Source organism: Sphingomonas sp. Leaf37, from assembly GCF_920939475.1.
Classification (GTDB): Bacteria; Pseudomonadota; Alphaproteobacteria; order Sphingomonadales; family Sphingomonadaceae; genus Sphingomonas.
In genome coordinates, this window is sequence record NZ_CAKLAX010000003.1 from 683980 (window position 1) to 738765 (window position 54786).

At 66.1% G+C, this 54786-nt stretch carries 60 protein-coding genes and 1 tRNA gene (2 of these 61 cut by a window edge); 28 read left to right on the forward strand and 33 right to left on the reverse strand.

The genetic code is table 11. The annotated features are described in order from the left end of the window. Positions 1-180, reverse strand: partial view of a hypothetical protein gene (locus LRA87_RS12920; RefSeq protein ID WP_230631894.1) — the 5' end (the start) only. Its footprint begins 837 nt before the window's first position; 180 of the gene's 1017 nt are visible here — the first part of the coding sequence; it begins with the start codon at positions 178-180; the stop codon falls past the left edge of the window. Positions 181-435: 255 nt separating this feature from the next. Continuing rightward, a complete protein-coding gene (locus tag LRA87_RS12925; protein ID WP_230631895.1) occupies positions 436-753 on the reverse strand; it encodes a hypothetical protein in 318 nt (105 codons plus the stop codon). 333 nt (positions 754-1086) lie between these two features. On the opposite strand from LRA87_RS12925, the gene LRA87_RS12930 reads away from it, so the two are divergent. The 5 genes from LRA87_RS12930 to LRA87_RS12950 are packed head-to-tail and all read left to right on the forward strand — an operon-like array spanning position 1087 to position 6609. After that, entirely contained in the window at positions 1087-2184 is a 1098-nt protein-coding gene (locus LRA87_RS12930) for a type III polyketide synthase (protein WP_443024884.1), read from the forward strand. Then, a complete protein-coding gene (locus tag LRA87_RS12935) occupies positions 2181-2870 on the forward strand; it encodes a methyltransferase domain-containing protein (protein ID WP_230631896.1) in 690 nt (229 codons plus the stop codon). The genes LRA87_RS12930 and LRA87_RS12935 overlap by 4 nt, the downstream gene beginning before the upstream one ends. After that, complete coding sequence (locus LRA87_RS12940; RefSeq protein ID WP_230631897.1) at positions 2849-3931, forward strand: NAD(P)/FAD-dependent oxidoreductase; 1083 nt, start codon at positions 2849-2851, stop codon at positions 3929-3931. Before LRA87_RS12935 ends, LRA87_RS12940 begins: the two co-directional genes overlap by 22 nt. Before the next feature lie 38 nt (positions 3932-3969). Beyond that, positions 3970-4365, forward strand: coding sequence for a peptide-methionine (R)-S-oxide reductase MsrB (msrB, locus tag LRA87_RS12945; protein ID WP_230631898.1), 396 nt, complete (start codon positions 3970-3972; stop codon positions 4363-4365). 51 nt (positions 4366-4416) lie between these two features. Beyond that, positions 4417-6609 carry a transglycosylase domain-containing protein gene (locus tag LRA87_RS12950; RefSeq protein WP_230631899.1) on the forward strand — a complete coding sequence of 731 codons (2193 nt, stop codon included), beginning with the start codon at positions 4417-4419 and terminating at the stop codon, positions 6607-6609. Here the strand turns inward: LRA87_RS12950 and LRA87_RS12955 are convergent. Genes LRA87_RS12955 through LRA87_RS12965 form a run of 3 tightly spaced genes read right to left on the reverse strand, consistent with a single transcriptional unit; the run spans position 6585 to position 8281 of the window. Further along, positions 6585-7259: a M48 family metallopeptidase gene (locus LRA87_RS12955; protein ID WP_230631900.1), complete on the reverse strand. Its 675-nt coding sequence runs from the start codon at positions 7257-7259 to the stop codon at positions 6585-6587. The genes LRA87_RS12950 and LRA87_RS12955 overlap by 25 nt on opposite strands. After that, positions 7256-7684, reverse strand: a complete 429-nt coding sequence (locus LRA87_RS12960) for a YcgN family cysteine cluster protein (protein ID WP_230631901.1) — start codon at positions 7682-7684, stop codon at positions 7256-7258. The genes LRA87_RS12955 and LRA87_RS12960 overlap by 4 nt, the downstream gene beginning before the upstream one ends. Positions 7685-7693: 9 nt before the next feature. Further along, a complete protein-coding gene (locus LRA87_RS12965; protein ID WP_230631902.1) occupies positions 7694-8281 on the reverse strand; it encodes an SCO family protein in 588 nt (195 codons plus the stop codon). A 63-nt stretch (positions 8282-8344) separates the two neighbouring features. On the opposite strand from LRA87_RS12965, the gene LRA87_RS12970 reads away from it, so the two are divergent. Continuing rightward, the gene (locus LRA87_RS12970; RefSeq protein WP_230631903.1) at positions 8345-8941 is read left to right on the forward strand and encodes an ankyrin repeat domain-containing protein; all 597 of its coding nucleotides are present in this window, start codon (positions 8345-8347) and stop codon (positions 8939-8941) included. 1 nt (position 8942) lies between these two features. Here LRA87_RS12970 and LRA87_RS12975 read toward each other — a convergent pair whose 3' ends face one another. Then, positions 8943-9617, reverse strand: a complete 675-nt coding sequence (locus LRA87_RS12975; protein WP_230631904.1) for an HAD family hydrolase — start codon at positions 9615-9617, stop codon at positions 8943-8945. Then, on the reverse strand, positions 9614-10291 hold the full coding sequence (locus tag LRA87_RS12980) for a YggS family pyridoxal phosphate-dependent enzyme (protein WP_230631905.1): 678 nt from the start codon (positions 10289-10291) through the stop codon (positions 9614-9616). The genes LRA87_RS12975 and LRA87_RS12980 overlap by 4 nt, the downstream gene beginning before the upstream one ends. A 21-nt stretch (positions 10292-10312) precedes the next feature. Between LRA87_RS12980 and LRA87_RS12985 the strand changes: the two genes are divergently transcribed. Then, entirely contained in the window at positions 10313-10846 is a 534-nt protein-coding gene (locus LRA87_RS12985; protein WP_230631906.1) for a thiamine phosphate synthase, read from the forward strand. A 19-nt stretch (positions 10847-10865) separates the two neighbouring features. Here the strand turns inward: LRA87_RS12985 and LRA87_RS12990 are convergent, their stop codons facing one another. Then, complete coding sequence (locus LRA87_RS12990; protein ID WP_230631907.1) at positions 10866-11564, reverse strand: hypothetical protein; 699 nt, start codon at positions 11562-11564, stop codon at positions 10866-10868. A gap of 252 nt (positions 11565-11816) precedes the next feature. On the opposite strand from LRA87_RS12990, the gene LRA87_RS12995 reads away from it, so the two are divergent. The 4 genes from LRA87_RS12995 to holA are packed head-to-tail and all read left to right on the forward strand — an operon-like array spanning position 11817 to position 16284. Continuing rightward, on the forward strand, positions 11817-12260 hold the full coding sequence (locus LRA87_RS12995; protein ID WP_230631908.1) for a DUF3576 domain-containing protein: 444 nt from the start codon (positions 11817-11819) through the stop codon (positions 12258-12260). Positions 12261-12268: 8 nt separating this feature from the next. Next, a complete protein-coding gene (gene leuS, locus LRA87_RS13000) occupies positions 12269-14767 on the forward strand; it encodes a leucine--tRNA ligase (RefSeq protein WP_230631909.1) in 2499 nt (832 codons plus the stop codon). Further along, on the forward strand, positions 14764-15255 hold the full coding sequence (gene lptE / locus LRA87_RS13005) for an LPS assembly lipoprotein LptE (protein ID WP_230631910.1): 492 nt from the start codon (positions 14764-14766) through the stop codon (positions 15253-15255). The genes leuS and lptE overlap by 4 nt, the downstream gene beginning before the upstream one ends. Before the next feature lie 9 nt (positions 15256-15264). Next, positions 15265-16284, forward strand: coding sequence for a DNA polymerase III subunit delta (gene holA / locus LRA87_RS13010; RefSeq protein WP_230631911.1), 1020 nt, complete (start codon positions 15265-15267; stop codon positions 16282-16284). Positions 16285-16317: 33 nt separating this feature from the next. Here the strand turns inward: holA and LRA87_RS13015 are convergent, their stop codons facing one another. The 7 genes from LRA87_RS13015 to LRA87_RS13045 are packed head-to-tail and all read right to left on the reverse strand — an operon-like array spanning position 16318 to position 22750. Beyond that, complete coding sequence (locus LRA87_RS13015) at positions 16318-17058, reverse strand: dienelactone hydrolase family protein (RefSeq protein WP_230631912.1); 741 nt, start codon at positions 17056-17058, stop codon at positions 16318-16320. After that, a complete protein-coding gene (locus tag LRA87_RS13020) occupies positions 17058-17963 on the reverse strand; it encodes a ParB/RepB/Spo0J family partition protein (RefSeq protein ID WP_230631913.1) in 906 nt (301 codons plus the stop codon). The genes LRA87_RS13015 and LRA87_RS13020 overlap by 1 nt, the downstream gene beginning before the upstream one ends. Beyond that, the gene (locus LRA87_RS13025; protein ID WP_230631914.1) at positions 17960-18742 is read right to left on the reverse strand and encodes a ParA family protein; all 783 of its coding nucleotides are present in this window, start codon (positions 18740-18742) and stop codon (positions 17960-17962) included. The genes LRA87_RS13020 and LRA87_RS13025 overlap by 4 nt, the downstream gene beginning before the upstream one ends. After that, positions 18742-19356 (reverse strand): 16S rRNA (guanine(527)-N(7))-methyltransferase RsmG, encoded by a 615-nt coding sequence (gene rsmG, locus LRA87_RS13030; RefSeq protein WP_230631915.1) that lies wholly within the window; start codon positions 19354-19356, stop codon positions 18742-18744. Before rsmG ends, LRA87_RS13025 begins: the two co-directional genes overlap by 1 nt. After that, a complete protein-coding gene (mnmG, locus tag LRA87_RS13035) occupies positions 19353-21188 on the reverse strand; it encodes a tRNA uridine-5-carboxymethylaminomethyl(34) synthesis enzyme MnmG (RefSeq protein WP_230631916.1) in 1836 nt (611 codons plus the stop codon). The genes rsmG and mnmG overlap by 4 nt, the downstream gene beginning before the upstream one ends. Before the next feature lie 54 nt (positions 21189-21242). Then, complete coding sequence (gene mnmE / locus LRA87_RS13040) at positions 21243-22517, reverse strand: tRNA uridine-5-carboxymethylaminomethyl(34) synthesis GTPase MnmE (RefSeq protein ID WP_230631917.1); 1275 nt, start codon at positions 22515-22517, stop codon at positions 21243-21245. Continuing rightward, positions 22517-22750, reverse strand: a complete 234-nt coding sequence (locus LRA87_RS13045; RefSeq protein WP_230632294.1) for a DUF6489 family protein — start codon at positions 22748-22750, stop codon at positions 22517-22519. The genes mnmE and LRA87_RS13045 overlap by 1 nt, the downstream gene beginning before the upstream one ends. A gap of 70 nt (positions 22751-22820) precedes the next feature. On the opposite strand from LRA87_RS13045, the gene LRA87_RS13050 reads away from it, so the two are divergent. Continuing rightward, complete coding sequence (locus LRA87_RS13050) at positions 22821-23522, forward strand: dienelactone hydrolase family protein (protein WP_230631918.1); 702 nt, start codon at positions 22821-22823, stop codon at positions 23520-23522. 33 nt (positions 23523-23555) lie between these two features. Here the strand turns inward: LRA87_RS13050 and LRA87_RS13055 are convergent, their stop codons facing one another. Together LRA87_RS13055 and rho are read right to left on the reverse strand one after the other, a co-directional pair. Further along, a complete protein-coding gene (locus tag LRA87_RS13055; RefSeq protein ID WP_230632297.1) occupies positions 23556-24260 on the reverse strand; it encodes a TerC family protein in 705 nt (234 codons plus the stop codon). Positions 24261-24465: 205 nt separating this feature from the next. After that, a complete protein-coding gene (gene rho / locus LRA87_RS13060; protein WP_230631919.1) occupies positions 24466-25722 on the reverse strand; it encodes a transcription termination factor Rho in 1257 nt (418 codons plus the stop codon). A gap of 292 nt (positions 25723-26014) precedes the next feature. On the opposite strand from rho, the gene LRA87_RS13065 reads away from it, so the two are divergent. Both LRA87_RS13065 and LRA87_RS13070 read left to right on the forward strand, forming a co-directional pair. Beyond that, the gene (locus LRA87_RS13065; protein WP_230631920.1) at positions 26015-26254 is read left to right on the forward strand and encodes a hypothetical protein; all 240 of its coding nucleotides are present in this window, start codon (positions 26015-26017) and stop codon (positions 26252-26254) included. Continuing rightward, a complete protein-coding gene (locus LRA87_RS13070) occupies positions 26247-27224 on the forward strand; it encodes a GGDEF domain-containing protein (RefSeq protein WP_230631921.1) in 978 nt (325 codons plus the stop codon). The genes LRA87_RS13065 and LRA87_RS13070 overlap by 8 nt, the downstream gene beginning before the upstream one ends. A 16-nt stretch (positions 27225-27240) precedes the next feature. On the opposite strand, the gene LRA87_RS13075 is transcribed toward LRA87_RS13070, so the two are convergent. Further along, positions 27241-27687 (reverse strand): CopD family protein, encoded by a 447-nt coding sequence (locus LRA87_RS13075; protein ID WP_230631922.1) that lies wholly within the window; start codon positions 27685-27687, stop codon positions 27241-27243. Continuing rightward, a complete protein-coding gene (hemE, locus tag LRA87_RS13080; RefSeq protein ID WP_230631923.1) occupies positions 27687-28709 on the reverse strand; it encodes a uroporphyrinogen decarboxylase in 1023 nt (340 codons plus the stop codon). The genes LRA87_RS13075 and hemE overlap by 1 nt, the downstream gene beginning before the upstream one ends. Before the next feature lie 389 nt (positions 28710-29098). Here hemE and LRA87_RS13085 point away from each other — a divergent pair, with 389 nt between their 5' ends. From LRA87_RS13085 to LRA87_RS13135, 11 genes are all read left to right on the forward strand, one after another. Further along, positions 29099-29917 (forward strand): pyruvate, water dikinase regulatory protein, encoded by an 819-nt coding sequence (locus tag LRA87_RS13085; protein ID WP_230631924.1) that lies wholly within the window; start codon positions 29099-29101, stop codon positions 29915-29917. A gap of 128 nt (positions 29918-30045) precedes the next feature. Then, on the forward strand, positions 30046-30639 hold the full coding sequence (locus LRA87_RS13090; RefSeq protein WP_230631925.1) for a Maf family protein: 594 nt from the start codon (positions 30046-30048) through the stop codon (positions 30637-30639). Continuing rightward, the gene (locus LRA87_RS13095) at positions 30636-31451 is read left to right on the forward strand and encodes a shikimate dehydrogenase family protein (RefSeq protein ID WP_230631926.1); all 816 of its coding nucleotides are present in this window, start codon (positions 30636-30638) and stop codon (positions 31449-31451) included. Before LRA87_RS13090 ends, LRA87_RS13095 begins: the two co-directional genes overlap by 4 nt. Then, entirely contained in the window at positions 31448-32038 is a 591-nt protein-coding gene (gene coaE / locus LRA87_RS13100; RefSeq protein WP_230631927.1) for a dephospho-CoA kinase, read from the forward strand. Before LRA87_RS13095 ends, coaE begins: the two co-directional genes overlap by 4 nt. A 10-nt stretch (positions 32039-32048) precedes the next feature. After that, the gene (gene dnaQ / locus LRA87_RS13105) at positions 32049-32741 is read left to right on the forward strand and encodes a DNA polymerase III subunit epsilon (RefSeq protein ID WP_230631928.1); all 693 of its coding nucleotides are present in this window, start codon (positions 32049-32051) and stop codon (positions 32739-32741) included. Positions 32742-32791: 50 nt separating this feature from the next. Then, positions 32792-33403, forward strand: coding sequence for a ribosome hibernation-promoting factor, HPF/YfiA family (gene hpf / locus LRA87_RS13110; RefSeq protein WP_230631929.1), 612 nt, complete (start codon positions 32792-32794; stop codon positions 33401-33403). 64 nt (positions 33404-33467) lie between these two features. After that, positions 33468-33932, forward strand: coding sequence for a PTS sugar transporter subunit IIA (locus LRA87_RS13115; protein WP_230631930.1), 465 nt, complete (start codon positions 33468-33470; stop codon positions 33930-33932). Further along, positions 33922-34377: a PaaI family thioesterase gene (locus LRA87_RS13120; protein ID WP_230631931.1), complete on the forward strand. Its 456-nt coding sequence runs from the start codon at positions 33922-33924 to the stop codon at positions 34375-34377. The genes LRA87_RS13115 and LRA87_RS13120 overlap by 11 nt, the downstream gene beginning before the upstream one ends. Beyond that, on the forward strand, positions 34374-34700 hold the full coding sequence (locus tag LRA87_RS13125) for a DUF1491 family protein (protein WP_230631932.1): 327 nt from the start codon (positions 34374-34376) through the stop codon (positions 34698-34700). Before LRA87_RS13120 ends, LRA87_RS13125 begins: the two co-directional genes overlap by 4 nt. A 378-nt stretch (positions 34701-35078) precedes the next feature. Further along, on the forward strand, positions 35079-35534 hold the full coding sequence (locus LRA87_RS13130) for a cell wall hydrolase (protein ID WP_230631933.1): 456 nt from the start codon (positions 35079-35081) through the stop codon (positions 35532-35534). Positions 35535-35581: 47 nt separating this feature from the next. After that, a complete protein-coding gene (locus LRA87_RS13135; RefSeq protein WP_230631934.1) occupies positions 35582-36079 on the forward strand; it encodes an MmcB family DNA repair protein in 498 nt (165 codons plus the stop codon). A gap of 91 nt (positions 36080-36170) precedes the next feature. On the opposite strand, the gene ribA is transcribed toward LRA87_RS13135, so the two are convergent. The 4 genes from ribA to LRA87_RS13155 form a co-directional block, all read right to left on the reverse strand. Beyond that, positions 36171-37280, reverse strand: coding sequence for a GTP cyclohydrolase II (gene ribA, locus LRA87_RS13140; RefSeq protein WP_443024876.1), 1110 nt, complete (start codon positions 37278-37280; stop codon positions 36171-36173). Further along, positions 37229-38011, reverse strand: a complete 783-nt coding sequence (locus tag LRA87_RS13145) for an exodeoxyribonuclease III (RefSeq protein ID WP_230631936.1) — start codon at positions 38009-38011, stop codon at positions 37229-37231. The genes ribA and LRA87_RS13145 overlap by 52 nt, the downstream gene beginning before the upstream one ends. 299 nt (positions 38012-38310) lie before the next feature. Continuing rightward, complete coding sequence (locus LRA87_RS13150; RefSeq protein ID WP_230631938.1) at positions 38311-38916, reverse strand: LolA family protein; 606 nt, start codon at positions 38914-38916, stop codon at positions 38311-38313. Positions 38917-39078: 162 nt separating this feature from the next. Further along, on the reverse strand, positions 39079-41391 hold the full coding sequence (locus LRA87_RS13155) for a DNA translocase FtsK (RefSeq protein ID WP_230631940.1): 2313 nt from the start codon (positions 41389-41391) through the stop codon (positions 39079-39081). 130 nt (positions 41392-41521) lie between these two features. On the opposite strand from LRA87_RS13155, the gene LRA87_RS13160 reads away from it, so the two are divergent. Both LRA87_RS13160 and LRA87_RS13165 read left to right on the forward strand, forming a co-directional pair. Further along, positions 41522-42736 carry a UbiH/UbiF/VisC/COQ6 family ubiquinone biosynthesis hydroxylase gene (locus LRA87_RS13160; RefSeq protein ID WP_230631942.1) on the forward strand — a complete coding sequence of 405 codons (1215 nt, stop codon included), beginning with the start codon at positions 41522-41524 and terminating at the stop codon, positions 42734-42736. After that, complete coding sequence (locus LRA87_RS13165; protein ID WP_230631944.1) at positions 42733-43251, forward strand: MAPEG family protein; 519 nt, start codon at positions 42733-42735, stop codon at positions 43249-43251. The genes LRA87_RS13160 and LRA87_RS13165 overlap by 4 nt, the downstream gene beginning before the upstream one ends. 32 nt (positions 43252-43283) lie before the next feature. On the opposite strand, the gene LRA87_RS13170 is transcribed toward LRA87_RS13165, so the two are convergent. From LRA87_RS13170 to LRA87_RS13195, 6 genes are all read right to left on the reverse strand, one after another. Then, entirely contained in the window at positions 43284-43460 is a 177-nt protein-coding gene (locus LRA87_RS13170) for a Trm112 family protein (protein WP_230631946.1), read from the reverse strand. Continuing rightward, complete coding sequence (locus LRA87_RS13175; protein ID WP_230631947.1) at positions 43457-44083, reverse strand: LON peptidase substrate-binding domain-containing protein; 627 nt, start codon at positions 44081-44083, stop codon at positions 43457-43459. Before LRA87_RS13175 ends, LRA87_RS13170 begins: the two co-directional genes overlap by 4 nt. Beyond that, entirely contained in the window at positions 44080-44973 is an 894-nt protein-coding gene (locus tag LRA87_RS13180; RefSeq protein ID WP_230632299.1) for a tetratricopeptide repeat protein, read from the reverse strand. The genes LRA87_RS13175 and LRA87_RS13180 overlap by 4 nt, the downstream gene beginning before the upstream one ends. Positions 44974-45155: 182 nt before the next feature. Next, on the reverse strand, positions 45156-48488 hold the full coding sequence (locus tag LRA87_RS13185; RefSeq protein WP_230631948.1) for an error-prone DNA polymerase: 3333 nt from the start codon (positions 48486-48488) through the stop codon (positions 45156-45158). Between the two features lie 67 nt (positions 48489-48555). Next, complete coding sequence (locus LRA87_RS13190; protein ID WP_230631949.1) at positions 48556-50091, reverse strand: Y-family DNA polymerase; 1536 nt, start codon at positions 50089-50091, stop codon at positions 48556-48558. Next, positions 50000-50761: a hypothetical protein gene (locus tag LRA87_RS13195; RefSeq protein ID WP_230631951.1), complete on the reverse strand. Its 762-nt coding sequence runs from the start codon at positions 50759-50761 to the stop codon at positions 50000-50002. Before LRA87_RS13195 ends, LRA87_RS13190 begins: the two co-directional genes overlap by 92 nt. A gap of 142 nt (positions 50762-50903) precedes the next feature. Here LRA87_RS13195 and LRA87_RS13200 point away from each other — a divergent pair. Next, positions 50904-50978, forward strand: a tRNA-Gly gene (locus tag LRA87_RS13200). A 50-nt stretch (positions 50979-51028) separates the two neighbouring features. Here LRA87_RS13200 and LRA87_RS13205 read toward each other — a convergent pair. From LRA87_RS13205 to LRA87_RS13220, 4 genes are all read right to left on the reverse strand, one after another. Continuing rightward, the gene (locus tag LRA87_RS13205) at positions 51029-52252 is read right to left on the reverse strand and encodes an NAD(P)/FAD-dependent oxidoreductase (protein ID WP_230631952.1); all 1224 of its coding nucleotides are present in this window, start codon (positions 52250-52252) and stop codon (positions 51029-51031) included. Between the two features lie 139 nt (positions 52253-52391). After that, positions 52392-54389: an acetyl-CoA carboxylase biotin carboxylase subunit gene (locus LRA87_RS13210; protein WP_230631954.1), complete on the reverse strand. Its 1998-nt coding sequence runs from the start codon at positions 54387-54389 to the stop codon at positions 52392-52394. Between the two features lie 16 nt (positions 54390-54405). Then, positions 54406-54669 (reverse strand): DUF2442 domain-containing protein, encoded by a 264-nt coding sequence (locus LRA87_RS13215; RefSeq protein WP_230631955.1) that lies wholly within the window; start codon positions 54667-54669, stop codon positions 54406-54408. Beyond that, positions 54653-54786 carry the 3' portion of a DUF4160 domain-containing protein gene (locus tag LRA87_RS13220; protein ID WP_230631956.1) on the reverse strand. Its footprint extends 100 nt past the window's final position, so 134 of the gene's 234 nt are visible here — the last part of the coding sequence; its start codon lies beyond the right edge, outside the window — the gene reads right to left on this strand; it ends in the stop codon at positions 54653-54655. The genes LRA87_RS13215 and LRA87_RS13220 overlap by 17 nt, the downstream gene beginning before the upstream one ends.

The following is a 54786-nucleotide window of genomic DNA, read 5'->3' on the forward strand; positions in this document are numbered from 1 at the left end:
GACATTCGGGATCGCCGTACCGGCGCGGGTTTCGGGGATCGCCGGGTCCGCGGCGACGCGGTTCTGGGCAGAGACCGGGCTGTCGATCGACGACAGAACGAGCAGCAGCAGCAGCGTGGCGATGGCCGATAGCCATGCCCCGGATACCCGTGTCCCGCCGATGGCCCCGAAATTCCCCAATTGTCGCCCCGATGTTATGCCCGGGGTCGAAAATCAGTTGTTCTGCTTAAACAAAACCTACGGAACCAAATCGGTAGTCGATTGTTTCTATTGCCCCGTTTTGACGACGATGCCGGAATACGGACCCACTCGACGAAGGGTCAGGGTGCAGCGGTCGTAATCGTCGTTTTCATGGCAATGCGCAGACGATGCATGGATTCTGTCCTATTGTGCGACCGGGTGTATTCCCGTCATTCCGGTTCGCGCCGCAGTCCGTCAGGCGGCGCCGAGCCGCTTCAGATAGGCGGTGACGGCGGTGTAGCCCGAATCGCTCAGGGAGAGTTCGATGCGGCGGCGATCGATGGGATCGATCACCCGGTCGATCAGCTTCAGCTTGTGAAGATGATCGATCCACCGCTGGGACGTGGTCACCGGAGCGTGGGCGCTGGCGACCAGCGTCTTGACGTTCATCGTCCGACGCTCCTCATGCGCGACGAACAAAGCCAGCAGCATGTCCCATGCGGGTTCGTGGAACAGCTCGGCCGGGAAGTGATCGAACCGTGCGAGCCGCTGCGCCAGCAACTGCTTGGCCATGTCCCGCATATCCGGGGGGGTGTCCCCGAGTATGGCGACAGGACCGTCATCGCCGACGAGTCGATCGGCCCGCGTCCCGAATTCAGCAGCGATTGCAGAGAGTTGAGTCGTCAGGTCCTTTACCAGACCGGCGATGGACTCATCAGGCACGTCGCATTCCCCAAGCGTCGTTGACTATTCCAAATCGTACCATCTGGTTGCAGAAAAAGACAAGTAATTCGGGTATATGGCCAAATTGGTCCGATCGACCGCGGGGTCGACGCACGTGATGGGTCGCCGCGTGCCCGCCCGAAGCATGGCGATGCATCCTTGCCGCCGATCCGCGCGTTGCTGATGCTCGACCGGACCGATTGCGTGCGACAAAGGATCAGGGTGCCCGCTTACCTTCATGCCGTCGGCACCGCCGTGCCGCCTCACGACGTCCACGGCGCCTTCATCGCATGGGCCGGTACGCGCGTCGACGATCGGGCGAAGCCGCTGTTCGCGCGCATGGCGCAGCGCGCCGGCATCGCACATCGGTGGTCGGTGCTACCGGGCGTGGACGGCGCGAGCGCGGTCGACGCCGGCGGGTTCTACGCCGCCGCCATGCCGGGCACGGCGGCGCGCATGGCGATCTATGCCGCGGAAGCCCCCGCCCTCGCCCTCGCCGCGATCGGATCGCTCGGCGAACAGGTCGCGCTCGACGGGATCACCCATCTGGTGGTGGCGAGTTGCACCGGTTTCGTTGCGCCCGGCATCGACCAGATCATCGCGCGTCGGCTGAACCTGCCGGCCGACGTCGAACGGCTGCTGATCGGCTTCATGGGCTGTTATGCCGCCGTCGTCGCGTTGCGGACGGCGCGGCACATCGTCCGGTCCTGCCCGGATGCGCGCGTGCTGGTCGTCACGGTCGAACTATCGTCGCTGCATCTTCAGGCCGAGGACGCGGTCGAACCCTTGCTGGCGATGCTGCAGTTCGGCGATGGCGCGGCGGCAGCGCTGGTCACCGCGGACCCCGCCGGAATCGAGCTCGGACAGCCCTTTGCCGCGACCTTGCCCGACAGTGCCGACCTGATCCGCTGGACGATCACCGACACCGGGTTTGCGATGCATCTGGACGGGGCAGTACCCGGCCGGATCGGACAGGCGCTCGCCGACCGCGCCTTCATCGACACGGTGACGGCCGGCTCCGCGCCCGGCGATCTGTTCTGGGCGGTGCATGCGGGTGGACGATCGATCCTGGATGCGGTGCAATCCGCGCTGGATTTGCCGGGCGATGCGCTCGCGGCATCGCGCGGCGTGTTGTCCGACAATGGCAATATGTCGTCGGCGACGCTGATGTTCGTCCTCGCCCGCCTGCTCGCCGCCCCGTCGGCGCATCGCGATGGCGTCGCGCTCGCCTTCGGTCCCGGCCTCGCTGCCGAAGGCCTGGCGTTGCGGCGCGTCGCATGACCCTCGCCGTCCGCGCGCAGGCGGAGGAGCTGATGGACGCGGACGATCTGTCCGCCGACACCTATGCCGCGGTCGTTGCCGACCTCGCCCGCGTCAACACCGTGACGATGGCGGCACGTCCGACATTGGCCTTTCTCGATCGAGCCATGCGTGGGCGAAATCACCTCAGGATGCTCGACGTCGGCTTCGGCGATGGCGACATGCTCCGCCGGATCGCACGCTGGGCGAGCAGGCGCGGGGTTACCGTCGAGCTGGTCGGGATCGACCTCAACCCACGCAGCGAAGCCGCCGCGCGGGCGCATACTCCCGCCGGTCTGCCGATCGTCTGGCGCACCGGCGATTACGAGGACCTTGCCGGTGACGGCTGGGACGTCATCCTGTCCAGCCTCGTCGCGCATCACATGAGCGTCGACCAGCTGGTCGCGTTCCTCCGTTTCATGGAGCGCGAGGCGTCGTGTGGCTGGCTGGTCAACGACCTGCACCGCCATCGGTTCGCACATGCCGGATTTCCACTGCTCGCCCGCCTCGCTCGCTGGCATCCGATCGTCCGCCACGACGGCACGCTGTCGATCGCGCGATCGTACCGTCCCGGCGAATGGCCGCCGCTCCTCGAACGGGCCGGCATTTCCGATGCCCGCGTCTTTCGCGCCTTCCCCTTCCGGCTATGCGTCGAACGGCTGCGCTGATCGTCGGCGGCGGTCCCGCCGGTTCCGCCGCGGCGATCCGGCTGGCGAGCGGCGGCGCACGCCCGCTGCTGATCGAACGCCATCCGGATGGCGATGCCCTGTGCGGCGGTTTCGTCAGCTGGCGGACGATCGACCGGATCGCCAGCCTGGGTGTCGATCCCGACGCGCTCAATCGCGATCGGCTGACGCACGTCACGATCTTTGCCGGCGGCCGGGTGCGCGAAGCCACCCTGCCCCGGGCAGCGATCGGCGTATCCCGCCACCGCCTCGACACCCTGCTGCGCGCCGCCGCCATCCGCAGCGGTGCTGCGGTGGAAACCGGCGTCACCGTCCGCCAGGTCGATGGCCTGACCGCGCATCTGGCGGACGGCGCGACTCTCGCCGCCGATGCGCTGTTCCTCGCCACCGGCAAGCACGACCTGCGCGGCCTCGCCCGACCAGCGGCGGCGCGGGGTGACGATCCGACGCTCGGCATCCGCGTTCGCCTGTCGCCGGCTCCTGCGCTGACCCGCGCGCTCGCCGGGCGGATCGAGCTGCATCTGTTCGAGCGCGGCTATGCCGGCATCGCCCTGCAGGAGGATGGCAGCGCCAACGTCTGCATGGCGGTGCACCGATCGCGACTGCACGCCGCCGGCAGTCCCGCGGACCTGCTCGGCGCACTGGGCCGTGAATGCCCCCGTCTCGGCGAACGACTGGAGGCACTGCCGAGCGACGCCGCGATCGATGCCATCGCCAACGTGCCCTATGGCTGGCGCCAGCGCCGCGGCGCGCCCGGTCTGTTCCGGCTTGGCGATCAGGCGGGGGTCATCCCCAGCCTCGCGGGCGAGGGCATGGGTATCGCGTTCGCCAGCGGCATCTCGGCGGCCGATGCATGGCTGGAGGGCGGCCCCGCCGGTGCCGCGGCGTGGCAGGAGGCGTTCGCCCGCCGGCTCGCCCGCCCGATGGCGGTTGCCGGCACCGTCCGCCGCATCGCCGAAAGCCGCTGGTCCGCCGTGGCGATCGCGATGATGCCGCCGGGACTGATCCAGGTCATGGCCCATGCGACCAGAATGGCCCCATGATGGTTGACGCCGCCCCTTCCCCTCACGAGATTGGCCCCATGGATCAGCTCAACCTTTCGGAAACCGAGTGGCGCAAGCGGCTTACGCCGGCGCAATATCACGTCCTGCGCGAAGCGGGCACCGAACGCGCCTTTGCCGGCGCGCTCACCGACAACAAGGCGGACGGCATCTATTGCTGTGCCGCATGCCACCTCGACCTGTTCGACAGCGCCGACAAATACGACAGCGGATCGGGCTGGCCAAGCTTCACCCAGCCGATCGAACCAGACCGGGTGGCGGACCATAGCGACACCAGTCACGGCATGACCCGGACGGAGACGCGCTGCGCCCGTTGCGACAGCCATATGGGCCACGTCTTCCCCGACGGACCGCCGCCGACGGGCCTGCGCTATTGCATGAATTCGATCGCGCTGGAGTTCCGCGCCCGCAAGTGATGCGGGGCGGCTTGTAGGGGGCTGCGTTAACCGGTAATCGCAGCGGTCTTCATGGCCCGTGCGCGTACCCCCCGCTCCGCTCCCGTCCGCCGTTCGCCCTGGCGTCGGCGGATCGTCGTCACCCTCCAGATCCTGATCGGCCTTGCGATACTGGCGCTGGGGGCCCTGGTCATCGCGGTCTATGTCGCCAAGTCGCAGCTGCCGAGCTTCGACGAACTGAAATCCTCGCCCAACGGCCAGATGATCCGCGTCCATGCCGCCGACGGCAGCGTGATCGTGTCGATGGGGCCGAGCTATGGCGAATGGCTCTCCTACGGCAGCATCCCTGCCGTGATGCGCGACGCCACGATCGCGGTCGAGGATCGCCGCTTCTACAGTCATCCCGGCGTCGACCCGCTCGGCATCGCGCGATCGGTGATGGTCCGCTACGAACGCGGTCGCTGGATCCAGGGCGGCTCGACGATCACGCAGCAGCTGGCGCGCAACGTCTTCCTGAACAACCAGAAGAAGTTCGGTCGCAAGTTCCGCGAATGGATCCTGGCGCTCGCGCTCGAACGCAAGTTCGGCAAGGAACAGGTGCTCGAGCTGTACCTGAACAAGGTCTATTACGGCGGCGGCGCCTACGGCATCGACGCGGCGAGCCGCAAGTTCTTCGGCCACGGTGCCGAACGGCTCAGCCTTGCCGAGGCGGCGGTGATCGCCGGTCTGGTCAAGGCGCCATCCAACTATTCCCCGACCGCCGACGCGCAGGCCGCAGTCGGCCGCGCCGGTGTCGTGCTCGATTCGATGGTCCGCTACGGTGCGATCACGCAGTCGCAGGCGGACGACGCCAACCCCAAACAGCTCGCGCTCGCCCCCGAACCACGCCAGAACAGCGCGCGCTATTTCACCGACTGGGCGCTGCCGCAGCTCGACACGCTGATCGACGAGACGGAGGCGCCGCTCGACGTGTGGACGACGCTCGACCTCGGCATGCAGCGCGACGCGGATGCGGCGGTGCGCGCCAATGCTCCCGCCGGTGCGCAGGGTGCGCTCGTCAGCCTCGATCGCGACGGCGCGGTGAAGGCGATGGTCGGCGGCAAGGATTACGTCAGCTCGATCTACAATCGCGCGACGCAGGCGCAGCGTCAGCCGGGATCGGCGTTCAAGCTGTTCGTCTATCTCGCCGCGCTTGAAGCAGGGCACAAGCCGGAGGATCAGGTCGTCGACGAGCCCGTCACGATCGATGGCTGGAGCCCGCGCAACGATTCGCGACGCAATTCGGGGTCGGTGACGTTGCGCACCGCCTTCGCCTATTCGCTCAACACCGTCGCGGCGAAGCTGGGGCAGGAGGTGGGCTTTGCCACCGTCGCGGACATGGCGCGCCGGTTCGGCATTACCACGCCCGTCAACACGCATCCCTCGATGGTGCTCGGCACCTCCGACGTCCGCCTGCTCGACATGACCCGCGCCTTCGCCAGCGTCGCCAACAAAGGCGTCGCGGTGACACCGTACGGGATCACCAAGGTGACGGCGAATGGCCAGACGATCTACACGCACGAGGTCGATCGCAGCCGCGTGCTCGTCGCGCCGTACGTGGCGGCGCAGATGACCGATCTGCTCCAGACTGCGGTCAACACCGGCACCGGCCGCGCCGCGCAGATCGGCCGTCCCGTCGCGGGCAAGACCGGGACGACCAGTTCGTCCAAGGACGGCTGGTTCATGGGCTTTTCCAGCGGGCTCACCACCGGCGTGTGGATGGGTCGCGACGATGCCCGTCCGATCAAGGGGCTGCACGGCGGCACTGCGCCGGCGCGGGCCTGGGCGGCGTATATGAAGCCCGCGACGGCCAGCCGCCCGATCGAACAGTTCGAGACGCAGGTGACGTTGCCCGAATGGCAACTGGAGCCGGACGAGGAAACCTATTTCGGCCAGCCCGATGCCGAGACGGCCGGGCCGATGGTCGATGAGGACGGCAATCCGATCCAGCAACCGCCGCGCGATGGCGACGAGCCGGTCGACGGCACCATCCCGCCGCCGCCGGCGACGACGCAGCCGCAACAGCAGCTCGACGATCTGATCGACCGCGTTACCGGCCGCGATCAGCCCAGAGATGAACGGCGCGATGAACGGCGCGATGAACGGCGCGACCCGGCGCTGACACCCGGCCGCCAGCCGTTACCGCGGGAGGACCGCCGCGACTTCGCACCCGCCACGCGCCAGCCGTTGCAGCGCCCGCTTCAGGACGACCGCCCGATCCAGTGAAGCCCTGCGCCGTGTGCGCGCAACCAGGCGCGTGCCGGGCTCGGGTCGCAGCCGTATAGCCGTTCGACCAGCGCGTGGAACGCGGGCCCGTGATTCATGTGGACGCGATGCGCGACCTCATGCGCCACCGTCGCCCGCCGGACGTGTCCGGGCGCGAGGATCAGCCGCCAGCTGTAGCGGATCGTGCCATCATGGGCGCAACTGCCCCAACGCCCGCGGGCATCGCCGATCGCGACCTTGCTGACGGTCACGCCGGCACGCGCGGCATATTCGGCGGTCTCCGCAGCCAGCAGATCGAGTGCCTGCCGCTTCAGCCACGTCTCGACCCGGCGGGGCAGCGTTTCGATCGGGCCGGACAGCGATAGACTATCGCCGACGACCTCGACGCGCCGCCGGCTGCCCGCTTCCCAGACGATCGTCAGTGGTGCGTCGGCGACGGTGAGCATCGTGCCCGGCGCATAGGGCCGCGGCTGCGGCAGGCGCGCGCGTTGCGCCGCGATCCAGTCCGCCTTCCCCTGCGCCCATGCCAGCGCCGGCTTCAGCGCCGCGCGTTTCGGCACCACCAGCCGTGCGACACCGCTCGCCGGATCGAGCGACAGGCGGATGCGCCGCGCCGTGGGGTGGCGCACCACTTCGAACGATTCGCTCACAATTCCCGATCGACGATATGGTTTTCCAGATCGCCGACATCGTCCTCGCTCACCGTCCAGCCGCGCACCGAAATGCCGGCGGTATGGACCGATTCGCGATCACCGCTGATCAGGTAATGCCAGTCGCGCAACGGCTCGCCCGCCGCGCGCAGACGATAGGCGCAGGTCGAGGGCAGCCAGTCGATCCCGCGCACGTTGCCCGCGGTCAGCCGTACGCATTCGGGCACATAGGCACGGCGATGCTTGTAGTCGGAACAGAAGCCGCTGCGCCGGTCGAGCAGGCGACAGGCGACGTTGGTCGGCACCACCTCGCCCGTCTCGTCGTCCTCCAACTTGTGGATGCAGCATTTGCCGCAGCCGTCGCACAGGGCTTCCCATTGTCCGCGGTCGAGCTGCTCGATCGGCAGCTCCCAGAATCTAGCCATGATGTTCGGTCATTTCGCCCAGCGCCTGATCTCGTCGGCCACGGCTTGCGGCCCCTTGTCGGACGGCAGCAGCGCAAGCGGCTTGCCCGCCGGGTCCATCAGATAGGTCGTGCGGCTGTGGTTCACCAGATAGCCGCCGCCGGGCTGTGCATCGCCCTTGCCCGCGAACACCGCCCAGGATTTCGCCACGGCGTCGATCTCCGCCTGCGTGCCGGTCAGCCCGACCATGCGCGGATGGAAGTTCGCAACGAAGCTCTTGAGCACCGCCGGCGTGTCGCGCGACGGATCGACGCTGACGAAAACCGGTACGATCCGCTTCGCCAGCGACGGATCGTCCTGCTCGATCATCGCCAGCCCCTTGCCGATCGCCGCCGCGTCGGTCGGGCAGACATCGGGGCAAAAGGTATAGCCGAAATACATGATGCGGTAGCGTCCGGCGAATTCGGTATCGCTCACCCGCTTGCCGTCCTGATCCGTCAGCGTGAAGGGCCCGCCGATCTTCGCGCCCGCCAGCGGCGCGGTCTCCTGCGAGGTGGCGGCCGGCTGACAGGCGGCCAGAGCGATAGCGACGAGCGGGGCGAGGCGCAGAATGTTCATGACCACGCCAGCTGTGATCTGTTACCGGCGGACCCGCAAGCTTTCGTCTTTGAGGGACCATCCATGATCCGCCCGCACGTTCTCCTGGTCGCTACTCTCGCCACCATCGCGGTGCCGGCGACGGCGCAGCAGCAGTCGGAAAGTTATAAATTCCTGTCGGCGATCGAAAAGGAGGATGGCAAGGCCGTCACCACGATGATCGAGACGCCCGGCAGCACGATCATCAACACCAAGGCGGTGACGACCGGCAAGGGCGCGCTGCACATCCTCGTCAGCCATTCGGGCAGCATGTACGTCCAGTATCTGCTCCAGCACAAAGCCGATCCGAACATTCGCGATGCCAAGGGCAACACCCCGCTGATGCTCGCCGCGCTGGCCGGTCGCGAGGACCTCGTCGACCTGCTGCTGACCTACAAGGCGAATCCGAACCTCGTCAATTCGTCGGGTCAGAGCGCGCTGATCCTCGCGGTGAACGGACGGAACGAGGCGATCGCGCGCACCCTGATCGCGAAGGGCGCCGATCCCGACCAGACCGACAACATGGCCGGTCTGTCGGCCCGCGACTATGCACTGCGCGATTCGCGCAACCCGGCGATGGTGGCGCTGTTCAAGGACGCTCCCAAGAAGGTACGCGCGCAGGTCGCAGGCCCGAAGTTCTGAATCAGGACCGGGTAAGGCCGACCAGCCGGGCGACATCGGCGAAGTCGGCCGCCACCGCATCGACGCCGATCTCCAGCAGGCGCGCGTCATGGCCGATGCCGCAATGCGTTCCCGCGCATAGCCCGATCACGTAACCGCCAGATGCCACCGCGCCGGTCGCACCGACCGGCGAATCCTCGATGATCGCGCAATTGGCGATATCCACGCCGATCGCCGCCGCGCCATGCCAGTAGAGATCCGGGGCGGGTTTCCCCTTCGCGACATGCTCGCGGCCGCTGTAGATATGCTCGCCGAACGCGTCGGACAGCCCGATATGCTGCAGGTGTCGCCGGATCCAGCGTGTCGGGCTGGACGACACCACCGCGCGGGGAAGATCGTCGGGCAGCGACCGGACGAACGCCACCGCCCCCGCCACCGCATCGATTCCCGCCGCCATCGCCCGCGCATCCTCCGCCTCGCGCGCCGCCCGGAAGCTGTCGGGCAGCGGCCCGCCGATCCAGCGTTCGATCGCGCTGCGGAAATCGGCGCCGGCCAGTCCCATGAAATTCGCCATCGAGTCCTCCGGCGTGGTCGGATGACCGGCCCCGGTCAGCCATTCCGCGATCTGGCGATTGCCGGCATATTCGCTCTCGATCAGCACGCCGTCGAAATCGAACAGCAGTCCACCGAACCTCATGCCGTCGCACTGCCGCGCGCACCGAACAGCGCACTGCCGACGCGAACGTGCGTTGCGCCCAGCGTCACCGCCGTCTCGTAATCCGACGACATACCCATGCTGAGGCCGGTCAGGTCCATGTCACGCGCCAGTTTGGCGAGAAGCGCGAAATAGGGCGCCGGCTCGATCTCCGCCGGCGGGATGCACATGAGTCCGGCGACGGGCAGCCCGGCGTCCCGCGCCTGTTGCAACAGCGCCGGCAGGTCGGCGATCGGACAGCCGCCCTTCTGTTCCTCGGCACCGATGTTGACCTGCACGAAGCAGTCGGGACGCCGCCCGGTCTTCGCCATCGCCTTGCCCAGCGCATCGACCAGAGAAGGACGATCGACCGCATGGATCGCGTCGAACAGTGCCACCGCCTCTTCGGCCTTGTTCGATTGCAGCTGCCCGATCAGGTGCAGCGCGACGTCGGGATGCTCGCTGCGCAGCACCGGCCATTTCGCCGCCGCCTCCTGCACGCGATTTTCGCCAAATGCCCGATGGCCGGCGTTCAGCAGCGGCCGGATCGCCTCGACCGGGTGCGTCTTCGACACGGCAATCAGCGTGATGTCGTCGGGCTTCCGCCCGGCTGTTCGTGCGGCGTGCGCGATGCCGGTGGTGATGGCGTCGAGCGGCGAGGGAGTGGCAGCGATCATGCGCGCCGCTATAGCGGGACGGTGGCCAATCTGAACCGCAATTGCGATCCGCGCCGCCATGCCTGGCTGATGACCGACGAACGGATCGGCGACGCATTGTTCCCGACGCTACGGGCGCTGCCGCCGGGCGCCGGAGTGGTGTTCCGTCATTACGGCCTGTCCCGCAGCGAGCGTCATCGCCTGTTCCTCCGGATACGCCGGCTCGCGCAGGCGCGGAGATTGCGGATCAGTGCCGCGAAGGGAATGCCGGGTGCCGGTGCCCATGGCGGCCGGCGCGCGCTGACCTTCGCGGCGCACGATCGACGCGAGGCGGTGGCCGGTCGCCGCGCAGGGGCGACATGGCTGTTCGTCTCCCCCGTGTTTTCGACGCGATCGCATGCCGGTGCAGGGTCGCTCGGCGTCCGGCGCGCCGCGCCGGTGGCGCGAGGGCTAGGGGTGCGGCAGATCGCGCTGGGCGGCATGACCGCCGACCGCTGGTTATCGCTGCGGAACTATGGCTTCGACGGGTGGGCGGCGATCGATGGCCTGATATCGTCGTCTGCCGGCCGGCCATAGCCGGCTCATCCGATCGGGATCAGAACCGGAAGGCGGTGCCCACGTACACCGATTGGCTGTCACGCCGCTCATCGTCCAGTCGTGCCAGCCGCTCGCGGTCGGAACGATAGCGCATGCCCGCCGTCACATCGAGATTGCGGGTCAGCGAATAGGAGCTGCTGACGTCGACCGAATAGCTCGGCATCTCCTGCGTCAGCTTCGGCGTGTTCGCCAGCGGGCGATCCGCCACGGCGATCACGCGGCTGCTCGCGCGGCCGGCACGATACGTCAGCGCGACATCGGTCGATTCGCGGCTACCCGGCTGCGGACCAAGATCGATACGGCTGACGGCACCCGATACGGCGAAACGCTTCCACCCGACGGACACACCCAGATTGTAGGCGATCGGCTGAATACCGACGGTCGGTGCCTGCACGGCGGCGGCACGGCTCGCGTCGGTCAGCGCATTGCGGTTCGAACGCGCCCGGACGGCCACGGTGACGGCGCGCTGATCGGGACGACTTTCGGCGGGCGTGAAGCGGAATTCGGCGCCGTTCAGGCCGCCGCGGGCGATCACTGCGGCAAGCCGGGGATCGGCCGCCGCCGGTGTGAACGACCCGGCAAGGCGCGACGTCGGCGACGCGATGCGCTTGGCCGGACGTGCTCGCTCCGCGGCACCGAAGGCGGGCGCGACAATGACACCGGCAGCGATCAACGCTCCCGCCATCATTCCAGCCATCGCACGCCCCATGGCACGCTTCGCAAACACTAGCAGTCCCCTCGACTCCCGCTGCAACGCGCCTAACACGATTCCGTCGCGCGCCAATATGGCAGAGTCGCTGCCCGAAGCATCATTTTGTCCGACTGTTGCAATAGGCACACAGATTCCGGGACGGGCGTGCCATTGCAGTCGCTTCGACGCGTCGCTTGCGGGTGCACCCGTGCATCTATAGAGCGAAGGCGCCCTTTATATCGCAGGACAGTTCCGCCCATGATCCGCTCGTTGCGCACCGCCCTCATGGTCGCCGCCATCGCCCTGCCGCTCGCCGCCTGTGGCGGACGTGGTGGCAATGCCGTCGCCAAGACCGACCTCGCCGCATCCAAGGTCACGACGATCGGGGTCAACGCCTATCTGTGGCGCGCCAGCCTCGACACCCTGTCGTTCATGCCGCTGCTGCAGACCGATTCCAATGGCGGCGTCATCGTGACCGACTGGTACGTCAACCCGCAGGTCCCGTCCGAGCGGATGAAGGTCACGGTGTCGATTCTCGATCAGGACCTGCGTGCCGACGCGGTCCGTGTCGCAGCGCTGCGTGAGGTCAACCGTGGTGGCCAGTGGGTGTCCGCGCCCGTCACCGCCGCCACCACGCAGAAGCTGGAGGACGTCATCCTCACCCGCGCCCGCGATCTGCGCCGCGCCTCGATCGCCGGATAAATCACGACATGGTGACGCGTTTCAACGCGCTGACGGCGGACCGGACCTGGCAGAAGGTCTGGGACGACCGGCAGACGTTTGCTGCCAAGGATAACAGCGGCAAACCGCAGAGCTACGTGCTGGAGATGTTCCCCTATCCGTCGGGGCGCATCCACATGGGCCACGTCCGCAATTATACGATGGGCGACGTGCTGGCGCGGTTCCGCCGGATGCGCGGCTATGAAGTGCTCCACCCGATGGGCTGGGACGCGTTCGGCATGCCGGCCGAGAATGCGGCGATGGAAAAGGGCGTGCACCCCGGCACCTGGACGCTCGCCAATATCGAGACGATGAAGGCGCAGCTGAAGCGGCTGGGCTTCGCGCTCGACTGGTCGCGTGAACTGGCGACGTGCAAGCCCGATTATTACGGGCACGAGCAGGCGCTGTTCCTCGACATGTTCGCCGCGGGGCTGGTCTATCGCAAGGAATCGGCGGTCAACTGGGACCCCGTCGACATGACCGTGCTCGCCAACGAACAGGTGATCGATGGCCGCGGCTGGCGATCGGGTGCGCTGGTCGAGAAGCGCAAGCTGAGCCAGTGGTTCCTGAAGATCACCGACTTCGCCGATGAATTGATCGAAGGTCTCGGCGCGCTCGAACATTGGCCCGACAAGGTCAAGTTGATGCAGGAGAACTGGATCGGCAAGAGCCAGGGGCTGACGTTCGGGTTCGACGTGTCGGATGGGGGCAAGGTCGAGGTGTTCTCCACCCGCCCGGACACGATCTTCGGCGCCAGCTTCGTGGCGGTCGCCGCCGATCACCCGATCGCGCAAGCCATCGCCGATCGCCCGGAAGTCGCCGCGTTCATCGCGCTCTGCAAGCAGGGCGGCACCACCGTGGCCGAAATGGAGACGCAGGAAAAGCTGGGGTTCGACACCGGGCTTACCGCCGCGCATCCGTTCGACGCCACGCGCAAGCTACCGATCTACATCGCGAATTTCGTGCTGATGGATTACGGCACCGGCGCGGTCATGGGCGTGCCGGCGCATGACCAGCGCGATCTCGACTTCGCGCGCAAATATCATCTCGATGTGCAGCGTGTCGTCTCGGACGGCGACACGATCGCCCCGGTATTCGAGGGCACCGAAGCCTATACCGGCCCCGGTGCACTGGTGAATTCGCATTTCCTCGATGGCATGGATGTCGAGGACGCCAAGCGCGAGGTCATCCGCCGCGCGGAGGCCGGGGGCTGGGGCAAGGGCTCGACCGTGTTTCGCCTGCGCGACTGGGGCGTCAGTCGCCAGCGTTACTGGGGCACGCCGATCCCGATCATACATTGCGGCGATTGCGGTGCGGTCGCGGTTCCCAAGGATCAGTTGCCGGTCGTCCTGCCCGACGACGTGTCGTTCGCGATCCCCGGCAACCCGCTCGATCGTCATCCGACGTGGAAGCATGTCGATTGCCCATCCTGCGGCAAGCCGGCCGTGCGCGAAACCGATACGCTCGACACGTTCGCGGATTCGTCGTGGTATTTCATCCGCTTCGCCAGCCAGCCCAAGGACAGGCCGTTCGATCGTGAGATCGCGGAAAGCTGGCTGCCGGTGGGGCAATATATCGGCGGGGTGGAGCATGCGATCCTCCACCTGCTGTATGCGCGCTTCTGGACGCGTGCGTTGAAGCACCTCGACCTGATCGATATCGCGGAACCGTTCACCGGCCTGTTCACGCAGGGGATGGTGACGCACGAGACGTACAAGTCGTCGGATAACCGCTGGCTGTCCCCCGACGACGTTCGTGACGGCATCGAGATCGCGACCGGTGATGCGATCACCATCGGCCGCGTCGAGAAGATGTCGAAGTCGAAGAAGAACACCGTCGATCCCGAACCGATCGTCGATCAATATGGTGCCGACGCGACGCGCTGGTTCATGCTGTCCGACTCGCCGCCCGAGCGCGACCTGCCGTGGAGCGAATCGGGCATCGAAGGTGCATGGCGGTTCGTCCAGCGTCTCTGGCGGCTGTTCGATGGCAACACCCCGGAACCGGGAGAGGGCGGCGACGTCGCGCTCGACCGCAAGCTGCACCAGACCATCCTCGGCATCGAACAGGATATCGAGGCGCTGGCCTTCAACAAGGCGGTCGCGAAGATCTACGAATTGTGCACCGCGATCGAACGTGCCGCACGGTCGCAGTCGCGTAGCAATGCGATCCATACGCTCATGCTGCTGGTCGCCCCGATGGTCCCGCACGTAGCGGAAGAGGCATGGGCGGCGAAGGGCTTCGACGGTCTGATCGCCGACGCCGCCTGGCCCGAAGTCGATCCGAAGCTGTTGGTGGAGGACGAGGCGACGATCGCGATCCAGGTCAACGGCAAGCTGCGCGATACGCTGACGGTGCCAAAGGACCTGCCGCGTGAAACGCTTGAGACGCTGGCGTTGGCATCCGACAAGATCGTTCGCGCCCTCGACGGCAAGCCCCCCAAAAAGGTGATCGTCGTGCCGGGACGTCTGGTGAATATCGTTATATGAGGCACGCCCTGCTTCTCGCACCGTTCGCGCTGCTGCTCGCCGGCTGCGGCCTGAAGCCCCTTTACAGTGGCGGCTCGGGCGGCAGCGTTGCCGCCACGCTGTCGAATGTCGAGGTGGCGCCGATCGACGGCAAGTCGGGCTGGCTGATGACCAACGCGCTCCGCGATCGCCTGGCTGCCGACGGTACCCCGCAGTATCGACTGGACGTGCGGCTCGATGATTCCATCGCGGGCTTCGGCGTGCGCCGCGATGACAGCGTTACCCGCGAACGTCGCACCCTTCGCGCGCGATATCAGCTGGTGAATCTGACGGACGGCAGCGTGCTGATCGATGCCACCGCCGGATCCGATGCAGGCATCGATGTCGTCCAGTCGGAATATGCGACGATCGCGGCGGAGAACACCGCGCTGGAGCGCCTGTCCGGCATCGTCGCGGATCAGATCGTTGCCCGCATCGCGCTCTACGCGCAGCGCCGCCCGACGCCATGAAGACCACCGGTGAAGGCTAACGCGCGCGACATAAAGTCCGCGCTCGAACGCCCCTCCCCCGACATCCGCCTCTATCTGCTCCACGGTCCCGATGGTTCGGCGACCGCAGAGCTGGCGAATGTGCTCGCCAGGGCGATGGGACCGGATGCGGAGCGCGTCGACCTCGACGGCGCGACACTACGCTCCGATCCGGCGCGCCTGTCCGACGAAGCGGCGTCCATGTCGCTGTTCGGCGGTGCGCGCCATATCCGGGTCTCCCCCGCCGGCGAAGAATGTCTGGAGGCGTTCACCTCGCTGCTGGAGGCGGATCATGCCGGCAACCCCGTGGTTGCGCTCGCTCCCACGGTCAAATCGACCGCGAAGATCGTCAAGCTGGCGATCGATTCCCGACGAGCGATGGCTTTCGCGGCGTACGAGCCGAGCGCGGCCGATCTGGAGCGTCTTGCCGCAGCGATGGCACGCGATCACGGCCTGCGCTCTGGCGGGACCACCGCGGCGCGCCTGGCGGCATCGTGCGGCGGCGACCGTGCCGTGCTGGCCCGGGAGATCGAGAAACTGGCGCTGTTCCTCGACGCCGCACCCGATCGGCCGCACGACCTCGACGATGCCGCGCTCGACGCGATCGGTGCCGATCTGGGCGAGGCGGAGATGGGTCACGTCGTCGATGCGGTGGTCACCGGCCACACCGCCGTTCTGGGTGCCGAGCTTGCCCGACTGACGGAGGCGGGCACCTCGCCCATTCCCTGGCTCCGGCTGCTTGCCCGCCGTCTGATGACGCTTGCCGAGATGAAGGCCGAAATCGACGCGGGTGCGACGCAGGACACCGTCTTCAAGCGCCATCGCATCTTCTTCCGTGAAGAGGCGAACACCGCACAGGCGATACGCCGCTGGAACCCGGCGATGCTGTCGACCGCCCTTACCCGTGTCCGCAATGCCGAACGCGCGGTGATGTCGAGTGGCAATGCCGGCAGTGTCCTGGCGGAGCATGCCCTGATCGAGCTCACGCGAGGCGTCGAACGTCGGGGCTGAAGGGAATGACGAAGCCGATTATCAGGCCGACGTCTACCGAAGGACCCGGTTGAACAACGACAGGGCCCAGCCCGTCGCCGCGACGAACAGCGCCGGATCGTAACGCGGGCCTTCGTCACGCAAAAACGCATGCTGCGCATTGACCTCGTGCCATTCGTACGTGGCACCTGTCTGTTCCAGTCGCCGACGTATCGTTTCCCGCCCGGCGAACGGAACATGCGGGTCCTGCCGACCGAAGACGAACAGCGTCTCCGCGTTCAGCTCCGCCATGCGCGCCAGGCTGTCGTCGGACCGTCCTGCACCGAGCGTAGCCGAGTGAATGTCCGTGGGGTAGAACATGGCCGCAGCCGATACCCGCGGGTCGAGCGCCGCGCGATATGCCAGATGTCCACCGAGACACACACCGACCGTTCCCAGGCGCCCGCTACAGGCCGGATGTGCCGCCAGCGCATCGAGCACCGACACCGCATCCGCATCGAACGCGGCCACCGGCTTCGCGAACTTCAGGGTGTTGCCGCGTTCCGTCCCTGCCGTATCATAGCCGAGGACCGTCCCGGGCGCTTCATATTCGTGATAGACCTCCGGCACCGCCACGACATAGCCATGCCCCGCAAGGAATGCCGCAAGCCGCCTGATCGGCGTTGTAACCTGATAAATCTCCGAATACAGGATCAGTCCCGGATATCGCCCTTCGGCAACGGGCCGAAACCAGTGCACTCGCATCGTACCGTCATCGGCGGGCAGATCGTCGAATGTGTCGGACGACAGGATCATCAGATCGTATCGCCGGTCAGCCGCTGGCACACCATGTCGAGTTGATCGAGCGTCGAATAGGTCAGCGTCAACGTGCCGCCCTTCTCACTATGCGCGACCCGGACATGAAGACCGAGCAGGTCGGACAGCTGACGTTCCAACGCCGCGATATCGGCGTCGGGTGCCGCCGCAGGTGCGCGCTCGCGGGTGCTTCCACCCCCACGTTCCGGCTTGGCGCCCCTCGCCAGCTTTTCCGTTTCGCGCACCGACAATCCGCGTGCCACGACCTGTTCGGCCAGCGTTTCCACGTCCCGCGATCCGAGCAATGCGCGTGCATGTCCCATGGTCAGCGACCCGTCCGTGACCCGATCCTGTACCGCCTCGGGAAGTTCCAGCAATCGCAACAGGTTGGCTACGTGGCTACGCGATTTATGAACGATCTTCGCCAGCGCTTCCTGCGTATGACCATATTCGCCAGCAAGCCGCTGATATGCCTGCGCTTCTTCGATCGCATTCAGGTCCTGACGCTGGATATTCTCGATCAGCGCGATCTCGAGCGTCTGCGCATCGTCGAAGTCGCGAACGACGACTGGAACCTCGTGCAGCCGGGCACGCTGTGCAGCACGCCATCGCCGCTCGCCGGCGACGATCTGATAATCGTGACCATGCGGCCGAACGACGATCGGCTGGATCAGGCCGCGCGATGCGATCGACGCCGCCAGTTCATCGAGAAGCGCATCGTCGAAATGTCGCCGCGGCTGATCGGGATGCGGCGTCAGCGCGCTGACCGGCAACATCCGAACACCACTCGGTACGTTGCCCTTGGACCCCGGTGCGACGGGGGCCTCACTGGCCATCTCACCGAGCAATGCGCTCAGTCCGCGACCCAGACCTCCGGGTCGCCCCCGCTTCGCCGCATCGCTCATGCGGCGACTGCCGTTACTTGCGGCAAGCGGGCGATCAGTTCACGTGCCAGATCGATATACGCCTGCGATCCGGAACACCGATGATCGTAGATCAGGGCGGGTAGCCCGTGGCTCGGCGCCTCCGACAGGCGGACGTTCCGCGGGATGACCGTGTCGAACACGACACGGCCGAGCACGGCACGGACATCGGCGGAAACCTGTTCGGTCAGTCGATTGCGACGATCGTACATCGTCAGCGCTACACCCAGAATGGCCAGTCCGGGATTGAAGCGTTCCCGGATGCGTTCGACCGTCGTCAGCAATTGCGACAGTCCTTCGAGCGCAAAGAACTCGCATTGCAGCGGAACGAGCAATTTGTCGGCGGCCACCATGGCATTGATCGTCAGCAGTCCCAAGGATGGCGGGCAGTCTATCAGGACGATGTCCCAGCGACCCTGAGCCTTGGCGAGCGCACGATCGAGGCGGTGCGTCCGGTGCTCGAATTCGACCAGCTCTATTTCAGCGCCGGACAGATCCTGTGTCGCAGGCACCAGATCGAGCCGTGGCACGCGCGTGGTGATGACGGCATCCGCAATCTCCGCTTCGCCCAACAGCACATGATAGCTTGATCGACCGCGCTGGGCATGACCAACGCCCAGACCCGTCGAGGCATTACCTTGTGGATCCAGGTCGATCAGCAAAACGCTTTTGCCGGTCGCCGACAGCGCCGTGGCCAGGTTGATCGCGCTCGTCGTCTTACCAACGCCGCCCTTTTGATTGGCCACCGCAATCGTCGTCATCACGCGCGTCCTTCTTTGGTATTTACGATCAGGATCGACGATTCGGGATCCGTGATGCTTTGTTCCACGTGAAACACTCGGCGTTGATCGCGTTGCAATGCGGCCAGTTCGCCGCTGCCCATGCGACCGCGGGGCAAGATCCAGCGCGTATCGGATGTGGCGCAATGCGCCGCCGCTTGCAAAAGCTTTTCGACCGATGCCACCGCACGGGCCGAAATCGTTGCAAAGCGACCTGCAACCGCCTCGACCTTTGCGGTGAGCACCGTTGCATTCGCAACGTTCAATCGGTCGACGCAGGCTTGCAGAAACTCCGCGCGTCGCTTGCGCGGCTCGACCATCGTGACGGCATGATCCGACAGCAAGGCAACGACGATGCCCGGAAATCCCCCTCCCGTCCCGATATCAAGCCAACGTCCGGACGATTGTTCCACGTGAAACAATAGCTGAGCGGAATCCAGCGCGTGGCGCGTCCAGATTGTTGCCAGCGTCGATGGCGCCACGAGATTCTGAGAGCTGTTCTCGGTGCTCACCATCGTCAGAAAAGCAGCGACGCGATCGACATCATTCATACCGAACCGCTCGACCAGCTGGTTCCTTGCCTCGTCTTCCGTCATGCCAAACCACGCTGCGCGTACAGGTAAATTGCGGACACTGCCGCCGGCGTTACGCCACGAACACGCGCCGCCGCACCCAAGGACGCCGGCCGCGCCCGATCGAGACGGTCGATCATCTCGTTCGACAACCCCGGAACGGCGGCATAGCAAAGCGTGGCTGGCAGCGGGACCGCCTCCTCTCGCCGCATCAGCGCCACCTCTTCCGCCTGACGTTCGAGATAGGGCGCGTAGCGTGCATCTTCGATCACCTCGCCAAGGATCGGCGCCGACATACTGTCGTGAAGTTCAGGCGACACATGCCGAAGATCGACGTCGGGGATTCTCAGCCACTCGTACAGGCTGCGACGGCTTCCGTCCTGCGCAACGCGGACACCCATTCCCGACAGTTCCGACGCCGTTATCGATTGCGACAGAGCATCGCGAACACGGCTTCGCTCCTGCATTCTATGACGCTGATGCTCCTGCCGCTCATCGCCCAGACAATTCATCGAAGCCGCGATGCCGCCCAGCCGGGTTTCCGCATTGTCGGCACGCAGAGACAAGCGATACTCTGCCCTTGCCGTCAGCATGCGATAGGGTTCGGTGACGCCCTGCAGAACCAGATCGTCGATCATCACGCCAATGTAGCTCGAGGCGCGATCAAGAATGCAAGGTACCAGATCACAGGCGGTCGCTGCTGCATTCAGCCCGGCGATCAGCCCCTGCCCCGCCGCCTCCTCATACCCGGTTGTACCATTCAGCTGCCCCGCGCAATACACGCCGGGAATGGCAGCAAGCGCCAGTGTCGCATCCAGTGCGCGAGGATCAAGATAATCGTATTCGACGGCGTAACCCGGGGTTGTGATCGATGCCCGCTCCAGTCCCGCAATGCTGCGGATCATGACCTCCTGCACATCCGTGGGGAGCGAGGTCGACAGGCCATTCGGATAGACGATGTGATCGTCGAGTCCCTCCGGTTCCAGAAAGACCTGATGTCCATCGCGATCACCGAAGCGATGCACCTTGTCCTCGATGGAGGGACAATAGCGCGGACCTTGCCCTTCGATTGCGCCACCAAACAGTGGGGATCGATCGAGGCCATGCCGGATAGCCGCATGCGTCCGATCGTTGGTCCGGGTGATTGCGCAGGCAACCTGTGGAAGCGGACGATGGGACGTCATGGGCGACATCGTCCACGGATCGGTGTCGGAGCGCTGCTCCTCCAGTCGGCCCCAGTCGATCGTGCGGCCGTCGATGCGCGGCGGCGTCCCGGTCTTGAGGCGTTCCAGAGGCAGGGATAGCGCTCGCAACTGCTCGGCGAGTTTGCGCGCAGGACGCTCGCCGATGCGCCCGCCCTCGTGCCGCTCGTCACCCCGGAACATCTTCCCGCCGAGGAACGTACCCGTCGCCAGTACCACCGTGCGGCCTTCAACATGGCTGCCGTCGCTCAGGACCACGCCGCGCGTCCGGCCGCCGTCGAGCATCAACGCGTCGACATCACCCTCAGCAATGGTCAGCATCGGCAATGCGTGCAGCATCGTCTGGATCGCGGCGGCATAGCGCCTGCGGTCTGCTTGCACGCGCGGACCCTGAACCGCAGCTCCTTTGCTTCGATTGAGCATGCGATAATGGATGGCGGCCTGATCAGCCGCCCGGGCGATCAGGCCATCGAAGGCATCCACCTCCCGCACGATATGGCCTTTTCCGAGGCCGCCGATTGCGGGATTGCACGACATCGCTCCGATATGCCGGCGGTCATGACTTATCAAAATTGTGTTTGCGCCACGGCGGGCAGCGGCAGCGGCGGCTTCGGTACCGGCATGGCCGCCGCCGACGACGATCACGTCATACATACGATGCGCCTAGACCCCGAGGTGTGAGACGTCAAAACTGTTCCACGTGGAACATCACTTTCCGATGCAGAAGCGCCCGAACAACGCGTCCAGCATCGTCTCGGTCGCATCGATACCGAGTATCGATCCCAGGGACCGCATCGCGAGACGGAGTTGTTCGCCGATGATCAGCAGATCGTCATGTCTGCCAGTCAGTTGGTCCAGCGCGCCCTGACATGCCTGTCTTTCGCTCTCCCGGAACGCAATAGCGTCACCCTGCGGTACGAGCCGCTCTGCGCGATCCGCAACCGTCCGCCAGAGCATTTCGATAGAGGCATCGTCATTCTGCGATACGTCGATGTGCGCGCCGGCCAAGGCGATACGGCCGGGTTCGTCCGCGCGGGCGCGCACCCATATCGCTCCGTCGCGGGGCGGCATCGTGTCACCCAGCCACAATACGATGTCTGCCCGGGCGATCGAGGCCTGTGCGCGATCCACGCCGATCCGCTCGATCGGATCATCGCTCGCGGTCAACCCGGCCGTGTCGGTCAAGACATAGACCAGCCCGGCCCGTGTGACCGTCGCCTCTATCCGGTCGCGGGTGGTGCCTGCGATCGGCGAGACGATCGCCAATTCACGCTGGCTTAGCAGGTTGATCAGTGTCGACTTCCCGCTGTTCGGCGGCCCGGCCAACGTAACATGGACGCCGTCGCGCAACCGTTCGACCGGCGGGCTGTCGAGCACCATGCGCAGGTCTGCCGCCAGCGCCGCTGTACCCTCGCGAATGGCCGACAAGCCATGCCCCGAGCCGCCGACATCGTCCTCGTCGGCAAAATCGAGTTGCGCCTCGGTCAGCGCCGACAGCATCGCCAGTCGATCGAGCCAGCCGCGGACCCGCTGACTGACGATCCCTTCCGCCGCTGCGAGGGCAGCGACCCGCTGCCGTTCCGTTTCGGCCGACAGCAGATCGGCCAGTCCGGACGCCTCCGCCAGATCGATCCGCCCGTTGGCCAGCGCTCGCCGGGTAAATTCGCCAGCGCCCGCCGGCCGCAGCCCCGGCACGGCTCCCAAGGCACCGAGCACCGCGGCGATCACCGCGCGTCCACCGTGACAGTGAAACTCGGCAAGATCCTCCCCGGTCGCCGTGGCCGGTGCGGGAAATGCCAGCACCAACGCACGATCCAGCAGGGCACCATCATCACCCCGCAATGCCCGCAACCGGGCCGTACGCGGTGGCGGCAACGTACCCGCCAGATATTCGACTGCCGCGAAGGCCTGTGGACCGCTGATCCGGATCACACCGATCCCCGCCGGCGCCGCGCCGCTCGACAGCGCGAAGATCGTATCCATCAGCTACCCGACTTCGTCGCCTGTTCGAACATCTGCCGCCACATCGCGAACCCCGCCTCGTTCATCGGTGCCCAACTCTTCATCATGTTCTCAAGCAGTTCCGGCCGCACCTGTCCGGACATCGTCTCCAGCAGCGATGCGACATAGCGATCGTGCAGCGGCGTCAGGTCGGGCAACCCCATCGCGCGGCGCGCCTCCTCGGGGGTCAGATCGATGTCTACCGTTACCTTCATTGCACGTCGCCCCATGAACAGCCTTGTGGCATGGCATAGCCCAGCACGATCACGCGCGCGAGAGGACCCCATGAGCAAGACCATCCAGATCGAGACACTCGACGGCAACGCCCGTTTCGACGCCTATGTCGCGGAACCCGCAGCACATCCCAAAGCGGCGATCATCGTGATCCAGGAGATTTTCGGGGTCAATGCGGGCATCCGCAGCAAATGCGACCGGCTGGCGGTGGACGGCTATCTGGCGATCGCGCCCGACCTGTTCTGGCCGATCGCACCGAATATCCAGCTCGACCCGGACGTGCCGGAGCAGATGGATCGGGCGCTGGGATTGATGGGCAAGTTCAATCAGGACGCTGGTATCCGCGATATCGAGGCGACGATCCGCGCCGCGCGCGCCATGCTGGATGACGGCGGCAAGGTCGGGGTGGTCGGCTATTGCCTCGGCGGCCGGCTCGCCTTCATGACCGCGGCACGGACCGACGTCGATGCGTCAGTTGGCTACTATGGCGTCGGGATCGACGGCCTGCTCGGCGAGACGCATGCCATCGCGAAACCGCTCCTGCTTCACATTCCGCAGGAGGATCATTTCGTCGATAAGGACGCGCAGGCCGCGATGCACACCGGACTGGACGATCACCCCAAGGTGACGCTCTACGACTATCCGGGTGAGGATCACGGCTTCGCCACCGAATTCGGCGATCGCCGCTCCGATGCCGCGGCGGAGCAGGCGGACAGCCGCACCGCCGCCTTCTTCGCCGAACATCTCGGCTGATATGAAAAGGGGGGCTCGATGGCCCCCCTTCCCTCATGCGAACAGCTTGAGGACCCCGACGTTCGGGTCGACGACCCCTTCGTAGATCATCTTGCCGGCGACGTAGACGATCACCAGCAGGCCGATATAGGCGATCCAGCGGTAGCGCTCGATGTACTTGGCGATCAGGTTCGCCGCGATCCCCATCAGGGCGACCGACAACAGCAGGCCGATGATCAGGATGCCCGGATGGTCGCGGGCCGCACCCGCCACAGCGAGCACGTTATCGAGGCTCATCGAGACGTCGGCGACGGCGACGGCCCAGGCGGCCGCGGCGAAGCTCTTGGCGGGCTTCAGTCCCGAGGTTTCGTCACCGTCGACTTCGGGCGATCCGGCATTGTGGCCTTCGCGCAGCTCGCGCCACATCTTCCACGCGACCCAGATCAGCAGGACGCCACCAGCGAAGATCAGCCCGATCACGCCGAGCAGCCAGCTGACGGCGAGTGCGAAGATGATCCGCAGCACCAGCGCGGCGACGATGCCGATCAGGATGACTTTCTTGCGCTGGTCGATCGGCAGGCCCGCAGCGAGCGCGCCGACGACGATCGCATTGTCGCCGGCCAGCACGACGTCGATCATCAGCACCTGAAGGAACGCCGACAAGGCGGCGGGACTGCCGATATTGGCGAAATCGTTGACGATATGCTGCCAGATCTCGGCCGGAGACCCCGGCCCGCTGGCGGCAGCGGCGCTCAGCATGGCGATGATGGACACGTTCTACACTCCCGGTTGATGGTTAGGTCCATAACGCAGCAACGCGCGAAAGCCATGGGCTCCCGCGCGTTGTTGGTTCTTCGTCGCTTGTGGCGGACACGGGCAAAGCCCGCGTCGGACGGGTCGGCGCTGCCGCCCGCCGGCCGGGCCGGTGCGAGTCCTGCCGCAGCGTGCGGCAGGCCGCAGCCGGCTATTGATTCATGCTGTCGAAGAAATCCTCGTTGGTCTTCGAATTCTTCATCTTGTCGAGCAGGAACTCCATCGCGTCGATCGTGCCCATCTGCATCAGGATGCGGCGCAGCACCCACTGCTTGCTGAGTTTGCTGGCATCCACCAGCAGCTCTTCCTTGCGGGTGCCCGACTTGCCGACGTCCAGTGCCGGGAAGACGCGCTTGTCGGCGACCTTGCGGTCGAGCACGATTTCCGAGTTACCCGTGCCCTTGAACTCTTCGAAGATCACCTCGTCCATGCGGCTGCCGGTGTCGATCAGCGCGGTAGCTATGATCGAAAGCGAACCGCCCTCCTCAATGTTGCGCGCCGCACCGAAGAAGCGCTTGGGGCGCTGCAACGCATTGGCGTCGACACCGCCGGTCAGCACCTTGCCCGAGGACGGCACGACGGTGTTGTAGGCGCGCCCCAGACGGGTGATGCTGTCGAGCAGGATCACGACATCCTTCTTGTGCTCGACGAGGCGCTTGGCCTTCTCGATCACCATCTCGGCGACCTGGACGTGGCGCTGCGCCGGCTCGTCGAACGTGGAGGAGACGACCTCGCCCTTCACCGAACGCTGCATATCGGTGACTTCCTCGGGCCGCTCGTCGATCAGCAGCACGATCAGGAACACCTCGGGGTGATTGTCCGAAATCGCGCGGGCGATGTTCTGGAGCATCACCGTCTTGCCGACACGGGGCGGCGCGACGATCAGCGTGCGCTGGCCCTTGCCCTGAGGGCTGACGATGTCGATGACCCGCGCCGACTTGTCCTTCTGCGTCGGGTCCGCAGGATCGAGCGTCAGCTTCGATTCCGGATATAGCGGCGTCAGGTTGTCGAAGTTGACGCGATGACGGACCGCGTCGGGATCGTCGAAATTGACGCTGGTCAGCTTTACCAGCGCAAAATAGCGCTCGCCGTCCTTGGGCGCGCGGATCTCGCCCTCGACCGTGTCGCCAGTGCGCAGACCGTGTTTGCGCACCTGATTGGGCGAGATGTAGATATCGTCGGGGCCGGCCAGATAGTTGGCTTCCGGCGAGCGCAGGAAGCCGAAGCCGTCCTGCAGGACCTCGATCGTGCCGAGGCCCATGATCTGGTCGCCGTTCTCGGCCTGCACCTTCAGGATCGCGAACAGCAGGTCCTGCTTGCGCAACGTCGAGGCGCCCTCGACCCCCAGCTCTTCGGCCATGCTGACCAGCTCGGCGGGTGTTTTCTTCTTTAGGTCTTTGAGATGCATGGAAAAATCCGAATGCGTAGTCGGGGAGATGGCCCAGGTCGGCGAAGGAACCGCAGCGACGATGGCCAGGAGGAGAAACGCGGAACCACCGGACGGAGGCTCTACGCGCTTTGAGGAGGTAAGAGGAGCGAGGATGTTCGTCAAGCGACGATCCCCACACATAGGCCCCATGCATAGGCCCCATGCATGGAATCGTGCCGGATACTCCCGGCCGAAACATATGTTAAGATGGGATCAGCTGTTGTTAACCGCACACCGCTAAACCCTCCACAGGATCCTACAGGACACAGTGATGCGTATCGATCAGCTTACCCCCACGCCCAGGGATGCCGCGCCGATCGAGATTCCTGCCGAGCTTCTCGACAGCGTGTCCCGGCACCAGACGCACCTCGCCCGGCTCGTCGAGAGCCTGCGCGCCGCGGGTTTGCAGGAAGCTATGATCGATACCAGCGTCCGCTCGCTCGTCGACAGCTATGCCGCGGAACTGACCGCCGCGATCCGTACCATGTCGAAGGCGCCGGATCATGCATGACGTCAAACTGCACGACGACGACGCGCGGCTGGCCGCCTTGCGCCGTCTCGATGTACTGGATTCGGCAGTCGAGGAGCCGTTCGAGAAGATCGTGACGCTGGTCCGTACCGTGCTCGGCGTGCCCATGGCGACGGTGACGCTGGTCGACCGCGACCGTCAGTGGTTCAAGGCGCGCCGCGGGATCGACGTCGCCGAAACGCCGCGCAGCATTTCGCTGTGCACCCACACCATCCAGCAACGCGAAGCGTTGATCATCGAGGATACGCACGGCGACCCGCGTTTCGCGGACAACCCGCTGGTCACGGGCGCGCCGCATATCCGTGCCTATGCCGGCATCCCGCTGCGGACGCCCGATGGCTATAACGTGGGATCGCTCTGTGCGATGGATACGAAGGCGCGTGCCTTTACCCCTGCCGACATCGCCATTCTGACCAACTGCGCCCATATCGTCAGCGACGAGCTGGAACTGCGAATGGTTGCGCAGGTCGATTTCCTGACCGGAGCGCTGACCCGACGTGCGTTCGTCGAGCAGGCGGAGCGCGAAATCGCCCGTGCGGCGCGGTATCATCGGCCGAGCACGATCGTGATGCTGGACGTGGATCACTTCAAATCGGTCAACGACACCTACGGCCACGCTGCCGGGGATCAGGTGCTGCATCAACTGGCGGAACTGGCGACACTGACGCTGCGGCCCAGCGATGTGTTCGGCCGACTGGGCGGCGAGGAATTCGCGCTGTTGTTGCCCGAAACCGGCGGGGACGACGCGGTCATCGCCGCCGAGCGATTGCGGATGGCGATCGCCGCAAACGTCATCCGTCTTGCCGATGGGCAGGATCTGCGGATCACCGCCAGCTTCGGCGTCGCCGCGCTGGCGGCGGATACGTCCGTGGCCGCATGGCTCGAGCGCGCCGATACGATGCTCTACGCGGCAAAGGCCGGCGGCCGTAACCAGACCCGGCTGGCGGCCTGAGCCGGCGACCGACCGGTCAGAACGGCTTCACGAATACCAGCACAACGATGACCGTCGCCGCCAGTGCAGGCACCTCGTTCAGCATGCGCAGCGTCCGCCCCTCGAACCGCATCACGCCCCGGGCGAGCTTCCTCGCATAGCCGACCGCCCAGCCATGATAACCCGATAGCAGCAGCACGAAGGCGAATTTGGCATGCAGCCACCCCTCGCCCCAATGCTGCCCGACGGTCGCGAGCGTCAGTCCCAGGACCCACACGGCCAGCATCGCCGGGGTCAGGATGATCGACCGCAGCTTGGTCTCCCGCTCCACCCACGTCGTCGCCTCGTCCTTACGGCCGGCCGCGAGCGCCTCCTGATGATAGACCAGATAGCGCGGCAGCATGAACAGGCCGGCCATCCAGAAGATCACGAAGATCACATGCGCCGCGACGATCCACAGATATGCGCCCGCCAGATACTCCATCAGCCTTTCCCCCGTACGCGTAAGACCAGTCGCTCGACATGCGCGATCGGCGTGAACTGGCCGATGCCATGGCCCAGATTGAAGACGTGCGGCCGGTCGACGAAAGCGCTCAGGACGCGGTCGATACCGTCCTCCAGTACCCGCCCGCCGGCGAGTAGCGCCAACGGGTCGAGGTTGCCCTGTACCGGCAACCCGGCAGGCAGAACGTCGTTCGCCCAGACCGGATCGACCGTCTCGTCCAGCCCGATCGCATCCACCCCGGTCTCACGGGCATAGGCGGGCAGCTTGCCCCCTGCCCCCTTCGGAAAGCCGATGATGATCGCGTCCGGGCAGCGTGCGCGCAAGCCGGCGACGATCGCCGCATTGGGTGCGATGACCCAGCGTTCGAACTGCGCCGGCGACAGCGATCCTGCCCAGCTGTCGAACAGCTGCACCGCCTCGACCCCCGCCGCGATCTGCCGTGCCAGATATTCGATCGTCATCGCGACGATCGCATCGACGATCGCCTGGAACGCGCCCTCGTCCGTGTAGGCGAAGCCGCGAGTCTCATGCTGGTCCTTCGACCCTGCGCCCGCGACCATGTACGTCGCCACCGTCCACGGCGATCCGGCAAAGCCCAGAAACGTCGTCTCAGGCGGCAAGGCGGCGGCGACCCGTTCGCAGGTGCCATAGACCGGCTCCAGTCGCTCAGGCACCCGTTGCAAGGCGTTCAGGGCCGCATCCACCAGCGGCGGCGACAGGCGTGGCCCTTCGCCGGGCCCAAAGGTCAGGTCCTGTCCCAGGGCCCAAGGGACCATCAGGATGTCGGAGAACAGGATGGCGCCATCGAAACCGAACCGCCGGATCGGTTGCAACGTCACCTCCGCCGCCGCCGCCGGGTCGGTGGCGAGCGCCAGGAAGCCGCCCTTCTCCGCTCGCAGCGCGCGATACTCGGGAAGGTATCGTCCCGCCTGCCGCATGAGCCACATCGGCGGCACCGACGGTTTCGCACCGCGTAACGTCGCGAGCAGGGGCTTGTTCACAGGATCGGACAGAACCTTCTTCCTATAAAAGAATCTTAGATAAGGATGATGAAGTGGTTGGCACGTGGATAACGGGATAACCGCATTCATGCCCTAACCACCCACAGGTTGACCGGCAAGGATCGGCGATTCCGCGGGGATTCGGTGAAGCCCGTCCCCATCATCCACAGCCTGTGGATAAAACCATGCCCTGTGTGCGCAAATGTGGACAAAATGCGGGTTGTCCACGGGGCGGGGGCGGGTTGGCGAGGGTGCCGACTTATCCTATCCATTGCGCCCATGTTATCCACAGATCCGTGCCTGTCGTTGGCGGAGGCATCGCGGAAGCGCGATATCTCAATGTGGTGGCTGCCCGCTGCCACGGTCCCACGTGCGGGAGCGCGTCGGCTATGATGCGCCTCCACCTCCACCTGCTGTCGGACTCGACTGGCGAGACGCTGGAGAACATCGCCAAGGCGGCGCTCGCGCAGTACGACGACGTCGAGACAGTCCGCCATTTCTGGCCGATGGTGCGCACCGAGGCGCATCTGGAGCGCATCCTGCAGGAGATCGCGCAGAATCCGGGGCTGGTGATCTTCACGTTGGTGAACGTCGCCACCCGCCGCATCCTCGAACAGCGTTGCCTCGCCCTCGGCCTGCCCGCGGTCGCGCCGCTCGATCCGGTCAACGATGCGCTGTCCGGCTTGTTGGGCCAGCAGGCCAAGGCGCGGCCCGGTCGCCAGCATGCGCTCGACGCCGCCTATTTTGCGCGCGTCGATGCGATCCAGTGGACGATCGCCCACGACGACGGCATCGCGTCGGAGGATTGGGAGGAGGCGGAGATCGTGCTGGCCGGCGTCTCGCGCTCGTCGAAGACGCCGACGTCGATCTATCTTGCCAACCGCGGCTGGAAGACGGCGAACATCCCGATCGTCGTCGAAAGCCCGCCGCCGCGCATCCTGTTCGACCTCAAGAACCCGCTCGTCGTGGGTCTCACCACCAGTGCCGACCGGCTGATCCAGATCCGTCGTAACCGGCTGCTGTCGCTCAACCAGATGCCCGACACGCCCTATGTGGAGGAGGAAGCGGTAACGCGCGAGATCGCTTATGCCCGCCGCATGTTCGCCGACAACGGCTGGCCGGTGATCGACGTCACCCGCCGGTCGATCGAGGAAACCGCCGCCGCGATCATCGCGCTGGCCAACCAGCGCAAGGCGGGTGTGGTGTGACGATGGTGCGTTCGTCCACGTTCGTCATCCCCGCGCAGGCGGTCATTCATGGTTGCCGAGCAAGCGGCTCCATCACTCACGTCTGCCATCAAGGATCCCCGTCCGCGCGGGGATGACGAAAGAGCATTATGACCCCCCTCCTCCTTGCTTCGCAAAGCGCCTCCCGCCGCGCGATGCTGACCGCGGCCGGTGTGCCGTTCGACGCGACCGCGGCCGGCGTTGACGAGGACGCCGCCAAGGCGTCGCTCGCCGGCAGCAAGCCCCGCGACCTCGCCGATGCGCTCGCCGAACTGAAGGCCACCAAGGTGAGCCTGCGGCATCCCGATCGCCTCGTCCTCGGCAGCGACAGCGTCGTCGCGCTCGCCGATGGCACCCTGCTCGACAAGCCGGAGAGCCGCGAACAGGCGGCGGACCATCTCGCCCGGATGTCCGGCACCCGTCACGAACTGTGGAGCGCCGCGGTGATCGCCGAAGCCGGCCGTCCGGTCTGGCGGCATGTCGAGGCGGCGCGGATGCACGTCCGTCCGCTATCCACCGTGTTTATCGAGGCCTATCTCGATCAGGAATGGCCCGCGATATCGGGTTGCGTCGGCTGCTACCGGATCGAAGGCCCCGGCGCGCAGCTGTTCGGCCGCATCGATGGCAGCCAGTTCACCGTGCTCGGCCTGCCCCTGCTCAACGTCCTCGACTACCTCAGAATCCGCGGAGTGATCCCAGCATGAGCCGTCCGTATGCCGAGGTCATCGGCGATCCGATCGTCCAGTCCAAATCCCCGGTCATCCACGGTTTCTGGCTCGATCAGCTCGGGCTCGATGCCGAATATCGCAAGACGCTGGTGACCGCCGACGACCTGCCCGCCTATTTCGCGCAACGCCGCGGAGATCCGGACTGGCGCGGGTGCAACATCACGATGCCGCACAAGCTCGCCGCGCTCGACCATGTCGACGACCGCGGAGACGTGCGCAATGGTATCGGCGCGATCAACACCGTCTTTCGTGCCGAGGATGGCACGCCGGTCGGCACCAACACCGATGCGGGCGGCTTCTACGCCCCGCTGGCGGGGTTCGACTTCACCGGCAAGCCCGTCACCGTCGTCGGTGCGGGCGGCGCAGCGCGTGCGATCCTGTTCGCGCTGGCCCGGATGCAGGTCGGTCCGGTGACGCTGCTCAACCGCAATGTGCTGAAGGCCGGCGTGTTGTTGTCGTCGTTCGGTCTCAAGGGGCAGGCATTGCCGCTGTCGTCGGCTATCTCGCCCGACACGGCGCTGCTGGTCAACGCGAGCACGCTGGGCATGGCAGGTCAGCCGCCGCTAAAGATCGACATCGACCCGATACAGGATGATGCCGTCGTCTACGACATCGTCTATGCGCCACTCGAAACACCGCTGCTGACCGCTGCGCGCGCGCGCGGGCTGGAAACGGTCGACGGGCTCGAAATGCTGATTGGTCAGGCCGCCCTCGCCTTCGAACTGTTCTTCGGGGCCGAGCCGCCGCGCGACCGGGACGATACGTTGCGAGACCTGTTGATAGCATGATCGTCGTCGGCCTCACCGGATCGATCGGCATGGGCAAGTCGACGGTGGCGGCGATGTTCGCTGACGAAGGAATTCCGGTGTTCGACGCCGATGCGACTGTGCATGGGCTGCAGGGCCCCGATGGCGCCTGCGTAGGCGCGATCGAGGCGGCGTTTCCCGGCACGACTGGTCCGCACGGTGTTGACCGCCAGCGGCTCGCCGCGGCTGTGCTGGGCGGGGATGCCGCGATGAAGCGGCTGGAAGCGATCGTACACCCGGCCGTGGCAGTGGAGCGTGCTGCTTTCCTCGCGCAACATGCCGCCGCATCGATGGTCGTGTTCGACATTCCGCTATTGTTCGAGACCGGCGGCGATCGTGCGGTCGACCGGATCGTCGTCGTCTCCGCCGCACCCGACGTGCAGCGCGCGCGCACCCTCGCCCGCCCGGGTATGACCCCGGAAAAATTCGCGGCGATCCTCGCCCGCCAATATCCCGATGCCGCCAAGCGGGCGCGGGCCGATCACGTCATTCCCACCGACGTGTCGCTCGACGTGACACGGGAGGCCGTCCGTCATGTGATCGCTTGCATGGCGTCCGCCACAGGCTGATAGAGGTGACATGCGCGAGATCGTCTTCGACACCGAAACCACGGGATTGAGCTTCGCCGGTGGCGACCGGCTCGTCGAGATCGGCTGCGTCGAGATGATCAACCGGGTCGAGACCGGCCGCACCTTCCACGCGTATTATCATCCGGAACGCAATATGCCGGCGGAGGCGCAGGCGGTGCATGGCATTTCGGAAGCATTCCTCAGCGACAAGCCGAAATTTGCCGATGCGTGCGGGGACCTGATCGAATTCCTTGGCGACGCGCCGCTGGTCGCGCACAACGCCGGGTTCGATTTTTCCTTCCTCAATGGCGAGCTGACCCGATGCGGTCGTCCGATCATCCACGTCAAACGGATGGTCGATACGCTGCAGATCGCGCGCAGCCGCCATCCCGGTGCCAAGCATACGCTGGATGCATTGTGTTCGCGGTTCGGCGTCGACCGGTCGCACCGCGTGCTGCACGGCGCGCTGCTCGATGCGCAATTGCTCGCGCAGGTCTATGTCGAACTGCTCGGCGGGCGGCAGATCGGGCTGGGGCTGGTCAGCGATGCGCCCGTCGTGCAAGCCACACAGGTCGCCGTGCGCCGTGCCGTCACCGTCCGCCCGCCGCGCGCGTTTCGTCCGTCCGACGCGGAACTTGCAGCGCACGCAGCATTTGTTTCCAAATTGCAGGATCCGATCTGGGGGGTCGCGGCGTTCGAATAACGCCAACCGGGTGAAGGCCAACAGGCCAGCCCACATCAATGGAGAAGACAATGGATATCCGGATCTCTGGTCATCAGGTCGCAACCGGCGACGCGCTCAAGGATCATGTGAGCGACCGGCTTCAGGGTATCGCCACGAAGTATTTCGCCCGCGCCATCTCGGCCGAGGTAACCTTCGGCAAGGGGCCGCACGACGTCGGCTTCAAGTGTGACATCGTCGTCCATGTCATGAAGGGTCTCGTGCTGAAGGGGCGGCATGAGGCGCACGACGCGCATCCCGCCTTCGATGGCGCTGCCGCCAAGATCGAGACGCAGCTGCGCCGCTACATGCGCCGCCTGAAGGACCGCCATGCCGGCGAAGCGGCGGCGATCCAGGAGGACATGGGCTATGACAACGCCGGCTATACCCTGTTCCAGGAAGCCGCATCGACCGAAGAGGATGTCGGCGACGCGCCGCTGATCATCGCCGAGACGCGCGTCGACATCCCGGACGCCAGCGTGTCGGACGCGGTGATGATGCTCGATTTGCGCGATACCGCGGCGCTGCTGTTCCGCAATGCCGGGACGGGTGCGTACAACATGGTCTATCGCCGCGGCGACGGCACGATCGGTTGGGTCGAGCCGCAGCGCCAGACCCAGGCGCAGCAGCCCGCCGCCGGCTGACCTTCCCCTTCCCCGCCGGACTCGTTAGGGCCCGGCGGGGCCCTTTGCTTTATTCGAGTCTGCGATGAACGACTTCAGCGATCTGCTGCGCCCCGATGCGGTCTACAAGGACGTCGCGGTCGCTCACAAGAAGGCGCTGTTCGTCCAGCTTGCCAATGCCGCCGACGCGCTGGGCCTTGATGGCAGGCTGACCGCCGAACGACTCAACCTCCGTGAAAAGCTGGGATCGACCGGTTTCGGCGGCGGCGTGGCGATACCCCATGCCCGCTTGCCCGAGCTGACGGTGGTGACCGGCGTGTTCATGCGACTCGCACAACCGATCGAATTCGTCGCCGTCGACGATCTGCCCGTCGACCTCGTCTTCATGCTGTTGTCGCCTGTCGATGCGGGGGCGGAGCATCTGAAGGCGCTGGCGCGGGTATCGCGGCGCCTGCGCGACCGCACGTTCCTCGGCAAGCTTCGCGGCGCCGGTTCGCCCGATGCCCTGTATGCGCTGTTCACTGCGGATGCCGCGCGCGATGCCGCCTGACGCCGGCGCCGCAGCGCATTTCCGCAGTCTGGAATCGCTCTACGCCGCCGCTCCGATCAACCGCCTGTTCGAATCGCGGCTGGAGATCGTCGAGGCCGGCGTCGCCCGTATCCATTTCCGCCTCGACGAACGGCATTATCATGCTGCCGCTGCGGTGCATGGCACCAGCTATTTCAAGATGCTCGACGACGCCGCTTTCTATGCGGCGAACAGTCTGGTCACCGATCGTTTCCTGCTGACCACTGCGTTCAACCTGCTGCTCACCCGTCCGCTGAAGGCCGGGCCCGTCGTCGCCGAGGGCCGATGGATCAGCGGCAAACGACGCGTCTACGTCGCCGACGCACGCCTGATCGATGCGGATGGCGAAGAAGCGGCGCGGGGCACCGGCACCTTCATGCGATCGCAAATTCCGCTGTCCGGCCTTCCCGGCTATCGCCCGGCATGACCGACCGGCTGCCGACCCATCTGATCGTCGGCGCCCTTCTCCGCCGGGTCAACGACGCCGGCGGCATCGGCGTGGTACGGGCAAGGGGGGATGCAAACGGCGGCGCTATCATGGTCCTGATAGAGGATCGAACGGGGCCGACACGGGTGCTGGAACGCACGATCGGCTTCGACGGGGTAGCGTCACTAACCGATTCGGCCCCGTCCGACGGGGCGGAATCCTATTGGCGCCGTCGTCGGAGCAGCGACCCCGATCTATGGGTCGTGGAACTGGACGTCCCGGAAGCCGAACGGTTCGCCGCTGAAACGATCCTGACGAATTGACACATGACACCGGTGTGACGAGTGCTCCGCGCACGTTGAAAGCGCGTTGTGCCGCGCCTGGGTGCGATCCGGGTCGGTGACGCAGTCGGGGGGATGCCCGGACGATCGGTTCGCCGATCGGGTCCGTGGTCCAACCGCATATCGAATACGTTAATGACGATCATGCAACGCGCCGCGGCTATCGCGGTGATGACTTTCTCTCTGGCGGGCCTCATCAGCCACAGTTCGCCAGTCCGGGCCTCGGACCTCAATCGCGGTGCGATTTCGGCTTCCATCCCGGTGATTCAGATCAATAACCCGGTGACCCCGGTTTCGGTTCCGGTTAGCGACACGCCCCGGGTCCCCGTATCCTCGGCGACTACGCAGAACCCGCTCCAGATGATTCAGTCGGTCCCGACCGAAGACGAGTCGGACGACGACGATTACAACAGCCTCGCCGAAGCCGTTGCAGCGCAGGACAGCGCGCAGGTCGATGCGACGCAGCGCTGCCTTGCCGGCGCTATCTACTTCGAATCCAAGGGTGAACCGCTGAGCGGTCAGCTTGCCGTCGCCAACGTCATCATCAACCGGTCGAAGTCGGGCCGTTTTCCCGCCGACATCTGTTCGGTGGTGAAGCAGCGCGGACAATTCAGCTTCGTGCGTGGTGGTGAAATCCCGTCGATCGACGAAGGCCGCGCAGCGTGGCGTACCGCCCTCGCCGTCGCCAGGATCGCGCTCGAGGCGGCATGGGATAGTCCCGCTCCCAAGGCGTTGTTCTTCAACACCGCCGATCGTCGTCCCGGCGGCAACCTGACCAGGATCGCGATGATCGGCAACCACGTCTTCTATCGCTGATATCGGCGGGGCTTGCTCCGTTCGCTGAATGTTCCTAAGCGGGGGTCATGCTCGACATGGCCCCTGCTTCGTGTCTGGATGGCGGCGATCCTGCGATATGCGCCGCCGATGTTGCGCGCGGCGTCACGCGGATGCTGCTCCGTCACGACCTGACCACCATTCCCGAAGTTCCTCTGGAGGGCGGCCGTCGCGCCGACCTGATGGCGATCGATGCGCGCGGGCAGCTGGTGATCGTCGAGATCAAGGTATCCCGTGCCGACCTGATGGGCGACGGCAAATGGCCCGATTACCTCGCCCATTGCGATCGCTATTACTGGGCGGTGCCGGCCGGGTTCGACACGACGCCGCTCGATGGCCACGCGTTCCTGCCCGAACGGACGGGCGTGATCGTCGCCGACCGGTACGATGCGGCGATCGTGCGAGAGGCGCATAGCCTGCCGCTGCCGGCTCACGTACGAAAGCGGTGCACGCTGGCGTTCGCCCGACGGGCTGCGCGGCGACTGACTGGAATGATCGATCCGGAAGCGCTGACGTTATCGGCCTGATCGTCCTCCCCCTTCCGGCGCCAAGTGCCTTACTTTCGTATCAGGCGAGAGAACAGATGGTGAAGACAGGGTGAGGATGAGCGTACCGTAGCTATAGTTGATGCCCGGTACGGTCGCGTTTGGTCGCCAGATATCGCTCGTTATGCGGGTTGGGCGGCAATGCGTGCGCCACTCGCTCGATCACGCGCATGCCAGCGGCCTCCAGCCCCGCCACCTTGGCCGGATTGTTGGTCAGCAGCCGCACCTCCCGTTGCCCGAGCAGCTCCAGCATCCGCGCGGCGACGCCGAAATCGCGAGCGTCTACCGCAAAACCCAGCCGGGTGTTGGCATCGACGGTGTCGAATCCCTGGTCCTGCAAGGCGTAAGCACGAAGCTTGTTGACCAGACCGATGCCGCGCCCTTCCTGACGCAGGTACAGCAGGATACCCCAACCGTTCGCACGGATCGCTGCGATGGCCGCGCGCAGTTGCGGGCCGCAGTCGCATTTCAGGCTACCCAGCACATCGCCCGTCAGGCATTCGCTATGCAGGCGCACCAGGGGCGCGGCGCCGTTGGGCTGGCCGATCAGCAGCGCAACATGCTCGTCGCTGGAATCGGGTGCGCGAAAAGCGACGATCTCCGCATCTTCCGCGCCATCGACCGGGAGGCGTGCACGGGTCGCGAGGCGCAGCGACCATGCATGCTGATGGCGGTCGATCGCGTCAGGAACGATCGTCACCTCCGGATCGATCCCGTCGATGAAGAAGGCGGGCAGCAGCCCGGCGATGCGCGCCAGCCGGATCGCGGCGAGACTGGCGAGCGGGCGATCCACCTCTTCGGTGCGAAAAGGACCCTTCAGCGGGGTCGCAAGATCGAACTGCGGATCGGACAGCGCGATCGCCGTATCAAAATCCAGCCACGGCGCGGGTTCGATGACCACCGGCGTATCGGGATCGGCCGCCGCGCGCTGGTTGGTCAGCTTGAGGGTCGCCGCACGCCCGTTCGAGATCAGCAGCGGATAGGCACCGGCCGGAGAGAACGCGTCGAGCGAGCGCGCGTCGGCGGTTTCCACCGCGAGCAGCGTCAAGGCATCCTCGCCCGGCGCATGGATCGCGATCGGCCAGCCGCGGCGGAGCGCATCGATTGCCCGCGACACGTCGCGCGTGTCGGTCAAAAGGCGAACTCGGTCATGATCGGCACATGATCCGATGGCTTGAGCCATGCGCGGCAATGTTCGAACACCGTATGGCCCGTCGCAATGCTCGCGACCTGTCCGGTCGCCCACATGTGATCGAGCCGCCGGCCGCGATCGTTCCTGGTCCAGTCGGGCGAGCGATAGCTCCACCACGTGTGCAGGCGCGCTGGGGCTGGGTGGAAATGTCTGCCAAGATCGACCCAGTCGTTCGATGCCTTCAACCGGTCGAGCGCCTCGACCTCGATGGGCGTATGGCTGACGACCTTCAGCAGCGCCTTGTGGCTCCACACATCGCTGGGCAGGGGGGCGATGTTGAAGTCGCCAGTGAGGATCGTCGGCACGTCGAGGCCATCGGACCAATTCGTCATGCGCTGGACGAAATCGAGCTTCTGACCGAATTTCGGGTTCACCTCGCGGTCCGGCACATCGCCGCCGGCAGGGACGTAGACGTTCTCGAGCCGGACACCGTTGGGCAGGCGGACGCCCACATGGCGCGCTTCGCGATTGGCCTGCCAGTCGAACCGGTCGTCCGCGACGATCGGCACTCGCGACAGGATCGCGACGCCGTGATGCATGCGCTGGCCGTGGATGACGATGTGTTCGTAGCCGAGCGCATGGAAGGTATCGAAGGGAAAGTCGGCGTCGATCACCTTGGTTTCCTGAAGGCACAGGATATCGGGTTCGACCTCGCGCAGGAACTGCTCGACGATGGCGATCCGGAAGCGGACCGAATTGATGTTCCAGGAGACGATCTTCACGAGAGCGCATCTAGGGGGGGCTTGGGAGGTGAGCAAGGTTTGGGGGCTGGGCGGTCATGGGCAAAGCCCCTGACGTCGATCGGGCTTCGTCCGTCGGCCGTGCTCAGCAGCCGATAGGCTGCCTACGCAGAAAGGCCCCCGCTCCGGGGGCATGGAGCGAGGGCCGACCTAGCGTTCGTCACGCAGGCGGGAAGTGGAATTTATCATCCGGGCAACAGGGGGAAAAATCCCGAACGCCCCACATCCGCGAGGACCCTTCTAGGCTCCCTAACCTGTCGCGTGGATGAATGGACGAACGATTACCGTATGTTGGGACGCCGTGGATCGTTCCATTTGAACGTTCCGTCGCTCACCGGCACGCCGAAGCGCTGGTTGTCGAGCCGAATCGTCGTCCGGTTGTTCTGGCTGTCGAGCGCCACCCAACCTTGCAGGGCGAGGCCTGACGGTGCGTTGCCCTGACGCGCGAAGATCAGCGTGATCTTGCCATATTCCGGATGCTTGGGATCGTTCGCTTCGACCGATACGACGCGGTCGTTGCCGGTCTGCACAAGCCGCGCGTAGCGGGTGATATCGCGGGTCGGGTCCAGCAACACGCCCAGCGGTGAGTTCTTGATCGGCCAGCGCTGCACCTGCCGCACCGAATAATCGATAAAGGTCAACGCGCCGCCCTCGGCAACGATCAATATCGGCACGCCCTTTTCATACTGAAAGCGCAGCTTGCCGGGCTTCTTGAGCGTGAACGTGCCGGTCAGCACCTTGCCGTTGCGATCAGTCTGGGTGAAGTTGGCGGTCATCGTCTCGACCGTCTGGAGGTGGCGCTGCACCGCCGCGAGGTCGCCAGTCGCCTGTGCGGGCAGGACGGTGGGCGCGACGACGGCAGCGAGGGCGAGGGCATATCGGATCATGATTGTCCTGTGGGTTGGGCGCATTGAATGCCTGCTGAACCGTGAGCGTTCCGCGCCTGCCCTAATCCTTTCGCCGCGCTCGGCGTCTTTTCCCCCTTCCGGCGGGAGAGGGAAGGGCCCCGCCGCGTCAGCGGTGGGACGGATGAGGGCAGGGGCGAGACGTCAGATCGCATGGCCTTCGGTATCGCGCAGCACCTCGCGGCGACCGACATGGTCGGGACGGCTGACGATGCCGTCCTTCTCCATCTTTTCGATCAGCCGCGCGGCCGAATTGTAGCCGATCCGCAGCTGGCGCTGGAGCCAGCTGGTCGATGCCTTCTGCGATTCGCACACCAGCTGGATCGCGTTGCGATATTGCTGGTCCTCGGCCGAATCCTCGCCCTCCGGCGCGCCTTCCAGCGCGAAGCCGTCCTCGGGTTCTTCGGTGACCGAGGTGATGTAGTCGGGCTGGCCCTGCGAACGCCAGTGATCGGCGATGGCGCGCACCTCGTCGTCGCTGACGAACGGGCCGTGGACACGCACGATGCCCTTGCCGCCGGGCATATAGAGCATGTCGCCCTTGCCGAGCAGCTGTTCGGCCCCCTGTTCGCCGAGGATGGTGCGCGAATCGATCTTCGACGTGACGTGGAAGCTGATGCGGGTCGGCAGATTGGCCTTGATGACCCCGGTGATGACGTCGACCGAGGGGCGCTGCGTCGCCATGATGAGGTGGATGCCCGCCGCGCGCGCCTTCTGCGCGAGGCGCTGGATCAGGAATTCGACCTCCTTGCCCGCGGTCATCATCAGGTCGGCGAGCTCGTCGACGATGACGACGATCTGCGGCAGCGGTTCGTAGTCGAGCTGCTCTTCCTCGTACACCGGCTGGCCCGTTTCGGGGTGGTAGCCGGTCTGGACGCGGCGGCCGAGCCGCTGGCCCTTCGCCTTCGCGCCCCGCACCTTGTCGTTGAAGCCCGCCAGGCTGCGGACGCCGACCGAGGACATCTGGCGATAGCGGTCCTCCATCGTCTCGACCGCCCATTTCAGCGCGCGAACGGCCTTGGCGGGATCGGTGACCACCGGCGACAGCAGGTGCGGGATATCGTCGTACATGCTCAGTTCGAGCATCTTGGGATCGATCATGATCATGCGGCACTGGTCCGGTGTCAGCCGGTAGAGCAGCGACAGGATCATGCAGTTGAGGCCGACCGACTTGCCCGAACCGGTGGTGCCGGCGACGAGCAGGTGCGGCATCGGCGCGAGGTCGGCGATCACCGGATCGCCGGCGATGTTCTTGCCGAGGATGATCGGCAATTGCGCGGCCTGATCCTCGAACGTCTGGCTGCCGACGAGTTCGTGCAAGCTGACCGATTCGCGCTTGGCATTGGGCAGCTCGATGCCGATGACGTTGCGGCCGGGAATCACCGCGACGCGCGCCGACACCGCCGACATATTGCGCGCGATATCGTCGGCGAGCGCGATGACACGGCTCGCCTTGATGCCGGGCGCAGGCTCCAGTTCGTACATCGTGACGACGGGACCCGGGCGCACTTCGTTGATGACGCCGTGTACCTTGAAATCGTCGAGGACGTTTTCAAGCAGGCGGGCGTTGCGCTCCAGCGCGGCCTTGTCGATCTGGCCCTTGGGCGCGGGCGGCGCGGGAGTCAGCAGGTCGAGGCCCGGCAACGCATAGGTATGGCCGAGATCGAGGCTCTGCTGGCGCGGCTTCTGCTTGGCTGCGGAGGGCGCGAGATTGCGGTCGGCGATAACCGGAGCGGGGCGGGGGTCGGGTTCGGCGACGGCGCGCGGTTCGATGACCTTGCGCGCAAGCTGAAGCGGCTCCTCGTCCCCGTCGTCGATGTCGTCATAGACGTCGGCGACATCGTCACCCCCGGTACGCACGCGGCGCAGACGAAAGCGGCGATCGCCAAGGTCGATTTCGAGGCTCTTCGCCCAGATGATGATGCCGGCGACACCGAGGATCAGGCCGACGCCGCGTGCCGCCCAGCGTTCCGCACCGGGCTGGCCGATGAAGGCGAGCCCCCATTCGACGAGGTGCGCGACCGACAAGCCGACCACGCCGCCCCAGCCGGCAGGAAGCGCGAGAACCGATGCATCGGATACGAAGGCGAGTGCGGACGCCATCAGTGCGACGCCGATCGCCGCATTGCGCAGCATCGCCAGCCAGCGCCCCGGCGGCTGGTCGCGCCACAGCCGGGCGGCGACGATCGGCGCGACCGGCAGCAGCAGCGCGACCACGGGGCCGAACAGCGTCAGCGCCAGATCGGCGAACCAGGCGCCGGGCGGGCCGGCGAGGTTCTGGACCGGTCCGCCCGATGCGGTGTTGAGCGCTGCGTCGCTGGCGCGATAGCTCGCCAGCGCGAGCACCATCAGCAGCGTGACAAGGAACAGCACGATCGACGCGATCAGCGCTCCGCCGCGCACCGCCCCCGCCTTCACCGTTTCACGCAACAAGCCTGGCTGCGCACGGCTCGCCATCGCCCGATCCCTTCAATGTACGAATATCGCGGAATCATCGGGCGAAGCGTGCGTTACGTCAAGGCAGGTGCGGCCAATCGCGGGCGGGCCGACCGTTGGCACGTCCGCTTTGCGCGCGTAGGGAGGCGATATGGACACAGACGTCATCATTCTGGGCGGTGGCCTGGTCGGCGCCACCCTCGCGCTCGCGCTCGACGTGCATGGCGTCAGGAGCATCGTCATCGACCCGGCCGATCCGGCGGTGATGCTGGCACCGGGCTTCGACGGGCGCGCTTCCGCCATCGCGAGTGCGACCGGTCGGATGCTCGATGCGATCGGGATCGGCGCCGCGCTGGCAGGACAGGGCTGTGCGATCCGGCATATCCGGGTGAGCGACGGACTGGAGCCGGGCAAGCTCGACTTCAAACCGGATGAGGGTGATGGCGCGCTCGGCACGATGTACGAGAACAAGCTGCTGCGACGTGCGCTGTTCGATGCTGCGACCGCGGCGAAGAACGTCGACCTGCGCATGCAAACGCGGGCGACAGACGTGGTGCGTGGCCCCGCCGGCGTCGTCGCGACGCTGGACGACGGTACGACCGTGCGCGCACCGCTGCTGATCGCGGCGGAGGGGCGCAATTCGCCGACTCGCGAGGCGGCGGGGATCACGGTGGCGCGCTGGCAATACAATCATGCGGCGATCGTCGGCGCGTTCCACCACGAGTTTCCGCACGAGGATATCGCATACGAGATCTTCTACCCGTCGGGGCCATTCGCGTTGCTGCCGTTGCCCGACGACGACATCGGCCATCGTTCGGCGATCGTCTGGTCGGTGAAGGGTGCAGACGGACCGGCGATGATGAAGCTGGGCGATCGCGCGTTTCTGGCAGAAGCGACGAAGCGGATGGGCGGGTTTCTTGGTGAACTCAGCGCCGCCAGCCCGCGCGCGAGCTATCCGCTGGGCTTCCACCACGCCGCGCGGATCACCGCGGAACGGCTGGTGCTGGTCGGCGACGCAGCCCACGGCATCCACCCGATCGCGGGGCAGGGGCTGAACCTGGGCCTACGCGATGCGGCGACGCTGGCCGAGGTGCTGGTCGACGGCAAGCGACTGGGGCTCGATCTGGGCGATCCGGCGCTGCAGGAGCGGTATCAGCGCTGGCGGGGACTCGACACGTTCATGGTCGCCGCCGCCACCGACACGCTGACCCGGCTGTTTGGCATCCCCGGCAAGACCGCCAGTGCGGTACGGCGGTTCGGGATCGGCGCGGTCGACAGGCTGCCGCCGCTGAAGAACCGCTTCATGGCCGAGGCGCGTGGCGAAACGGGCACGCTGCCCAGGCTGCTACAGGGGTTGATGGTGTGATCGAGCCGGCGGTGCCGCTGCGTCGCAAGCAGAACGGCGTGGCGCGGGGGATCGGCATCGGACTGGGGCTGACGATCGCAGCGGCGATCATCGGCTATAGCCGCAGTTCGGCGGCGACGCTGGAGAGCCGGTCCGCAACACTGGGGATCGCGGCACTGGTGCTTGGCCTATGGGTGGCGGCGGCAATCGGCGATGTCGCGTGGCGGCGGTTCGCATCGGAAAGCGCGATCGGTGGCGGCGACCGGGTGGATGCGCGTGTCGACATCGCCAATGCGGTTTTGCGCAACACGGTGGAGCAGGCGTTGCTGGCTGGACTGGCCTATACCGCGCTCACGCTGCTGAGCGACCATGCGCGGGTGCCGGTGGCGCTATTCGTGGCGTGCTTCTCGGCGGGGCGGCTGTTGTTCTGGACCGGCTATCGCGACGGGGCGGAAGCGCGGTCGCTGGGCTTTGCGTTGACCTTCTATCCCAGCATCGCGGCGCTGTTGATGGCGGCGGTGGCCTTGGTGGAATAGCACCCGCATTCCTGCGGCCGCAGGACCACGGATCAGGCCGCGCCCAGCCGCCTTGCTTCGTCGGGCAACATCACCGGCACGCCGTCGCGGACCGGATAGGCCAGTCCTGCCGCGTCCGACACCAGTTCCTGCGCCGCCTCGTCGTACCGCAGCGGCTGGCGCGTCACCGGGCAGACGAGGCGTTCGAGCAGCCATGGGTCGAGGCTCATTGCAGCGTCACCTTGTCCTCACCGTCATGCCGGCCGAAGAATTGCATCAGCTGGATGATCAGTTCCGCACGCGTCTCGATATCCGGCGCCTCCAGCAGCGCCTGTTTGGCGGCGGTGTCGAACGGCGCGATCTGGGCGATGCCGTTGACGAGACTTTCGTCGTCCAGCCGACCGACCGCTTCCCAATCGACCGCATAGCCCTGGCTATCGGCGAAGCGGCGCGATTCGAGCTCCAGCGACGAGCGGCGGCCGAGCGACAGCGCATCGTTGCCATCGATGGGCAACAACTCCGCCTCGATCTGTCGGAACGGCGTCGCCACGTCGAGTTCGCGCAACACGCGGAACAGCGCGACGCCCTCCAGCACGACGTTGTAGCGGCCGTCGTCGAGTGCCTCGACCTCTGCGATCTTGCCGACGCAGCCGATGTCGTACAGACCCGGATTGTCCCCGCCCGTCGCCGGTTTGTGCAAGGGCTGGATCATGCCGATCCGTCGATCCCGCGCCATCGAATCGCTGATCATCGCCCGGTAACGCGGCTCGAAGATATGTAGCGGCAGGTGCATGCCGGGAAACAGCAGCGCGCCGGGCAGCGGGAAGATCGACAGGCGAGTGGGCTGGGTCATCCGAACAGGATCGCCGACAGGCGGCGACGCTGCGCCGATACCCAGGGATCCTCCAGCCCCACGACCTCGAACAGCTTGAGCAACTGCTGTCGCGCAGCGCCTTCGTTCCAGGCGCGGTCGGCGGCGACGATATGGAGCAGATTGTCCGCCGCACCGTCACGGTCGCCCGCCGCCATCTGGGCGTTCGCCAGCGCGAAGCGGCGGTCGTGGTCGTCGGGGTTGCTGGTGACCTCTGCTTGCAAACCGGCGAAATCGTCGACCGGCTGTGCGCTCTGTGCCAGCTCGATCGCCGCCCTGGCGCGGTCGATGCCAGCGTCCTTGATGTCGGCGGGCAGCGCGTCGATCGCGGCCTGCGCGTCGTCGGTCCGGCCGGCGGCGACCAGCGCGCGGATGCGGCCGGACAGCACGGCCGGATTGTCCGGCGCCATCTCGAACAGCTGGTCGAAGATCGACAGCGCGCGTTCGCTATCGCCGCTCGCCAGCACATCCTCGCCCATCGCGATCAGCGGCTCGATCTCGGCAGCGGCATCCGCCTCTTCCGACTGGATCGGCAATTGCTTGAGCAACTGGTCTAGAATGACCCGCAGCTGCGATTCGGTGCGGGCGCTGGTCAGGTCGGCGACCAGCTGGCCCTGGAACATCGCATAGACGGTCGGGATCGACTTGATCTGGAATTGCGCGGCGATGAACTGATTCTTGTCGGTGTCGATCTTGGCCAGCACTACGCCCTTGTCGGCGTAAGCGGCGGCGATCTTTTCCAGCGTCGGTCCCAGCGCCTTGCACGGCCCGCACCATTCCGCCCAGAAATCGATGATCACCAGCTTGGTCATCGACGGTTCGACGACGTCGCGGCGGAAATCCTCGACTGCCTGCTTTTCGGCGGGCGCCATTCCCAGCGTGGCCAAGTCATGCTCCTTCATAATCGGTTGCAGCCCATGTGGGGCAGCAGGGCGCCGACGCCAAGGTTTTTACTGCGGTTGGTGGGAGAAGGGAGGGGTTTTGGATGGGTATGACGGTGGTGGCTCAACTTGATCCCTCCCTCGTTTTGGCGGGGGAGGAATTATCGGCGCCGTCAGTGGAAATCCCGCGACGGCGGCATCACCCGTACGTCGCGCGGATGGCGGCCGCGGGGGTCCTGGCTCATGATCGGCCGGGGGCGGATCACCTCGTCGACCGGCAACAGTGGGGTTTCGGCGTTATAGTCGGACGACAGCCGGCGCAGTTCCTCGCTCCGATCATAGGCCTTCACCGTCATCAGGTGGATCACGCCTTCTTCGCTGCGCTGGATGACCCCTTCCAGCACGATCAGCCGTGCTGCCATCACCGCACGCCGGTTCGCCTCGAAATCGCGCGCCCATAGCAAAGCGTTGGTGATCCCCGTCTCGTCCTCGATCGTCACGAAGATAGCATTGCCCTTGCCCGGCCGCTGGCGGACCAGCACCACGCCCGCGATCCTCGCGCGGCGTCCGTCCTTCGTCCGCGATGCCTGTGCGCTGGAGATGATGCCTTCGGCAGCGAAGAGGGGGCGCAGGAACCGCATCGGGTGGTCCTTCAGCGACAGCCGCGTCGTCTGATAATCCGCCGCGACCTGTTCGCCGGGCGGCATCGCGGGTAGCCGTGCATCGGCCTCCACACCCAGTTCGGGCGCATCGGCGGCGGCGAACAGTGCAAGCTGTTTCGGCGGCGTGCGTCGCACCTCCCACAGGGCATCGCGGCGGCCCATCGCGATCGAGCCGAACGCATCGGCGTCGGCGAGCAGGTTGAGTCCGCGCGTCGGCAGGCCGGCGCGGGCCGCCACCGCCTCGATCCCGGCGAACGGCACGTCACCACGTGCATCGACCAGCGCGGTTGCCCAATCCCTGCGAAAACCGTCGACCTGGCGAAAACCGAGCCGGATCGCGAGGCTGCCGTCGTCCAGCCGCTCCAGCGCATTGTCCCAGACGCTGGCATTGACGTCGATCGGCCGCACGACGACGCCATGTTCGCGCGCATCCTGCACCAGTTGCGCTGGCGCGTAGAAACCCATCGGCTGCGAGTTGAGGATCGCGCAGCCGAACACCGCCGGCTGGAAGCATTTGATCCACGACGACACGTACACCAGCCGCGCGAACGACAGTGCGTGGCTTTCGGGAAAGCCGTAGCTGCCGAACCCCTCGATCTGCTTATAGCAACGTTCGGCGAAATCGCGTTCGTAGCCGCGTCGCGTCATGCCGCCGATCAGCTTTTCCTCGAAATTGTCCATCCCGCCGACCTTACGGAACGTCGCCATCGCGCGGCGCAACTGGTTCGCCTCGCCCGGCGTGAAGCCCGCCGCGACGATGGCGAGCTTCATCGCCTGTTCCTGGAACAGCGGCACGCCATAGGTCTCGCGGAGCAGGGTGCGCAGTTCGTCGGGCGGGCCGTGGCGGGGATCGGGGGAAGGGAAGTCCACCGTCTCGCGCCCGCTGCGGCGGCGCAGATAAGGGTGGACCATGTCACCCTCGATCGGCCCCGGCCGCACGATCGCGACCTGTACAACGAGGTCGTACAGGCGTCGCGGGCGCAGGCGCGGCAGCATGTTGATCTGCGCGCGGCTTTCCACCTGGAACACGCCGATGCTGTCGCCCTTGCACAGCATGTCGTAGACAGCGGGATGTTCGTCGTTGGCGATGGTTTCGAGCTGGTGATCGCCGAGGTCATGGTCGCGCATCAGGTCGAACGCCTTGCGGATGCAAGTCAGCATGCCGAGTGCGAGGATATCGACCTTCATCAGGCCGAGGCAGTCGATGTCGTCCTTATCCCATTCGATGAAGGTGCGGTTCTCCATCGCGCCATTATGGATCGGCACCGTCTCGTCGAGGCGGTTCTGGGTCAGCACGTAGCCGCCGACATGCTGTGACAGGTGGCGCGGAAACTCGAGGAGTTGTCCGACGAGGCCCCGCAGCCGCGCGATCTGTGGATTGGCGATGTCGAAACCGGTTTCGGCGAGGCGTTGATCCTCCAGCCGATTGGCGAAGCTGCCCCAGATCGTGCTGGTCAGCCGCTGCGTCACATCCTCCGACAGGCCGAGCGCCTTACCCGCCTCGCGTACCGAGCTGCGCGGGCGATAATGGATGACGGTGGCGGCGACCGCCGCGCGATGGCGACCGTAACGGCGGTAGATGTACTGCATCACCTCCTCGCGTCGCTCATGTTCGAAATCGACGTCGATGTCGGGCGGTTCATCGCGTTCGGCGGAGACGAAGCGCGAGAACAGCAGGTCGTAGCGCATTGGATCGACCGAGGTGATGCCGAGGACGAAGCACACCGCCGAATTGGCGGCGGACCCGCGGCCCTGGCACAGGATCGGCGGATCGCAGTTGCGGGCGAAAGCGACGATGTCGTGCACGGTCAGAAAGTAATGCGCGTATTGGCGCTCCTCGATCAGTGCGAACTCCTCGTGCAGCAGACCGAGCAGCTTCTGCGGCACATAACCATCGTAGCGGTCGATCGCGTGCTGCCACGCGAGATGTTCCAACCAGTTCTGGGCCGTCCAACCTTCCGGTACGGGCTCGTGGGGATATTCGTATTTCAGCTGGTCGAGGGTAAAGTCGATCCGGTCGATCAGCCGGATGCTTTCGGCGACGGCATCGGGCCAGTCGACGAACAGGCGCGCGATCTCCTGCGGCGGTTTCAGATGGCGTTCGGCGTTGGCGGCGAGCAGGCGACCGGCGCGCTGCACCGTCTTGCCTTCGCGGATGCAGGTGACGACGTCGTGCAGCGGGCGGACATCGGCATGGGCGTAGAGCGCATCGGTGGTGGCGAGCAGCGGCACGGCACAGCGCGCGGCGATCCGCGACAGGGCGACGAGGCGGCGGCGGTCGCGCCCGCTGCGCGGCATCGTCACGCCGAGCCAGACGCGGCCCGGCGCCATGTTGGCGAGCAGGGGCAGGGTGGTGGCAAGCCCGGCATCGCTGCGCATCGGCGGCAGCATGACGTTGGCCATCGGCGTCGCGGGAACGGCGCTGCTGTCGGGCAGCGCGATCAGCAGCAGGTCCTCGCTGTGACGGGCGAGATCGCCCAGCCCGAGGATGCAGCCGCCCTTTACCGCGCGCCGGTTGCCGAGCGTCAGCAGGCGGGTCAGCCGCCCCCAGCCATGCCGAGTCGCGGGATAGGCGACGATGTCCGGTGTGCCGTCGGCGAAGACCAGTCGCGCGCCGACGATCAGCTTGAAGCCCGATGGCGGCAGCTTTGCGCCGACCAGAGCCTTTTCCGCGCGTTGCATGGCGTCGTGGGCACGCACGACGCCGGCAACAGTGTTGCGGTCGGCGATGCCGATGCCGGCGAGGTCCAGCTCCACCGCTCGCGCCACCATGTCAAGCGGATGGCTTGCGCCATGCAGGAACGAGTAATTGGTCGCAGCGACGCATTCCGCAAAGGCGGTCATGGCGGGGGTACGCCACAATCGTCAAATGCCGTGTTCCTTCGCACGCAGGAGCATTGGACGCGGGCGATCACGCGAACAGTCCGTGGAGATACCAGCGCGGATGCTCCTGTTCGCTGTGCAGGCCGTGTCGGAAGATCCAGAACCGCCGTCCCCGCCGGTCCTCCACCCGGTAGTAATCGCGCGTGGGAATGGCCGCGTCATGCCGCCGCCACCATTCGCCGGCGATCCGTTCCGGCCCTTCCGACCGCGCGACCTCGTGCACGCGGCGGCGCCAGCGGAAACGGTGTGGCGGGCCGTCCGGCACCTCGGCCATGACGCTTTCGATCGGTTGCGGCGGATCGAACAGGTAGATCGGGCGCAGCGGCGGTTCGCCGGCCTCGGTGTCCGGCCATGCGGCGGTCGGAACGTCCGCAGTGGCGGGCAACATCAGTTCGGCCTGTTCGGGGATATGGCTGTCACGCGGTGCGAAGCGGCGTATGCGGTTGCGTCCCAATCGCGTCGAAAGCTGATCGACCAGTTGATCCATCTGGCCCTGCTTCGCCGCACCCCCCTCCAGCCGCAATTGTGCCGCATCGAGCCTCTCGGCGAGCGTCACGTCCAGCCGCACCAGATCATAGCCGAATCCGGGATTGAGCGGATCGGCGAGGCTGTCGATCCGCTCGGCGAACAGCCGCATCAACAATGGAACGTCGCGCGTCGGCTGACCGGTCTCGATCCGTAGCGACTGGACGTGGCCATCGGCACGGAACAGTCGTGCCTCCCAGCGTCGTCCGCCCTGATGGCGTTCCGCGAGTGTGCCGGATGCCTCTGCCGTCAGGTCTTCCAGCACCTCCAGCGCGTAATCGGTGCGTGCTATCGGCTCGGCGAAGCGGCGTTCGACCGCGATCGGCGCGATTCGCATGCGCGCCTTCACGGGAGCCCTGTGATCGCCCGCCAGCCGCCGCACCGCGGTCGCCGCTTCCTCGCCGAAGCGTGCGGCGATTCCCGCCAATGGTCGCGCCATGATATCGCCGACGGTTTTCAAACCCGCACGGGTCAGCGCCGTCGTCGCGTCGTCATCCAGTTCCAGTGCCGCCACCGGCAACCGCTTCACCGCACCCTTTTCATCGGGGGCGGGGGCACCGGCAAAGCGGGCCAGCGCGCGTGCGATCTCGGGCGTATCGCCGAAGGCATGGCGCGCCAGAATGCCACGCCGCGCCATCCGCGCCTCGACATCCGCCGCCAGCGGCCGTTCCCCATCGAAGGCGTGCGAACAGCCGGCGATGTCGAGCACCACGCCATCGGGCGGCATCAGCGCCACCGTCGGGCTGTAGCGCGCGCAACCGTCCGCCAGCCGCTCCAGCCAGTCCATGTCGGCATGCGGATCGGCGGGAAACACCTCGAGCTCCGGCACGCGCGCGCGCGCATCGGCAAGGGTCAGCCCCACCTTCAGCCCCGCGCGCGCCGCGGTCAGGTCGGTCGCGGTCAGCCGCACCGCATTGCCGACCGTCTCGGTAAAGGCGACCGGCGTCTCACCCTGTCGCACGAACAGATGCGGCCGGGTGGCCCGCAGCCGCTCGATCGGCAGCCATGGAAAGACCAGCGCCAGATAGCGACGCTCCACGGAAACTCTTGGCATCACGATCCCACTCCACGCGCCAGCGCTGCCCCGCGGGGCCCCCACGCCGGCGCAGACATTCGACGTCGAAGGCGGGGAAGCCGGGTGCATCGGCTTCCAGCACGGTCGATGGCACGGCCGCTACGCCCCAGCGAGTCGCCGCCGCACTGGCCACCGGAGCCGCACCCACCCGCAACGACACCACGGTCACGCCGGACGATTCGGCCGCCAGCATCAATCGTCGGGTCGCGGTCAGGTCGAAACCCGGTGCCCGTCCGATGCTCTCGACCAGTACCGCTCCCAGACCTGGGCAGCGTGCGGCATCCGCGGCGGCGCGCAGCAGCGCCGGCTCGTCGGCGACGATGCCCAGCACGATCGATTCAGCCGACAGACCCAGTTCGGCAAGGCCCCCGGCATGCAGCCGCCCCTGCTGCCGTTCGCACGATTCGGTCCGCAGCCACAGCAGTGGCAGCGCGCCCGCAGCCAGCGCCATGGCGATGCCAAAGCCGGCGCCGCTCGGTCCATCTTCGTCGTCGACCGCATAGATTTCATGCAGTTGCGCGCGTGCCAGCCCCTGCAACAGCCATGCATCGACCGGCGCCGCGACGGCTTGCGCAGTCCCCGTGCCGGCGGCAATGCGCCGCAGTCGGGCGATCAGGGCGGTCGAGTCGCTCATGTATGTTCTTGTAATGTTCTAAATATCGAGTCGCCAAGCCTGAATCGTGTTGCTGTATTTTCGGGATGGGGGTTGCACCCCTCAAGACACGCGGCTAATAGCGCCGCTCACCCACCGACCAGCCGGTCGGACAGGCGCCAGAGCGGGCGTAGCTCAGGGGTAGAGCACAACCTTGCCAAGGTTGGGGTCGAGGGTTCGAATCCCTTCGCCCGCTCCAGTTTTCAGCACATAGCGAAAAATGCCGCAAGGCGATCCCGACTATCGGGATCATCCCCGGCCGAACCGTTCGATCGCCAGCGGCGCGATATCGATAGCCGGCATATCCCCCCTCGCAAGCGCGGCGACGATGCCGGCGGTGACGGGAGCGAGCGTCAATCCGAGATGCTGGTGACCGAACGCGTAGAGCAGATTGTCGATACGGCGTGATCGGCCGATCGCCGGCAGGTAATCCGGCAATGTCGGCCGGGCGCCCATCCACCGCGTAAACGGTCCGGCGAGGGGCAGGCCGAGTTCCCGGACATGACGCTCCAGCCGCTCCCATTTCCGTCGATCGGGAGGTGCATCGATCGCGGAAAATTCCACGAAACTCGCCGCCTGTACGCAATCGGCGTAGCGTGTGACGATCATCGAGCGATCCTCGAACACGATCGGCGGCATGTCTTCGGGCCAGTCATCGGCGGCGGCGCGGATGTGATAGCCGCGCTCCGCGATCAACGGCGCGCGATGTCCCGCACCCGCGATCAGCGATCCGCTGCCAACCCCGGCGGCAAGCAGGACAAGATCGGCGGGAAAGCCGGGTACGAACGCTTCGCCACGTTCGATACGCAGATCTGCGGTAGCGCGGACGATGATACCGCCTCGTGTCCGGATCGCGCTTTCCAGGGCGATAGCGAGCCGAGCGGGATTGGCGATCTGGCCCGATCCCTCGAAACGGATCATGCCGGCGGGCATGTGCGCCATCATTGCGGCCACCCGCTTCACATCGTCGAGGGTCGCGTGGCGAAGGGTGGCGGCGCCCGTATCCGCAGCGGCCCATGCAGCTTCGCCGGACCGCGCCGTGGCGGGGCTTTCCCACACGACATAATGGCCATCCGATCTCACCAGTCCGGGATCGCCGATGTCCGCCGCCATCCGCTGCCAGCCGGCCAGCGCATCCTCCAGCAGAGCGGCCAGCATGTGCCGACCTGCCGTAAAGCGCGCCGCGCCACTCGCCGCCACATAGCGGGGGACGAAGGGAAGCCACGTCCGCACCTGCGCCAGGGGCAGGTCGAGCGCGCCGCCGTTCGCGAAGCGGCGATGCCACGCGCTGCGTATGGCTGCCATCGATGCCAGTGGCGCGACCTGTTCGGTTGCGAGGTGGCCCGCGTTCCCCCATGACGCCGCGGAACGCGTGTGATCGGCGTCGACCAGCGTTACGGCATGCCCGTCGGCAAGCAGTGCGACGGCGGCGCACAGGCCGATGATGCCGCCGCCGACGATGGTGATCCGCATAAGCCGTTGTCCCGCGTGCCGCCGAATATCGTATACTATTGCAGCATGTTGCAGTTGCGGAAAGTCGCGCCGCTCCCGCTCCCGCCAAGGAGGCGCATACCGGCATGTCGATCCCGCCGTATCGACAGTTAAAGCGCCGTCATTCCAGTTCGAGAATGACCTGATCGACCGCCAGACTGTCACCGGTGACGGCGGACACCGATTTCACCCGCCCCGTCTTTTCCGCCCTTAGTATATTCTCCATCTTCATGGCTTCGACGACAGCAAGTGGCTGGCCCGCCTCGACATTGTCGCCGGCGGAGACGTCTAGCCGGACGAGCAGGCCAGGCATCGGCGCGATCAGGAATTTCGACAGATCGGGCGGCACCTTTTCGATCAGGTGCTGCGTATAGGGCGCCACATGCGCCGGCAGCACGCGTACGATATGGCTGGCACCGCGCGTCGTCAGGCGAAAGCCGCTGCGCACCGGCGCGATACGAACGTTGAGGTGATGGTGATCACCGATCTCCGCCTCCACCATCCGGTCGCCGGGCGTATATTCGAGCGCGAGGTCCAGCGCCGCACCATCCACGATCAGGCCATCGGTGGACACCTCCACCACATGATCCGTCCCGTCGATCCGCACTCCCCAATGGCTCGGCGGCGGAAGGCGGCGGCCGAGCTGGCCATCGACGCGCCGCGCGCGATCCGCATGCGCGGTAGCGGCAAAGGCGGCGATCGCGGCCAGCGTGCGCTTGAGGTCCGTGTCAGCCGGCGCGCCGTGGAAGCCGTCGGGATATTCTTCCGCGATGAAGCCGGTTGTGATGGCGCCGTCGCGGAAGCGCGGATGCTGCATCAGCGCCGACAGGAAGTCGATGTTGTTGGCCGGTCCCTCGATCTCGAACGCGTCCAGCGCCGCGATCTGCGCATCGATCGCCGCCTCGCGCGTCGGTGCCCAGGTGATCAGCTTGGCGACCATCGGGTCGTAGAACATGCTGACCTCGCCACCCTCGACGACGCCGTCGTCGACGCGGATGCGGGCGTGGTCACCGTTTGCGGCGACCGGTGGATTGTAGCGCATCAGTCGCCCGATGCTCGGCAGGAAGCCGCGATACGGGTCTTCGGCATAGACGCGGTTCTCGATCGACCAGCCGTTGATGCCGACCTGATCCTGTGTGATCGATAACGGCTCACCCGCCGCGACTCGGATCATCTGCTCTACGAGATCAAGGCCGGTAATCTCTTCGGTCACCGGATGCTCGACCTGCAGCCGGGTGTTCATCTCGAGGAAGTAGAAGCCCTGACCGGTGGTATCCGCGCCCGATACGATCAATTCGACCGTACCAGCGGAATAATAGCCGACCGCCCGCGCCAGTGCGACCGCCTGCTCGCCCATCGCCTTGCGCATCGCCGGCGTGACGAAGGGGGAGGGGGCCTCCTCGACCACTTTCTGGTGACGACGCTGGATCGAGCATTCGCGTTCATTGAGGTAGAGGATGTTGCCGTGCTGGTCGCCGAGCACCTGGATTTCGATGTGACGCGGCGACTCGATGAACTTCTCGATGAACACGCGGTCGTCGCCGAAGCTGGCGAGACCTTCGCGCTTGGTCGCCTCGAACCCTTCGCGCACGTCCTGCTCGCTATACGCCAGACGCATGCCCTTGCCGCCGCCGCCGGCCGAGGCCTTCATCATCACCGGATAGCCGATGTCGGATGCGATGCGCACCGCCTCATCGGTGTCGGCGATCTCCCCGAGGAAACCGGGGACCACATTGACGCCCGCCGCCTTGGCGAGCTTCTTCGATTCGATCTTGTCGCCCATCGCCGCAATGGCCTTGGGCGGCGGCCCGACGAACGCGATCCCCGCCTCGGCACACGCCCGTGCGAAGCTCTCGCGTTCTGACAGGAAGCCGTAGCCGGGATGGATGCAGTCCGCGCCCGTCTCCTTGGCCGCGAGCAGGATCAGTTCCGCCTTCAGGTAGCTTTCGGCGGCGGGTGCCGGCCCCAGCCGCACGCTCTCGTCCGCCATCAGCACATGCGGGGAACGCGCGTCGGCATCCGAATAGACCGCGACGGTGGCGATCCCCATCCGCTTGGCGGTGCGCATGACCCGGCACGCGATCTCGCCACGGTTGGCGACCAGGATTTTCTTGAACATCGGTTTTTCCTCGTCGTCAGCCGGCACGTGTCACGGCAGGAGCGCCGCGCAGCAGTCCATCGGTGCTGAGATCTTCATCGATAGCGGGCCAGTGGATGCCATAACCCGCCCCCGCCTTTTCCCACGTCGCGCGCTGATCGGGCGTGGCGTGCAGCAGGCGCGGATACCACGCGAGCGGTGCCGATATGGTCCGCCCATCCATCAAATCGACGATCAGGCTCGCGTCGTCGAAGCGGACGTCGAGCACCCGTTCGTCGGTGATCCTAGCCGAAATATTCATGCCATCTCTCCACCAGCATCGCCCGGTGTTCCGCCACCATGGTCAGGATGTCATTGATCTCATGCGCGCGAAACCCGCGGCTTTCCGCGACTTCTACCGGGGTCAGCCAGACCTTGA

What these genes read in the sequence shown, in the direction of transcription:
- LRA87_RS12925 (WP_230631895.1), bottom strand. Translation starts at nt 753, where the DNA reads ATGGCCAAGCAGTTGCTGGCGCAGCGGCTCGCACGGTTCGATCACTTC.
- LRA87_RS12930 (WP_443024884.1), top strand. Translation starts at nt 1,087, where the DNA reads ATGCTCGACCGGACCGATTGCGTGCGACAAAGGATCAGGGTGCCCGCT.
- LRA87_RS12935 (WP_230631896.1), top strand. Translation starts at nt 2,181, where the DNA reads ATGACCCTCGCCGTCCGCGCGCAGGCGGAGGAGCTGATGGACGCGGAC.
- LRA87_RS12940 (WP_230631897.1), top strand. Translation starts at nt 2,849, where the DNA reads ATGCGTCGAACGGCTGCGCTGATCGTCGGCGGCGGTCCCGCCGGTTCC.
- msrB (WP_230631898.1), top strand. Translation starts at nt 3,970, where the DNA reads ATGGATCAGCTCAACCTTTCGGAAACCGAGTGGCGCAAGCGGCTTACG.
- LRA87_RS12950 (WP_230631899.1), top strand. Translation starts at nt 4,417, where the DNA reads ATGGCCCGTGCGCGTACCCCCCGCTCCGCTCCCGTCCGCCGTTCGCCC.
- LRA87_RS12960 (WP_230631901.1), bottom strand. Translation starts at nt 7,684, where the DNA reads ATGGCTAGATTCTGGGAGCTGCCGATCGAGCAGCTCGACCGCGGACAA.
- LRA87_RS12965 (WP_230631902.1), bottom strand. Translation starts at nt 8,281, where the DNA reads ATGAACATTCTGCGCCTCGCCCCGCTCGTCGCTATCGCTCTGGCCGCC.
- LRA87_RS12970 (WP_230631903.1), top strand. Translation starts at nt 8,345, where the DNA reads ATGATCCGCCCGCACGTTCTCCTGGTCGCTACTCTCGCCACCATCGCG.
- LRA87_RS12975 (WP_230631904.1), bottom strand. Translation starts at nt 9,617, where the DNA reads ATGAGGTTCGGTGGACTGCTGTTCGATTTCGACGGCGTGCTGATCGAG.
- LRA87_RS12980 (WP_230631905.1), bottom strand. Translation starts at nt 10,291, where the DNA reads ATGATCGCTGCCACTCCCTCGCCGCTCGACGCCATCACCACCGGCATC.
- LRA87_RS12990 (WP_230631907.1), bottom strand. Translation starts at nt 11,564, where the DNA reads ATGGCTGGAATGATGGCGGGAGCGTTGATCGCTGCCGGTGTCATTGTC.
- LRA87_RS12995 (WP_230631908.1), top strand. Translation starts at nt 11,817, where the DNA reads ATGATCCGCTCGTTGCGCACCGCCCTCATGGTCGCCGCCATCGCCCTG.
- leuS (WP_230631909.1), top strand. Translation starts at nt 12,269, where the DNA reads ATGGTGACGCGTTTCAACGCGCTGACGGCGGACCGGACCTGGCAGAAG.
- lptE (WP_230631910.1), top strand. Translation starts at nt 14,764, where the DNA reads ATGAGGCACGCCCTGCTTCTCGCACCGTTCGCGCTGCTGCTCGCCGGC.
- LRA87_RS13015 (WP_230631912.1), bottom strand. Translation starts at nt 17,058, where the DNA reads ATGATCCTGTCGTCCGACACATTCGACGATCTGCCCGCCGATGACGGT.
- LRA87_RS13020 (WP_230631913.1), bottom strand. Translation starts at nt 17,963, where the DNA reads ATGAGCGATGCGGCGAAGCGGGGGCGACCCGGAGGTCTGGGTCGCGGA.
- LRA87_RS13025 (WP_230631914.1), bottom strand. Translation starts at nt 18,742, where the DNA reads ATGACGACGATTGCGGTGGCCAATCAAAAGGGCGGCGTTGGTAAGACG.
- rsmG (WP_230631915.1), bottom strand. Translation starts at nt 19,356, where the DNA reads ATGACGGAAGACGAGGCAAGGAACCAGCTGGTCGAGCGGTTCGGTATG.
- mnmG (WP_230631916.1), bottom strand. Translation starts at nt 21,188, where the DNA reads ATGTATGACGTGATCGTCGTCGGCGGCGGCCATGCCGGTACCGAAGCC.
- mnmE (WP_230631917.1), bottom strand. Translation starts at nt 22,517, where the DNA reads ATGGATACGATCTTCGCGCTGTCGAGCGGCGCGGCGCCGGCGGGGATC.
- LRA87_RS13045 (WP_230632294.1), bottom strand. Translation starts at nt 22,750, where the DNA reads ATGAAGGTAACGGTAGACATCGATCTGACCCCCGAGGAGGCGCGCCGC.
- LRA87_RS13050 (WP_230631918.1), top strand. Translation starts at nt 22,821, where the DNA reads ATGAGCAAGACCATCCAGATCGAGACACTCGACGGCAACGCCCGTTTC.
- LRA87_RS13055 (WP_230632297.1), bottom strand. Translation starts at nt 24,260, where the DNA reads ATGCTGAGCGCCGCTGCCGCCAGCGGGCCGGGGTCTCCGGCCGAGATC.
- rho (WP_230631919.1), bottom strand. Translation starts at nt 25,722, where the DNA reads ATGCATCTCAAAGACCTAAAGAAGAAAACACCCGCCGAGCTGGTCAGC.
- LRA87_RS13065 (WP_230631920.1), top strand. Translation starts at nt 26,015, where the DNA reads ATGCGTATCGATCAGCTTACCCCCACGCCCAGGGATGCCGCGCCGATC.
- LRA87_RS13070 (WP_230631921.1), top strand. Translation starts at nt 26,247, where the DNA reads ATGCATGACGTCAAACTGCACGACGACGACGCGCGGCTGGCCGCCTTG.
- LRA87_RS13075 (WP_230631922.1), bottom strand. Translation starts at nt 27,687, where the DNA reads ATGGAGTATCTGGCGGGCGCATATCTGTGGATCGTCGCGGCGCATGTG.
- LRA87_RS13085 (WP_230631924.1), top strand. Translation starts at nt 29,099, where the DNA reads ATGATGCGCCTCCACCTCCACCTGCTGTCGGACTCGACTGGCGAGACG.
- LRA87_RS13090 (WP_230631925.1), top strand. Translation starts at nt 30,046, where the DNA reads ATGACCCCCCTCCTCCTTGCTTCGCAAAGCGCCTCCCGCCGCGCGATG.
- LRA87_RS13095 (WP_230631926.1), top strand. Translation starts at nt 30,636, where the DNA reads ATGAGCCGTCCGTATGCCGAGGTCATCGGCGATCCGATCGTCCAGTCC.
- coaE (WP_230631927.1), top strand. Translation starts at nt 31,448, where the DNA reads ATGATCGTCGTCGGCCTCACCGGATCGATCGGCATGGGCAAGTCGACG.
- dnaQ (WP_230631928.1), top strand. Translation starts at nt 32,049, where the DNA reads ATGCGCGAGATCGTCTTCGACACCGAAACCACGGGATTGAGCTTCGCC.
- hpf (WP_230631929.1), top strand. Translation starts at nt 32,792, where the DNA reads ATGGATATCCGGATCTCTGGTCATCAGGTCGCAACCGGCGACGCGCTC.
- LRA87_RS13115 (WP_230631930.1), top strand. Translation starts at nt 33,468, where the DNA reads ATGAACGACTTCAGCGATCTGCTGCGCCCCGATGCGGTCTACAAGGAC.
- LRA87_RS13120 (WP_230631931.1), top strand. Translation starts at nt 33,922, where the DNA reads ATGCCGCCTGACGCCGGCGCCGCAGCGCATTTCCGCAGTCTGGAATCG.
- LRA87_RS13125 (WP_230631932.1), top strand. Translation starts at nt 34,374, where the DNA reads ATGACCGACCGGCTGCCGACCCATCTGATCGTCGGCGCCCTTCTCCGC.
- LRA87_RS13130 (WP_230631933.1), top strand. Translation starts at nt 35,079, where the DNA reads ATGATTCAGTCGGTCCCGACCGAAGACGAGTCGGACGACGACGATTAC.
- LRA87_RS13135 (WP_230631934.1), top strand. Translation starts at nt 35,582, where the DNA reads ATGCTCGACATGGCCCCTGCTTCGTGTCTGGATGGCGGCGATCCTGCG.
- ribA (WP_443024876.1), bottom strand. Translation starts at nt 37,280, where the DNA reads ATGGCTCAAGCCATCGGATCATGTGCCGATCATGACCGAGTTCGCCTT.
- LRA87_RS13150 (WP_230631938.1), bottom strand. Translation starts at nt 38,916, where the DNA reads ATGATCCGATATGCCCTCGCCCTCGCTGCCGTCGTCGCGCCCACCGTC.
- LRA87_RS13155 (WP_230631940.1), bottom strand. Translation starts at nt 41,391, where the DNA reads ATGGCGAGCCGTGCGCAGCCAGGCTTGTTGCGTGAAACGGTGAAGGCG.
- LRA87_RS13160 (WP_230631942.1), top strand. Translation starts at nt 41,522, where the DNA reads ATGGACACAGACGTCATCATTCTGGGCGGTGGCCTGGTCGGCGCCACC.
- LRA87_RS13170 (WP_230631946.1), bottom strand. Translation starts at nt 43,460, where the DNA reads ATGAGCCTCGACCCATGGCTGCTCGAACGCCTCGTCTGCCCGGTGACG.
- LRA87_RS13175 (WP_230631947.1), bottom strand. Translation starts at nt 44,083, where the DNA reads ATGACCCAGCCCACTCGCCTGTCGATCTTCCCGCTGCCCGGCGCGCTG.
- LRA87_RS13180 (WP_230632299.1), bottom strand. Translation starts at nt 44,973, where the DNA reads ATGGCGCCCGCCGAAAAGCAGGCAGTCGAGGATTTCCGCCGCGACGTC.
- LRA87_RS13185 (WP_230631948.1), bottom strand. Translation starts at nt 48,488, where the DNA reads ATGACCGCCTTTGCGGAATGCGTCGCTGCGACCAATTACTCGTTCCTG.
- LRA87_RS13195 (WP_230631951.1), bottom strand. Translation starts at nt 50,761, where the DNA reads ATGAGCGACTCGACCGCCCTGATCGCCCGACTGCGGCGCATTGCCGCC.
- LRA87_RS13205 (WP_230631952.1), bottom strand. Translation starts at nt 52,252, where the DNA reads ATGCGGATCACCATCGTCGGCGGCGGCATCATCGGCCTGTGCGCCGCC.
- LRA87_RS13210 (WP_230631954.1), bottom strand. Translation starts at nt 54,389, where the DNA reads ATGTTCAAGAAAATCCTGGTCGCCAACCGTGGCGAGATCGCGTGCCGG.
- LRA87_RS13215 (WP_230631955.1), bottom strand. Translation starts at nt 54,669, where the DNA reads ATGAATATTTCGGCTAGGATCACCGACGAACGGGTGCTCGACGTCCGC.